Consider the following 55,964-nt stretch of genomic DNA (forward strand, 5'->3'; position numbering starts at 1 on the left):
AGAACAGGAGGAAACCCCCGCGGCACTGCCCGCCTGAACGATCAACTCGAAGAATCACACGACGACGTCGTACACCACGTCCATGGACTTGACCCGAAAGGGCCTTGCCTTCAACAAACATGGGCAAGCATTCTTCCGGTGTAGCCAGCTGCTCCCAGAGCAGGTGTTTGAGGAAGTCGTCTAGGAAGGCCTCGCACGCAGTTGCGCTAGCCAGGACGCTCGATCGTGCATCTCCTCGGTGTAGAAGCGCAGCCCGCGCTTCACTCTGTGAGGCCAGGAACCCGCTGAAGACCGCATCCGAGCGGTAAAGGAACGACTCGAACGACTGCATCTCGATGCCACTGAAGTCGCGACGGGCGGGCAACTTGACGACGTTCTGGGGCAGCAGGTACACGCCAACATCGCCATCGGCACGAAAGCCTGATTCGCCAACCGACCCCGTAGCCGTCGGGATGTACGGCGGTAGGGCTTCCAGACTTACCGGCCGAACCGGCAGCCCAGACACATAGCTAGCCACCCTCTGAACACGCCGAATTTCATCGATGACGTCATTCATCAACGACCCGTATAACTCATCCGTGACACCATCCCGATAGACGGAGACCGTAGCCTCGACGACTGTCGCCGGCATGTTGATCGCTGGCCAATCGACCCCATCGGATGGAGGGGCCTGAGCCTCGAAGTAGGACGGGAACGCCCGTCGGCATGCGTCAAGCGCGACGCCGGTGCGCTCTTGCACCGCTGCCAGGCCGGTTTCGAGCTGCCAGATCTTTAGCGAGATCATCGTCTCGCACTCGCGAAAATTGGGGTGAAGCTCTTTGTCCGACCACATCGGATCAAGAACCGAGCGCATTTTCGGGCACTGCACGATGTAGCCCTGAGGCAAGCTCAGTGGGTCTTCCAACGGTATGAACCACGCCCGGGTGGGAAACCGCTTCTCCAGTTCTGCCGGGTCGCTCTCGTCATTGTGCTCGATGCCCATCGCGCTCCATTACCAAGGTCTCTGCTCGATATTGTCAGCGACCATAGGGAGCCAGGCAGACACGGCAATACCCAAATCCTCATTAGGTCAGGCACCGCTGAGATGCGTGACAGATTACTGGGCGCATCGTCGTAAACCGGCATTCGACAACGAGCTACCCGATCCATGGCAGCTGGCGATCTTGCATTTCGCCTCAAGGTAGAGCGGTGTCGTCGATCGCTCGCTGTTCGAATGTGGTGACGATGTTCGAACGATGACTGTCGTCAAAACTGTCGTCAGACCGATGGTCGATGGCTGCGGCCGAGCCATAAAAGCGGCAAATCGCCTATTCAAAAGGGTGGAGCTAAGGGGATTCGAACCCCTGACCCCCACACTGCCAGTGTGGTGCGCTACCAACTGCGCCATAGCCCCTCGTCGTGCTGGTCGACGGTACACCAATCAACGCTCGGGGTTCAAAACACCACCTCACAGCCCCTCCTCGGAGGCCTCCGGACCCAAGGGCCGCGCCTCGGTGTGCCCGGCACCGGCGCGCGGACGAGTCTCCGGGGCGAAGAACCAGAACACCGCCGCGGCCAGCAGGATCGCACCGCTGACGGCGAACGCCGACCCGTAGGACATGTACTGGGCGATCTGCCCCACCGCCAAGGAGCCCAGGATGGCCCCGAGATCCGAGGTCATCTGGAACGTCGCCACCGCCGTCCCGCCCCGGGCCTTGCTGCCCACGATGTCGGCGACCGCCGCCTGCTGCGGGGAGATGAAGATGCCCGTCGCCGCACCCGTCACGTACGCCGCAGCCAGGAACAGCGGCAGCGACGTCGTGAAGCCCACCAACACGGTCGTCACCGCCGCCACCGGCAGCCCGACCAGAAGCGGGAGGCGTCGTCCCACCCGGTCCGACAGGTACCCGCTCAGGATCACCACCGACACGTTGCCAATCGCGAAGGTCGCCAGGGCCAGCCCGGCGACGCCGGCGCCGCGGTGCAGCACCTCGACGACGAACAGCGGTACCAGCGCCACGCGCAGCCCGAACGCCGACCAGCCGGTCGCGAAGTTCGACGCCAGGGCGGCCCGGTAGGCCGGATTACGCAGGGCGGCACGGACGCTGAGCGCCGTCTCGGTCTGCTCGTCCGGCGCCGCCAGTGAGGACGTGCGCAGCACCACCAGGACGACGCCTGCCGCGACGAGCAGCGCCACGCCGTAGATGACGAACGGCATCGACAATCCGAGACCGACGGTCAGGCTGCCGAGCACGGGCCCGCCGACCGAGCCGACGAGGAATGCCGAGGTGAACATGCCCGACACCCGGCCGCGCGCATTGGCCGGGGAGATCCGGATCATCAAGCCCAACGAGGACACCGTGAACATCGCCGAACCCAGGCCGCCCAGCGAACGAAAGGCCAGCAGCTGCCAATAGGTTTGGGCGAACGCACACGCCCCTGTGGACAGCGCGACGATCAGCAGTCCCGAGACGTAGACCCGACGCTCCCCCAGCCGCTGCACCAGCAGGCCCGCGGGCGGGGCACCCACCAGCCGCATCAAGGCGAACGCGGTGATGACGAACGTCGCCGCGCTGATGCTGACCCCGAAGTTGCGTGCGTACTGCGGAAGCACCGGGGCCACGACTCCGTACCCGAGGGCGACGATCGCGTTGCAGAAGATCAGCACCCAGACCTCGCTGGGTAGCTTCTCCTTTACCGGAGTCTGACAGTCTGCCTCCGCGTCGGATCTCACCCTATGACTGTATTCACCACCTCGCGGGCCGCGTTCTGCACCTCGGCCAGATGCTCCGGTCCCTTGAACGACTCGGCGTAGATCTTGTAGACGTCCTCGGTGCCCGACGGCCGTGCCGCGAACCACGCGTTCTCGGTGGTGACCTTCAGCCCGCCCAGCGGCGCGCCGTTGCCCGGTGCGGTCGTCAGCTTCGCGGTGATCTTCTCCCCCGCCAACTCGGTCGCGCTCACCTGCTCCGGCGACAACTTGGCCAGCCGCGCCTTCTGCTCGCGGTTGGCCGGCGCGTCGACGCGGGCATAGGTCGGCGCACCGTACTTCTCGGCGAGCTCGGCGTAGCGCTGCGACGGCGTGGAACCGGTGACCGCCAAGATCTCCGAGGCCAGCAGCGCCAGGATGATGCCGTCCTTGTCGGTGGTCCACACCGACCCGTCGTTGCGCAGGAACGACGCTCCCGCACTCTCCTCGCCACCGAATCCGATCGTGCCGCCGATCAACCCGTCGACGAACCACTTGAACCCAACGGGCACCTCGACCAGCTTGCGACCGAGACCGTCGACCACCCGGTCGATGATCGAGCTGCTCACCGCGGTCTTGCCGACGGCGGTGGAGCCGGGCCAGTTCGGTCGGTGCGAGTACAGGTAGTCGATGGCGACGGCCAGGTAGTGGTTGGGGTTCATCAGGCCGCCGTCGGGGGTGACGATGCCGTGCCGGTCGGAATCGGTGTCGTTGCCGGTGGCGATTTGGTACTCGCCGATCTTGCCCAAGAGACTGGCCATCGCATTCGGTGAGCTGCAGTCCATCCGGATCTTGCCGTCGGTGTCGAGCGTCATGAACCCAAAGGTGGCGTCGACGATCGGGTTGACGACGACCAGGTTGAGCTCGTGCCGCTCGGCGATTGCCCCCCAGTAGTCGACGCTCGCACCGCCCAGCGGGTCAGCACCGATCCTGATCTCCTCCGCGCGGATGGCGTGGACGTCGACGATGTTCGGCAGGTCGTCGATGTAGGCGTTGAGGTAGTCGTGCCGCTCGGCGGTCTGCAGTGCGCGCGCGAGCGGGACCCGCTTCACCTCCGCGAGACCGCCGCGCAGGATTTCGTTGGCGCGCTTGGCGATTACGCCCGTCGCGTCGGTGTCGGCCGGTCCGCCGTTCGGCGGGTTGTACTTGAACCCGCCGTCGCGCGGCGGGTTGTGCGACGGGGTGACGACGATCCCGTCGGACAGGTCGCTGTCGCGACCGCGGTTGAATTGCAGGATGGCGTGGCTGACGGCCGGGGTCGGGGTGTACCGGTCGGCGCCGTCGATCATCGCCACGACGTCGTTGGCGGCCAGCACCTCCAGCGCGGACACCCAGGCCGGCTCGGACAGCGCGTGGGTGTCGCGGCCGATGAACAGCGGTCCGGTGGTGCCCTGCGACGCGCGGTACTCGACGATGGCCTGCGTGGTGGCCAGGATGTGCGCCTCGTTGAATGCGGCGTCGAGGCTGGACCCGCGGTGCCCCGACGTGCCGAACGCGACCTGCTGGTCGACGTTCTCCGGGTCGGGCACCAGGCTGTAGTAGGCGGTGACCACCTGGGCCACGTCGATGAGGTCTTCGGGAAGCGCCGGTTGTCCGGCACGGGGGTTGGCAGCCATGACGGTGATTCTGCCCCTCCGGCAGGCCGCGCACCTGCGCCTCGCGAAGAATTCGCCTCGGCGTCGCCCTAGAGTGCCCACGCCAGGGCCAGGCCGGCGGCACACGCCGCGACCGACCCCACCAACGAACCGAGCGCGTTCGCCAGGGCCACGCCCCGCCGACCCTGCTGGACCAGCCGGACGGTCTCGAAGCTCGCGGTGCTGAAAGTCGTGTAGCCGCCGCAGAATCCGGTGCCCAGCACGGTCTGCCACGCCGTCGGCTGACCGTCGAAGATCACCAATCCGGCGAGCAACCCCAGCACGAACGACCCGGTGAGGTTGATGGTCACCGTCGCCCAGGGGAACGTCGTCCGCCACCGGCGCTTCACCGCCGAGTCGAGCACGAACCGTGCCACGGCTCCGGCCGCCCCGGCGAGCAGCGTCAGCGCGACGATCACGACACGACCCGTCGCCGGTGCACGGCCGAGGCCGCCACGATGCCGAGCCACGCCGTCAGGACGCCACCGACGACGCTGCCGAGCCCGTACCCCACGGCGGTGCCCACGTGGTCGGCGCGGGCCAACGTGACCGACTCCAACGCGAACGTGCTGTAGGTGGTGAAGGCGCCACACCCCCCGGTGCCGGCGAAGAGGCGGGCCCGCAGCCGCCATCCCGAGTCGTCACCGAGGCGGGCCAGTGCCTCCAGCAACGCACCGAGGACGAACGCGCCGAGGAGGTTGACGACGAAGGTGGCCCACGGCCATCCGCCGCCGTCGTGCGGGAAGCGCACCTCGGCGCAGTACCGGAGCGCGGTGCCCAGGACGCCGCCGGCGAACACCCACGCCAACGACGACGGGCGCAGGTGCAGGGGGAGGCTGGTGCGCGCGGCGACGTCGGGATCCGACGGCAGCTCCGCATGCGAGTCGGCGTCGGCGTCAGCCATTGGCGGGACTGTACCGGTTAGTCGATCAGCACCACGCCGGCCCACACCAGGGCGACCACCTTGAACACCTCGAGGCCCACGTAGGCCAGGTGCGCCTTCGACCGTCGGCCCTCGTCCCCCTCCAGGACCGCCGAGGTGCGACGCGACAGCAACGGACGCACGACGATGGTCTGGGTGAGCAACGCACCCACCGCCACGCACAGCGCGACGTTGAGCACAGTCGGCGTCTCGTGGGTGAACAGTGCCGCCGAGATCACCACCGCGAAGACGTACTCGAAGACGTTCAGCGCGCGAAACACCAACCGCCCGATGCCGAGTCCCACCTTCAGCGTCACGCCGGGGGCGCGGAACTTCAGCGGCGCCTCGACGAAGGAGATCGCCAACACCATGCCCAGCCACACGAACACCGCGGCGATCGCCCACCTGGTGCCCGCGTCCACGTCGGCAGCCTACGGCGGGATGGAAGGGTTGAGGGGTGGATACTCTCTACGCCGACGTCTCCGAGTGGCAGGCGCCCGTCGACGACCGCTATCCGCACCCGGTCCTGTGCATCCGCTCCAACGACGGCGACCATCGCGACCGCAATTGGCCCGTCAACTACCCGTGGTGCCGAAGCCGTTGCGATGCAGGCGAATTGGAGTTCTTCATCGTCTACTTCGTCTGGCGGCCCAATTGGCGTTGCACCGTCGAGGTGCTCAAGGACATGGTGGGTGATCCGCACCCGCGGATGGCGGTGATGATCGACGTCGAGAGTTGGGGTGGCCAGATCAGCGGTGACCAGTCCGACGGCGTCAACCGGGCCTACTGGGCGGTGGCGGACTGGTTGGGCGACCGACGTCGGGTCATCGGATACGGCAACGTCGGCGATCTGAATCGGTTGTGGCGTGTCAAACCCGACGGCATCCGCCTGGTGGTGGCCGCCTACGGCACCAACCCCGACTACCCCGGCAAGGTCGCCCACCAGTACACCGACGGGCGGGGTTACGGCACCGGCCTTGGCGCGGGGACGGCGCTTCCCGACGGGGCGCCCCCGTTCGGACGCTGCGACATGAACTCCGCGGACGGTTACACGCCCCGACGATTCGCAGCTGCCTGCGGCATCCGCGTGACGAGCGACGCCGAGGTTCCGTAACCTCAGCGCGGAGAGCGCGAGGAGGCGAACGTGACGGGTCGACGCTGGTTCCTCGTCGCGGTCGCGGGCGCGCTGCTGGTCGCGGCGTGCACCCCAAACGCCGGGCAGTCGACGGCGCCCGCATCCGCGGAACCCACGACCGCCTCGGGGACCACTACCGACGCACCCGCCGTCGACGCCCCGGTCGCGCGCACCGTGAACTGGTTCGACCTCGCACCCGGGGACTGCCTGGCCGGCCCGCCACCGGTCGACCCGACCGTGATCGGCGTCGCGGTCGTCGACTGCACGTCGCCCCATCGGGCGGAGGTGTTCCGGCGGGCACCCCTGGCGGTCGACACCGCCGTAGCCGACGTGGCGACCGCCAAGTGCGACGACGGCTTCACCGCCTACACCGGAGAGCCGGTCGACAGCGGCACGTTCACCATCACCTACCTGGTGGACTCCAACCAGAACCGCACCTCGTCCAACCCCGATCCCAGCACCGTGATCTGCATGCTCGAGGCCGCCGACGGCCGCACCCTGACGGCGCCGGCCCGGCGCTGACCTACTGCGCTTCGGGCTCGTCCTCGTCGGGAACGCTCTCGACGAGCAGCGACATGCCGTGGTGACGAGGCATCTCCACGGCGAAGCTGTGCAAGTCGTCGACCGTGCCGACCGTCTTGCCGGTGAACATGTCCATCACGTGACTGCCCGGCGGCAGGTGCTTGGACCGCACGCTGCCCGCGATGTCCTCGTTCGCGAAGTTCAGAATGGTCAGCTGATGCTGGCCGTCCTCGAGTTCGTGGACCATCACGAGCATGCCCTTCTGCGACACCTCCGGGATGTCGACCTGACGGCTGGTCGCGATGCCGTAGTGCGAGCGCACCTTGAGGATCGCCTGCAACTGTCGCAGAAAGCTGGTCTCGTCGGCGAGTTGCTCGGGAATCGAGCCGTAGAGACTGCGGCCGCGCGGCATCCCCGCCATCGACCGCGTCGCCCCCGGGTTGACGCCCATCAGATCGTGTCCGGCGCGGTGGATCCACCGGGTGTCACCACCCCGAAGCAACTCGGCGACCTCACCGGGGGGCAGGGTCAACATGCCGCACATGTCCCAGCCCGACAGGGCGAACACCCCCGGCTGCAGCGCGTTGAACATCGCCAGCAGCAGGTGGGCGCGCCGAATCGGGTCGACGTCGTCGATCTCGTCGAGATCGGTGACGCCCAGCGACGCGGCGACGACCGTCGCGGTGGTCGACGCGATGCCGTTGGTCGTGAACACCTGGTTGTACGGCGCGTCGTCACCGGTGAGCTGCGCGAGCATCTCCTGGCGGACCGATTCGCCGAGTTCCTCACCGGTGACCTCCTCACCGCGATAGGTGTAGACGTCGTCGCGGTGCCCGGTCGACCAGTGCACGAGCTCATAGGTCAGCTCGTCGTGGTTCTGCAGGGCGTGCACCAGGGACGCCGGGTCGACGCCCAACTCGATGCACGTGCGAAGCGTCAGCCGGAGGAACTCGGTGTCACCGGTGGCCAGCGCGTGCTGATAGGCGGGCCGGTTGATGAAGTCGTAGGAGAGGTCCGCGCCGGCCTCCCCGGTCTCGCGGATGTCGTCGATGGTCAGGTTCAGCTCCTGGAAGGTGAACCCGCCGACCTTGCGGACCATGCTGGCGATCAGATGGTTCGCGGCCTCCGACAGCGGGTGGCCCTCCGACCACGCCGGGCTGCCCTCGGCGGCACTCTTCTCCACCCCGAGGAAGCCGTTGGCATCCAGTCGCAGGGCGCCGGTGCCGAGGTCGGTCAGCGAGTGCAGGGCGTCGCCCATCACCATCCGCATGCCGGCGAAGGTGGGGTCGAGCCAGTTGATGGAGGGCTGGCCGTCCTTGAAGTAGTGCAGGTACACCCAGCGCCGCTCGACGCCGTCGACGCCGAGAACCGGTCGGGTGACGCTCCAGTTGGTCTCCTTGACGCCCTCGGCGTAGAAGATCACCCGCTGCAGCTTGCCGATGATGTAGCCGGCCTTGTCGAGCCACTCCTCGGTGGCGGCGTCGATGTTGACCGAGTCCACGCCCTCGGGAGTCTCCGGCAGCTCGTGCCAGTCCCTGCGGTCGATCTCCACCATGTGGTAGATGCCGGGGTAGTCCGCGTACTTCATCTCCGCGAGCCGGAAGTCGGCGCCCTTGCCGGTGTGACCGGGGACGACGTCGTCGATGATGGTGCCGCCGTACCAATTCGCGGTGGCGCACATCTTGCGGAACTCGTCTTCGGTGCCGAAGGCGGGGTCGATCTGGGTGCTGATCCGGTCGAAGTGACCGTCGACGCTGGAGGTGTACTCCCAGCCCGAGATGCCGCCCGCCCGCTTCACCGGGCCGGTGTGGATGCCCTCGATGCCGATCTCGGCGAAGGCCTTCCACATCTCCTCGTCGGCCATCGCCGTCAGGAAGGACTCGTCTGGCCGGGTGATCAGCGACAGCGGATAGGCCGTGAACCAGACCGACGCCGCGGTGACCGCGGCCCGGGGGTCGGGGTTGGCGAACGGGTTCTGCCACATCGAGCCCTGTCCGGAGAACTGCTGGCTGATCTCGTTGGCGTCGGCCAGCATCGACTGCGACAACAGCCAAGACACGTAAGCCGGGTTGTCGGCGGTCGCCGACCCGTCCTGAGCCAGGGACCGACGGGCGAACGGGGCCTTCACCCGCGGGCGGAAGCGCAGTGTCCGCGGCCGGGCCGGGTGCAGATGTTCGGCGTAGGTGATGTCAGAGGGCTCGTGCGTCTGATCGTCGCTCACCGTGTCCGTCATCTACATCCTCACAGTCTGGTCCCACTCGTATGCCCTGCCTGGTCTTTCGCGGCGCGCACCCACGGCCCACCCCGGGGGCGGTATAGCCGTTGAAGCAATCTTGAAACTCCTGCCCCACCAATCTAGGCCGACAGACGGACCGAGGCGCCCCCACCGCCGTGCCGTGCAACGATCGGTCGGTGAAGGAGTTCCTCGACTTCCTCGGCGAGCAGTCACCGTATGACCGCCTCGACGACGACGACCTGCACCGACTGGCCGGCGCCGTCGACGTCGAATACTTCACGGCGGGCACCGTGATCGTCGAGGCCGACGCGGCTCCGCTGGACTGTCTGTACGTCGTCAGGGTGGGCGCGGTCGAGATCATCGACCGCGGTCGCAGCACCGACGTGCTCGGTGCCGGTGAGACCTTCGGCCACATCTCCGTGCTCTCCGGGTTGCCGCCACCGCTGCAGGTCCGCGCCCTCGAGGACACCCTGTGCTACCGCCTGCCCGACCCCCGCACGCTGCTCGCACACCCCGACCGCCTGCGGTTCGCCCACTACGGCGGATTGGTCGCCAGGGAGCGACTCTTCAGCTCCGGCGAGTCGTTCGCCCGGCTGGAGCGGCCGATCGGCGACGTCGCCCATCCGATCACGTGGTGCGAGGCCCATGACACGATTCGCAGCGTCGCGGAGTCGATGACGGCCGCGGGCCGGTCGTGCGCACTGTTCCGCAGCGACGGCCGGATCGGGATCGTCACCGACGACGACTTTCGTCGCCGGGTCGCCACCGGCGAGGTCGGCGTCGACGCGCCCATCTCCGCGATCGCGAGCATGCCGGCGATCGCGATGAGCACCGACCGAACCGTCAGCACCGCGTACCTGTTCATGGTCGAGCACGACATCCACCACCTCGTCGTGGTCGACGCCCTCGGCACCGCGGTCGGCATCGTCCGAGTGGTCGACATGGCGGCTGCCGAGGTGCGCAACCCCCTGGTGATCCGCTCGGCCGTCGCGGCAGCGGACACGATGGACGAACTCGTCGACGCGTGCCGGCTGCTGACTCCGACGACGGTCGAACTGTGGGACGCCGGCCTGCCCGTCGAGCACCTCGGCGCCCTGCTGTCGGCGATGATCGAGGCGATCTTCCGCAAGGTCGTCGAATTGCACACTGCGACTTCCCCGTTCGTGGACCTGGACTGTGCGTGGATGCTCATGGGGTCCCTGGGCCGGCGTGAGCCGCTGCCGAACTCCGACGTCGACACCGCCCTGGCGTGGGCGGTCAAGGACCCTGGCGGCCCCACGCCGACGCGCGAGGAGGTCGCCGCGGCCACGGCCCCTCTGGTCGACGCGCTGGGCCGGTGCGGCCTGGCCCCGTGTCCGCAGGGCCTCAACGCCTCGGCGCCACTGTTCAACAGGTCCACGCGACAGTGGCGCGAGATCGCCGACCACTGGCGGGCCAATCCGGACGACGTCGACTATCTGCTGATGGCCTCCACCGTGCTCGACGCCCGCCCCATCACGCGTCCGGTGCTGATCCAGCCCCTGCGCGCCGCCCTGGTCGGCGGCGTCGGACGTGACGCGTTCACCCGGTCGCTGAGTCGCTTCTCCATGCACGATCGCCCGCCGAGTGGCTTCGTGCGGGGTTTCGTCGTCGAGCACTTCGGTGAGCAGAAGAACCATCTCAACCTGAAGAAGGCCGGCCTCCGTCCGGTGGCGTCGTTGGCCCGCGCGCTTGCCCAACGCACCGGCGACCCAACGGGTTCCACGCCGCAGCGTCTGGACCGGGCCCGGCGCAGCGGATTGCTGACCACCGACGAGGCCGAGGCCCTCTCGGGGGCGTTCAGCCTCTTCTACCACCTGGTCTTCGACAGCCAGATCACCGCGATCAAGGCGGGCCGTCCGGTGGCCTCGGCCATCGACCCCGCGACGCTCGACCCCCTCGAGCGACGCCACCTCCGCAGTGCCTTCCGGACGATCAGCGGAATTCAGGACCGATTGAGCCGCAAGTGGTTCGGATACGAGGGGTTGTGAGGCAGCGGTGACCGGCTGGACCCGCCGGGTTCTCCCGCGCCGGCCGCGGCGTGCGACGCCGGCCGACGTCGACTGGCGCACCGACACCTTCGTGGTGGTCGACCTGGAGACCACCGGCTTGGACCCGCGCCACGATCAAATCGTGTCCTACGGCGCGGTCATCGTTCGCGACGGTCGGGTCAAGACGTCGGAGTCGGTGTACGGCCTGGTTCACGTTCCCCGCGACGTACCGGGGAGCTCGGTGAAGTTCCACGGACTGCGCACCCAGGACCTCGAGGACGCTCCGCCACTGCTGGACTGCGTGACCACCCTCGACGGGTTGATCGGCGACCATCCGATGGTGGCGCACTGCGCCTGGGTGGAGCGATCGTTCCTGCGGAGGGCCTTTCGTCAGTCGTATCTGCCGTTCACCAGTTCGATCGTCGACACCGCCGCACTCGCCGCGCTCGTCCTCGACGTGAAACTCGAACGTGGACAGTCGATCTCGCTGGAGTACGCCACCAACGCGCTCGGCCTGCCCGTGCACTCCCCCCACCATGCCCTGGGTGACGCCGTGACCACCGCGAGCTTGTTCATCGCCCTGGCCAGTCAGCTCGACCGCGATCGCACCCTGACCACGGCGGCGCTGCTCGAGATGTCCGAGGCCCCAAGCTAACTCAGCTCGGATACCCGCCACGCAATGCGTCGACGACGGCGATCACCTCCGGTGAGGGCCGCCCCGGCAGCCGCGCGACCAGTGTCCGGCGACGCTCCTCGGGGCCGTCCTCGACGCGAATGAGCCGGACGCCGTCGGGCAGCACCTCGGCCATCCGCGGCGGTACCGTCGTCACACCGCAGCCCGCGGCGACGAGTCGCAACTTGGTCAGCCAGTCTCGTGCGGTGTGGGCGACGCGCGGGCGGCCCGCCAGCCCCGGCCACACCCCCAGCAGGGCCTCGCCGCCGGTCGACGGGCTGGCGATCCAGTCGACGTCGGCGAGTTCGTCGACTCTCACCGAGAGTCGGCCCGCGAAGGGCCCTGCCGTCGGCGCGGCCAGCACCAGACCCGACTCGTCGATCACCTCGGTGACCAGTGCGGGCAGTTCGGCGTCGGGCGATCGGTAGGGCGCGCGCGAGGAGATCACCGCGAGGTCGACGGTGCCGGCCCGCAACGCCCGCACCAGCGCCGGGGTGGTGCCGTCGCGGCTGGTGACGCGAATGTCGGGACGTCTCTCGCGCAGGGCTCGCAGCGCGCGGGGCAGGATGAGCGCGCCCGCGCTGATGAACGCTCCCACCCGAATCAACCGGACGTCAGGCTCCGTACCCTCGAGTTCCCTGGTAGCCAAGGCGATCTCGTCGAGTACCACCCGCGCGTGCCGCAGCAGGGTGGCGCCGGCCGGCGTCAGGTGCACACCACCGCGGTGACGTTCGAAGAGCGTGGTACCCGCCTCTCGTTCGAGCGCGGCGATCTGTCGCGAGATCGCGGACTGGGTGTAGCCGAGTTCCGCGGCAGCCGCGGTGAAGCTGCCCCGTTCGGCGGTCGAGCGCAGCACGCGCAGGCCGGTCAGCGACGGTTCCATGCGTCAACGTCATACCACCCATGCTGGACCGTCGCACCCGGCATGGCATCGACGGCCCGGACGGTGCGGTTGTCTCTGGCGTGGAAGGGAGATCGATGATGAAGGCAGCCGTACTGGAGCAGTTCGGAAGGACACCGGAGGAGGCACTGTCCCTCAGGGAGGTTCCCGAGCCCGAGATGGGCACGGGTGAAGTGGTGGTGGAGGTACTGGCGACGTGCGTACCGCCCTATGCCGCCGAGGTGTTCAGCGGGGAGCGAAGGTACCCGCTGGAGCCACCGGTGATCTCGGGGGTGGGCGCCGTCGGGCGCGTGGTTCGGACCGGGCCCGACGCCACCCGGCTTCGGCCTGGGGACGTGGTGTGGTGCGACTCGACCGTCCGGTCCCGCGACGACGCGGTGACACCGGACATCACCCTTCAGGGCTGGAGTTCTGCAGGCCCCGGCGGGTTGGCGTTGTCGCGTTACTTTCATGACGGGCCGTTCGCCGAACGGATGCGGGTGCCGACCGAGAATGCCGTCGCACTCGGCGACGTCGACGAGGCCGACCTGCCGCGGTGGGCTGCGCTGGGGGTGCTGCTGGTGCCCTACGGCGGGCTGCTGGCCGCTGAGCTACAGGCCGGCGAGACGGTGGTGGTCAGTGGCGCGACGGGCAACTTCGGCAGCGCCGGCGTCGCGATCGCGCTCGCCATGGGCGCCGCCACGGTCGTGTGCCCCGGCCGAAACCGCGCGGTGTTGGCCGATCTGGTCACGCGCTTCGGCGACCGCGTACGCCCGGTCGAACTGACCGGGGACGGCGAGGTCGACCGGATCGCCATGCAGGCCGCCGCCGGCGCGCCCGTCGACGTCGTGCTCGACCTGCTGCCGCCGAGCGCGGGGGCCGCAGTGGCCCGGACGGCGGTGATGACGGTGCGCCCCTACGGCCGCGTCGTCCTGATGGGCGGCGTCGGCATGTTGGGCGGCGAGGACCTCGCCCTGCCCTACCCGTGGCTGATGCGGAACTCGGTGACCCTGAGGGGCCAGTGGATGTACCCGCGCACGGCGAACGTCGGGCTGATCAACATGATTCGCAGCGGTGTGCTGGACCTCGCGCACGAACGCGTGACGGTGTTTCCCCTCACCCGGGCGAATGAGGCGGTGTGTTTCGCCGCGGCGCACGGCAATCCCTTCGATCGGACCGTACTGTGTCCTCGAACTGACCTCGGCGAGCAGGCGACTACCTGAGCCCGCGCTGAGAATCAGCTGATGTGTCTTCGTGCGTCGAGGTGAAATCGAAGGTGGGCGTTTGATCCCGTTTGGAGGCGGGAACAAGCTGCGCACCGTCCACGTTGTCGTGACGCCGGCACTGGACTCGAAAGGACGAAAATGGCCACTGATTACGACGCACCACGCCAGAAGGAAACCGATGACGTCGCCGACGAATCGCTCGAGGCTCTGGCCGGACGTCGCAACGACGCCGCGACCGCCGTACTCGACGTCGACGACGGCGAGGAACTCGAGGACTTCGAACTCCCGGGTGCCGACCTCTCCGGTGAGGAATTCACCGTTCGGGTCGTGCCCAAGCAACGCGACGAGTTTACGTGTTCGAGTTGCTTCCTGGTCCAGCACAGCCATCGCCTGGCCCGTCAGGTCGGCGACCGGATGATCTGCGCAGACTGCGCCTGAGTTCGTTTCGCTAGACGCCGCGCTCGACGGGGAGCAATCCCCGGTCGACCGCGGCGACCAGCGCGGCGTGGTCGGCCTCCGTTTGGTCGGCGTACCGCCGCGCGAACGTGCACAGCGCCTTGTCCACCCGGCTGGAACCGCCCATGTACCCGGCGATCATCGACGCGCCGCTGGTGCGCGCGTGCCCCTTGGCGAGCAGTTGGCCCACCACCCCCGCGTAGTCGGTCAGCGCGGCGGAGTCCATTGCGTCCAACGGGATTCGGCCCTTCATGTTCCGGAATTGGCGCACGTAATACTGCAACCCGTCCATGGTGGTCCAGCCCAGCAGCGGATCGCTGACGGTCTGCAACGATTGTTGGTATTCGACGACGCGTTGCCCCTGATGCGCGTGCCACGCGGAGTCACCGTGGACGTGGCGGGCCAGCACCGATCGTCGGGCCTGCTTGAGTTGAAGGAACACTACGTCCGAGGACGAGGACCCCTCCAGCAGCGCCACGTAGGCGCGCAGGCCGACGCTGCCGACACCGACGACCTTGTGGGCGACGTCGACGAGGGTGTAACCGCCCAGCACGCGCCGCCAGTAGGACGGGAGTGTGTCGAGGTAGGCGTCGAGCGCCTCGGCGAGCAACTCGGCTTCCCGGGCCGCGGGCCGCGTGATCAGCGGTGGCTCTTCGACGATGCGGCGCTGGCCCTCGACCTCGTGGGTGAACCGGGGCAGGGCTCGGTCACCGGTGCGGTGCCGCGCCCGCTCGGCTGAGCGAGCCACCTGTTCCTGGAGCGGTCCGTTGGTCTGGGCCGCCAACCGGTCCACGTCGAGGCGTTCGAACGACCGGGTGAACAGCGGCAGGTCGGCCAGCCGGCGTAGCTCGTGGCGATAGGCCGCGACGCAGGACCGCACCGAGGCGCCACAGTGCTCCTCCGAGGTGCCGTTGTGGCGGCCGGCGACCCAGATGCTCGCGACGAGCCGGCGCAGATCCCATTCCCAACCGCCCGGATGCGCTTCGTCGAAGTCGTTGAGGTCGATGACGAGGTCGCGTTCCGGGGAGGCGTAGAAACCGAAGTTCCCCAGGTGTGAGTCGCCACACACGACCGGCATGATGCCGGTCGAGGGCAACCGCGCGACGTCGTCGGCCATCACCACCGCGGTGCCACGCAGGAATCCGTAGGGCGAGGCCACCATGCGGCCCACCCGGATCGGGATCAGCCGGTCGACCCGGCCGCGGTGACTCTCGTTGATCAGGTCGACGGGGTTGGGCCGGTCCGGCGGCGCGGTCCAGTCGGCCAGCGAGCGGCGGGGCACCTGCTTGCGCAGGCTCTTGCCGAGGGCGTAGCGCTCGGCCCTACTCACCGGCTGCTGGCGCAACGACCGGTAGGTGGCACCGTCCGCCTGCGCCAGGACGGTGTGTCCGCTGGTCGCTCCCCCGCCGTCCATTGGGTGCGATCGTACGACCCGCGTGCACCGCCGGTGGCGAGATGCCGCAGCCGCCGACCCGTAGGCTCGGTCCGGCCATGGACGACGACGTGTTGACACTCCCCAGCGGACCGGTCCGGGTCCGCCGCGACGGCAGGATGATTCGCGCGACCGGGCTGCGGTACGCCACGGCGCGCCGGTTCCACCCGTGCGAGCCCCTGCCCGCCTCCGACGGCGTCGTCGATGCCACCACCCGCGGTCCGGCGTGCCCTCAGCTGCCGTCGCGCCTGGCGTTCGTGGTGGGCACGCCGCCCGACGTCCTGGCCCAGGACGAGGACTGCCTGGTGCTCGACGTCGTCGCGCCGCCGGCCGGCGACACCCCGAAGCCGGTGATGGTGTTCTTCCACGGCGGCGCCTACGTCACGGGCAGCGGCCAGTCACCCATCCACGACCTGACGGCGATGGCCGAGGAGGGCGACGTCGTCACGGTCACCGTGAACTATCGCCTCGGGGTCTTCGGCTACCTCGCCGTCGACGGCGTGTCGCCGGCCAATCTGGGCCTGCTCGACCAGATCGCGGCGCTGCGCTGGGTGAAGGACAACGTCAGCGGTTTCGGAGGCGACCCGGAGAACGTGACCATCTTCGGTCAGTCCGCGGGCGCGGATTCGGTGTCCTACCTGATGATCGCCGACGGCACCGACGGCCTGTTCCGGCGGGTCATCCTCCAGAGTGCGCCACTGGGCATCCAGCGTGGCCGAGCGGAGATGAGCGCGGCGATGAGCGCGGCCGCCCGCTCCGCGCTCGGACCGGATCCGCACGCAATGGACGCCCGGGACCTGCTGATCGCCCAGGGCAGGATCGCCGCGGCGGCCGGCCGGTTCGGCGCCCAGGCGCAGATGCCCTTCGGCCCTCAGACCGGGCACCACCCGCTGCCGCCGGAGGATCGGGTGGCCGAGCGTCGCCGCGAGGTGGCCGCGAGGATGCCGATGATGATCGGCACGACGTCTGACGACGCGCGGCCGTTCGTGATGCTCAACCCTCGCTTCGCCTCGCTTCTCGGCGCCCCCGTGGTGGGGTCGACGGTGCGACGGATGCTCGGCGCCGTGGCCACCAAACGGCTGTTCGCGGGACCCTCGGCTGCCCTGGCCACCCAGCATCGGCGCGACGGCGGCCACGCCACCACCTATGTCTTCGGGTGGCGTCCGGCGGGCAGTCCCCTCGGCGCCTGCCACTGCCTCGAACTTCCGTTCCTGATGGGCACGTGGGGCGCACCCCCCATGCTCGGGGCCGATCCGGACCGAGCGCTGGCGCAGTGGGGACCGCCGATGCGTCGACTGTGGTGGGAGTTCGCCCGAGGCGGGCGCGACACCGTCGACGAGCACCTCCGGCTGCCGTTGCGCTGACCGAAGGTGCCGGCCGTCGGCTAGGCCAGGGTGGGGGCCAAGGCCCCGTCCCACTTCGCCTCGTGGCTTGGCAGCCGCAGCAACAGCCGCGCTCCACCGAGTGGGCTGACGTCCAGTTGGGCTGAGCCACCGTGCAATTCGGCCTGCTGAGCCACCAGCGCCAGCCCCAGTCCGGAGCCCGACCGCGACGCGGTGGTGCCGCGGGCGAAGCGTTCGAACACCGTGACCCGTTCCTCCTCGGGCACACCGGCCCCGTCGTCGTCGACGGCGATCTCGACACCGGCGACCGAGCTGACCACGCTGAGCCGGATCTCCGTGGCGTCCCCGTGTTTGACGGCGTTGGCGATCGCGTTGTCGATCACCAGGCGCAGGCCGGCGGGCAGTCCCACGATCAGCTTCGACGGTGACGGCACCAGGGTGACCCGCACTCGCGGATACACCCGCTGAGCGTCGTGCGCGGCGCGGTCGAGCATCTCGGTGACGTCGAAGGAGACGAAGTCGTCGGCCGTGGTCAGCTCGCCCTGGGCGAGTCGCTCCAGGGCGGTCAGCGTCGCCTCGATCCTGCCCTGGGTGCGCACCACGTCGTTGATGACCTCGTCACGCTGTTCCTGAGCCAGGTCCAGGGTGGAGAGCACCTCGAGATTGGTGCGCATCGCGGTCAGCGGGGTGCGCAGCTCGTGGGAGGCGACGGCGGCGAAGTCGCGCGCGGACTCCAGCGCGGCCTTGGTGCGCTGCTGCTCGGTGCCGATGCGGGCGAGCATGCCCTCCACCGCCTCGGCGATCTCGACGGCCTCGCGCACGCCGCGCACCTGCACTTCGTCGGGCATCGACTGGGCGTTGATGGCCCGCGCCTGCTGGGCCAGCAGCCGGAACGGCACGATCATCAGCAGCGAGATCACCCAGCCGACCAGGACGGTGCCCACGATCACGCCGCTGCAAATCAGCAGAACGCGCAGGTGCAGTTCGTCGATGCGGTGCTGAGTCTCGGCCAGCGGAGCCCCGAGGGCGATCGTCCCGGGCCCTGCGGAGAAGGTGCGCACCCGGTAGGGCACCCCGTCGATCTCGGTGGTGGCGTAACCGTCGGGCAGCTCGGGCAGCACGACGTCGGGCGGCACCGACACGGTGAGGCCACCGATGCGGGCGGTGCGGACGACGTTGCCGTCCGGCTTGGGCTGGCGGGCGTCGGTGTTGGGCGAGTTGCTCAGAAGGTTGCTGACGTCGCCGAGGCTGCTCACCGAGTCGAGCCGCCGGTCGAGCTGGCTGTACTGGTCGTCGGTCACGCCCACCCAGACCCAGGTGCCGAGCACGATCACCAGGACGATGACTGCCAGCGCGGCGACCACGACGATCGCCCGCAAGGACAACACCCTGGTGAGCGGCCGCAGGACTCCGTAGACGCGGTCGTTGAGTTCCACTAGCGAAGCCGCACGCCGAACCCGGCGGTGGCACCGGGCGGGGGATCCTCGATCGACACGTGCACCAGGTTACTGACCCGACCCCGTGGTGATCGTGATGGTCGTCCAGGCGCCGACGTGGATGCGGTCGCCGTCGGACAGGGGCGTCTCGACGTTCTCGGCCAGAAGCTCCTCGCCGCCGTTGAGGCTGGTGCCGTTGGTGGAACCAAGGTCGGTCACGGTGGGTCCGGTGTCGCGGATCCGCAACACCGCGTGCTGGGTGGACACGCCCCGGTCGGCCGGCTGCAACCCGAGGTCGATCTCGGGGGTGACGCCGTGGTCGCGGTTGTGCCGTCCGATCAGGGCGGTGTCGCCCTGCAGGGTGATGCGCCGTTCGGGGAAGAACTGCGGGTAGTCGACGGTGTCGGGCCCGCCGCGGGCCACCACGCGGTCGTAGAACTCGCGGTCGGCCCGCACGACGGCGGTCCACGTCACGGGCGCCTGCACGGGCGTCGTGGGGGCGGGCAGCGCCGAGTCGTGACCGCACGTCTCGCAGAACCGCCCGTTGATCGACGCCCCGCAGGCGGGACACACCGTCGAGACGACGGGTGGTGGCGTGGTCGCCGCGGCCGTCGACGATCCCATCGGCGCGCCGCACACGTCGCAGTAGTCCTCGGCGGTCGAGGCGTGTCCCTCTGCACAGATCGGCATCAGGCGGGCTTCTCCTTCCGTACCCGGGCGGTCTTGGTCGACCGCGCGTCGAGCGCCATCTCGTCGGCGGCGGCCACCTCGCGCTTGAGGCGGGCCGTACCGGTCCGCTCGTCGACGTCAATGACCTTGCCGAGTTCGGCGACCTTGTCGTCGTTGCCCGACTCCACCGCCAACTCCATGGCGCGCTGCAGTTTGGCCGTCGCGGTCGCGACGTCACCGTCGCGGCGGGCAGCCAAGCCCTGCTGCACCGCGTCGGCCAATTCCGCCTGACCCGTGTAGTGCGCCACCCGGCGGTTGATCCGCGCCGACAAGGCGGTGTCCGCGGTCCAGAGCGCGTTGACCAGACCCTGGCCCAGAACCTGTTCTCCCGCAACGACGGTGACCCTGGCGGCCAACTTCTCCTTACCGGCCGCGGCCGGCTCGACGGCGACCTGGACGTGGTAGTCGCGATCCTCGGCTCCCCACGAACCCAGGGGGTACTCGCCGATCTGCGCGCTGACGTCCACGCGGCGAGCGGTCAGGTCCGCCACGGTCGGGGCGACCTGTTTGACGAACTCCACGGTGGCACCCGCGGGCGTCCACACCCGCAGGGTCAGGTCGGGAATCGACTTGCCCATCGACGTGCGCATCATCGCCGCGAAGTCCTCGGCGAGGTCGTCGGCGTCGGCCACGATGTCGACGGTGCCCATCAACGCCGAGGAGATCGACCGCAATTCGTCCACGCGCCAGGCGGTTCCGACGCCGCGGCAGTCGCAGGTGAACTTCCCGACGCTGAGTGCGATCTCCTGCTGCAGTTGTTCGGGCGTCTCGTGTTCGTCTTTGCCGTCGGTCAGCAGGATGGCGTGGGTCATCATCGACGAAGCGCCTGGGAACCGACCGACGACGTCTCGGACGAAGGCCAGCCAGGTGCCCATCGCGGTGCCGCCGTAGGGAATCAGGCCGTTGACCGCCCGGGCCGCCTCGGCCTTGGTCGCCGCACTCGCCCGGACCGGCATGCCGTCGGGCGGGTAGATGGCCTCGGCGGAGGCGGTTCCGCAGACGACGACGAAGTGCGTCCCGTCGCTGAGTTCGTCGACGGCGGCCACGGTCGCCTGCTTGGCGCCGTCGAACTTGCCGGCGGGTTTGAGCATCGAGGTGGAGCAGTCGACGATGATCGCCTCGATCCGTTCGGCCGGGGTCGCGGCCACGGCGACGTCACTGCCGACGGTGATGCTGACGATGGCGTCGACGGTGCCGGACCCCTCCGGCAGGTAGGGGTTGTGGTCGACGTCCACGGAGAACCCCGAGTTACCTTGCTGCTCAACCGAACTCATGTAGCTCCTCCGATCGGAATCAACGCGACGGTGATGTTGTCGTTGCCACCGGCCGCCAGGGCGAACTCGGTGAGTGCGCGTGCGGCGGAGACGGGGTCGGTTCCCGAGCAGAACCGGGCGAGGTCGGCGGCGTCGGGCAGATAGTTCCACAGCCCGTCCGAACACAGCAGCAGCGATCCCGGCCCGGTCACGGTGAGCGTCGTGACATGGGAGTCCGCCCAGGGCTGCGCCTCGGAGTCGGCGCCCAACCATCGGGTGATGGTGTGCGCGCCCCGCTGGACGGCCTCCGATTCGGCCGCCGCCCCGGCCGTCATCAGCTCCTGGGCCACCGAGTCGTCGACCGTCAACTGCCGCGGCCGGCCGGGTGCTTCGGGAAGCCAGTACGCCCTGCTGTCGCCGACGTTTCCCACCGTGACCTCGACGGACCCTTCGACCGTCGAAGCGATCGCCGCGCCGGTGTAGGTGCACGACGGTGACTCGCCCTCGTCGACGCCCGCGGCGGCTGCCACCGCAGCCGCGGTGGCGGCGGCGAGTCCTGCGATCACCGCCGCGTGCGTGGTGCCGGCCTCGGCCAGCACGGCGAGCATGCCGTCGACGCCGGCGACCGTCGCGGCCGCCGACGCGAGCTGTGGCTCACCGGAGGTGGAGACGCCGTCGCAGACCACGACGGCGTGTGCCCGGGGCCGGCCGGGCACCCCGCTGACCGTGCCGGCCGCTGCGGCGTCCTCGTTGCGCGCGTGCAGCAGGCCGCGATCGGTGACGACGGCGATCGGGCTCACCTCGGCCTCGTCGCGATCGGGGGCGGCGCGGCGGTGGCCGCACCCCGTGCAGTAGCCGTCGGAGAACGTGTCGTTGCCGCAGTCGGCGCATGGTCCGTCGACGCAGACCGGCCGCGGGACGGCGACGCGCTCGACGGTCGGCTCGGGGACCTCCACCAGGGACCCACCGCAGCTCTCGCAGAACCGGTCCGACCCTGCGACCGGAGTCGAACAGGTCGGACATGACTCCGGGGCCGTGGTCATACCCGGGTCCTCGGCCTGATCGCGTTGGCCTTCTCGACCAACTCGATGCGTTGCCACACGCCCGATGACTCACGGGCCAGGTCGCGGTAGGAACGCTCCATTCCGGTGCGCAGTCCCGCAACGGTGAAGTCCGCCCCCAGCAGGCGCGGAACCGTCGTGTGGTTCCCGGCCTCCAGCCAGCCGAGGGCAGCGCCGAGCACCCGCAGCCGCAGCAACGCCCGCTTGGCGTTGGACTCCAGCGCCAGCGCCCCGGCCCGCCGGTCGGCGTCGACCAGGGTCGACTCGTCGAGGTTCTCCGCGGTCCGGCCCTCGAGCAGGATCTCGACGGCGGCGGCACCGGCGTCGGTGAAGTGCGAGGAAGCGGCCGGGATCTGGTCGAGGGCCGCGACGGCACCGGCGCGATCCCCGAACCGCTCGCGTTGGCGGGCCAGGCCGAAGGCGGCGCTGACGTAACCGCGGTCGGTATGCCACACCATCTCGTAGTAATGCCGGGCGTCCTCGAGCTGCCCGCGCAGTTCGGCGGTGGCCGCGAGCGCCAGTTTGGGTGCGAGCTCCCCGGGCAAGGTGGCCAGGACGGTGTCGAAGTCGGCTGCGGCCTGGTCGAATTCGTCCTCGAGAAGCGCGGCTTGCCCGCGGTACCAGGACAACCGCCAGTCCCCGTCGATCACCGCATCCAGTTCGGCCAGTCGAGCCCTGGCCTTGTCCGCGGCGCCGAGCTCCAACGACGCGCGCACCAGCCGCAGAGGAATCTCGACCGACGTGCTCGCCGCCTGGTTGGTACCGCTCCGGGCGAGTTCCAGGGCAGTCTCGAGCCGGGCGGGCGTGGTGCCGCTGGTGGTCGCCAGCAGTGCGGCACCGGAATCGGTCGGGTCGACGACGGGGACGGGCAACGCCGCGATGACCCGGGCCGCCTTCACCGACGCGTCCCGCCCGGCGCCGTACACCTCGCGCTGAGGACTGAAGTAGCTCGACTGTCGCGGCTGCGCGGTTCCGGTGTCCGTGGCGGCGATTTCGTGCAGGACGCCGGTGAGCTGGTCGGCCATCTCCTCGATCGAGGAGAACCGTCGCAGGGGGTCGACGTCGGTGGCGCGCAGGATGACGCGGTACAGCGACTCGTGGGTGGCGAGCACCGAGACCGTGTCGGGCCCGGGCAACTCGTCGACGAAACGGCCGCGCTCCTGCGGTACGTCCATCACCAGCACGGCCAGGGTGCGGCCTACGGTGTAGACGTCACTGGCCACGGTGGGCCCGGTCTGGGCGATCTCGGGTGCCTGATATCCGGCGGTGCCGAAGATGGCGCTGTCCTCGTCGTCCATCGCGATGACCGCGCCGAGGTCGATCAGCTTGAGCTGCTCGTCGGTCTGCATCACGTTGTCGGGCTTGAAGTCGCAGTAGGCCAGGCCCTGGGCGTGCAGGTAGGCGATCGCCGGCGCGATCTCGACGAGGTAGGCCACGGCCTGGTCGGGCGGCAGCGGTCCGTTGCGGGCCTTGCGAATCTGCTTGAGCGACGTACCGCCCACGTACTCCATCACGATGTAGCCGACCGGGGCCGTCGCGCCCGGAGCGAGGTGTTCGACGAAGTTGTAGATCCGGACGATGTTGGGGTGCTCGACCTCCGAGAGTGTCAGGACCTCGGCCGCCGCCGCGGCCATCGCATCGGCGTCGGTGGAGTTGATCAGACCCTTGAGGACCACCCACCGGTTGTGCACGTTGCGGTCGACGGCGAGGTAGATCCAGCCGAGTCCACCGTGGGCGATCGCCCCCTGCACCTCGTATTGCCCACCGACCACGTCGCCGCGAGAAAGCTTGGGCACGAACGAGTATCGGGTACCGCACTGGGTGCAGAATCCCTCCACCCGGCCCGGTTGGCCGTCGGCGCCACGGCCCACGGGCTTGCCGCAGTCGGTGTTGCCGCAGAACCGGCTGCCCTCGGGCACCCGAGGGTCGGTCAGGATGGCGGCCGCGGGGTCGCCCCTGGGGATCCTCGGGATGGACACCACGCCGGCGCCGAGGCGGCCGCGGGTGCTCGAGGACCGGGCCGATCCGGTTCGCGCCGTGCTCTTCGAGCGTGCGGTGGGCCGGCTCGCCGAGGTGGGCCGGCTCGCCGAGGTGGGCCGGCTCGCCGAGGTGGGGGTCGCCCCCGGTGCCGGCGGGGCGGTGCCGCAGACGTCGCAGTAGCCGTCGACGACGGTTCCGGTGCAACCCGCTTCGGCACACGTCATCTCGCGCTCCCCTGCTTCTCGACGAGCAACTCCTGATAGTCCGTGACCGCGCGGGTGACGGCGCGGAGGTCGCATGGTTGCCTGTGCAGCAATCCGGAGGCGATCCGACTGCACGCCAACAGGTCTCGATCCTCTCCGAGATCCAGCCTGGCAGCCTTGGCCTGGTAGGCCGTCAGCCGGCCCTTCAATTCGATGCGCCGGTCCAGCAGACCCTGGGCCAGCTCCTCGTCCTCGGCGGCGACCTCTAGCGCACTGGCGATCCGCTGCCGAATCGACCGTAGCGCAGCGGGATCCGGTGAGGTGATCGCGTCCAGTTCGGCTCGCAGGGCCGGTTCGACGTCGGCGTGGACCGGCAGCGGACCGGAGACCACGTCGCGCTCTGCCTGGGCACGCACGCGCGCCAGCCGGTCGACCCCGATCCGCAGCGCGTCGAGCTTGGCGGCCGTCTCCCCCAGCGCGACCGGCCAGTTCGCTCGCAGCACCGCCAATTCGGCGAGTTCGCCGGAGCGCCGCTCGACCTCGGCGGCGATCACCCGAATCCGCGCCTCGACGTCCTGGGCGGTCAGCGACAGCGGATCGGTCGCCGACACCGCGAGCAGGTCGCCGACCTCGTCGGGGAAGTTGGCACCGGCCGCGTCGAGGCGCTTCTGCAGCGGTGCGAGCCGCTCGACGATCAGCGAGTTGACGGCATCCACGTCGTCGAGGAAGTCCACGACGTCGGGGTACGCGTCGCGCAGGTGGGCGGCCATGTCGGCCAACCCGACGCAGCCCACCGTCTCCCCCGGGCCGGTGATCACGCGTTGCGCCAACGGGATTCGCTCTCGGGACACCTCAAGCGGGCGGTCGCGCAACCACCTGGTCAGCTCGCGGCGGTCGTCCTCGTCGAGTTTGGACCGTCGACCCCTCAGCGCCGTGGCGGACTCCAGGATCGAGGTCATCCGGGCGACGTCCTGCCAGAGCCCCTCGAGGGACTTCTCCACCTCGGTCCACCGCCGCGCGGTCGTGCCGGTCGGCGGATAGCGGCGCACGTGCCGAAGGCCGGGATGGTCGTCGAGTTCCAGCAGCGTCGCCGAGGCGGCGCTCACCTCGTCGGTGCGCGCGCGGAGTTCGCGGTCGATCTCCTCGGTGCTCAGCATCGCATCAATCCTGATAGCGCGCGGCCGGCGGCCCCGGTGAGGGCGCGACGCCCGCCAAGTTGGCCTGATAGAGGCGCTCCCACGTGCCGTCCTCGCGCATTCGGGCCAGCGCGCCGTTGACGAACCGGACCAGGTCCTGGTTCTCCAGCTTGACCCCCACGCCGTAGGGTTCGTCGCCGATGCTGCCTCCCACCAGTTCGAGGTTGCCGCGGTCCTGGGCCAGTAGTCCCGACAGCACGACGTCGTCGGTGCTGATCGCGTCCACCTGCCCCTGTTGCACCATGACGAGGCAGTCGGTCCACTGCCCCACCCCGTAGAGGGTCGGCCGGGGGTTCAGCCCGTATAGCGTCGTCAGTGACGTCGTGCCCTTCACCGCGCACACGCGCTTACCGGAAAGGTCTGCTGCACTGCGTATTCCGGAGTCCTTGGTGGCCAGTATGCGTTGGGTGGCGACGTAGTAGGGCGTGGAGAACGCCACCTTCTTCTTGCGATCGCACGTGATCGAGTAGGTACGGACGACGAGGTCCACCTGGCCGTCCTGCAACGCCGACTCCCGTTGCGCGGCGGTGACCACCCGAAGGTCGACCCGATTGGGATCACCGAAGATGCTGCGGGCCAACTCGCGAGCCAAGTCGACGTCGAAGCCCTCGAGCTGCCCGGTGGCGGGATTACGCGACCCGAACAGGTTGGTGGACTGGTCCACGCCGACCACCAGACGTCCCCGCGCGAAGATGTCGGCCATCGTCGACCCGGGCGGCATCGCGCCGGGTGCGGGCTGCGGCCCGGGCCGAAGGCTGGCGTCCCGGTCGCAATCCGCGGCCGTCGACGCCGGCGCGGTCGTGATCTCCTCGGCGCCCCCGGGCATCGCGTCGACGGGCGTGACGGTGACCGCCGACGGCGACTCGGGCCCCCCACACCCGGCGATGAGGGTGAGGACGACCAGCGCTGCGGCGAGACGGGCTTTCACAGGAACTCCTTGAGCCGCGGCCACAGACCGGCGACGGCGGCCGCCGCCGCGATCACCATCAGCACCAGGGTGCCGGTGGGACTCCACGACAGGCTGGTCCGCGCCCCGGAGACGTCGTCGCGCAGGGTGGTGCGGGTTTGCTCGATGAGGTCGTTCAGCCTCTCCTCGACGGCCGCGAACTGCGCCGCCGACGCGGCCGGATCCGGTCCGATGGCCTGAGTCAGCGCGCCGGGATAGTCACCGCCCTGGTAGAGGTCGACCTGCCTGCCGTGGCTGGCGGCCCACGCGGCGACGCGGTCCGCCGCGACGGTTTCTCCGTCGAGCAGCGCGGTCAACCGACCGATGCGGTCGCCGAAGGACTTCTCTCCCGCGGTGATGTCGCCGCGGGAGATGAGTTGCAGGGTCTCGTCGGTGCGGGCCTTCTGCGCCAGGACGCGAGCGTCGGCGAGCGCCTCGAAGCGTGCCGTGCCGTCGCGGCGACTCAGCTCGACGTCGTGCGCGGCGAACGCGTTGGCCACGACGATCCACCCGATCACCAGGGCCACCACGACCGCCGTGGCGACCAGACCCCGGTTGAACTGTCGGTTCGTCCGCGTGGCGAGGATGAGCGAGCCGGCGATCACCAGCACCAGCACCAGGACCAGCAGGGCGAGGCCGACCACCGGAAGCGTCGCCACGGCGCGCTGGTCGTCGTCGACGGCAGCCATGGCCCCGGTGTAGATCCGCTCTGCGCTGGGCAGCATCGAGGTCTGCATCGACGAGGACGCCTCCCGGAAGTAGGCGGCGCCGACCGCGAAGCCCTGCCGGTTGTTGGCCCGCGCCGCTTCGACCTGACCGGTGTAGGCGGCCAGCTCGGCCGAGATCTGGGCCAGCGCGGTGCGCGTCCCTTGGTCGCCGGCGCCCAGCGTGGCGTCGGTCAGCGCCTCGGCGGCGTCGGCGAGGGCCTGCTGATAGCGCGCCCGCATGGGTGCGGTCTCGAGGCCGCCCGAGAGGTACTCGGTCGCCGCGGCGGCATCGGCGGCCGAGAGCGCCGCGTACAGCTTCTGCGCGTCGTAGGCGAACGGTTCGGAATGGTCGAGCACCGCGGTGCTGGTGGCGATGCGACTGTCGAGCTGCCCACCGACGACGACGCCTGCGATCACGCAGGACGCCGCGACGGCCACCGCCACCAGACTGATCACGCCGGGGGTGGTCCGGGCGAAGCGCCGCAACCACCCCGCGGACGGCGTCGCGTCCGGCGTGGTCTGCGGGACCTGCGTCGCGGTCATGGCCTTCACCCCCAGCCGCGATCGTAGCCGCAGGCGGTCAACGGGTCGGGGGTAGAACGATATTCGCCAACCGGTGCGTCGATATCGACGCCGCCGTCAACGCGAGTCAGCCGAAGTGCGCCTTGGTGATCTGGGCGTGCACGCCGGCGGTCTTGTCGACGACCTGGCTGACGGAGAAGTTCGCCGCGGCCGACAGGTAGGCATACGCGGTCGGGCGATCCATGCCGCGGTCGTCCTGGAGGAAGTTCAACGCGTTGACCACGGCACGTCGCATCGCGACGTTCAGGTCGTTGCCCTGACCATTGGCCGCGCCGTCGGGGTCGGACAGCCCGATCGGGATCCAGACGTCGGCGTTCTCGGCGAACGGGTAGGCGTAGGCGACCGACGGTGCGTCACCACTGCCCTTCTTGCAGACCGTCAAGCGAAAGGTTCCGCGCAGGGCTCCCTCCATCGCGGTGAGGGCGACTTCGCCCCCCCGCTGTTCACCCTGCTCAACTCGGGCTCCCTGGGGGCGGCGGTCGCCGCGCACGCCGGCCTGGCCGCATTGGAGGCGGTGTTCGTGTCGGCGTCCCTGGCGGCCGGAGCCGAGTTGTTCCCGACGCGGGTGCGCTCCACGGGATATTCGATCGGCTACAACGTCTCGGTGGCGTTGTTCGGCGGTACCGCACCGTATGTGGCGACGTGGCTGACGGATCGGACCGGCAACGCGGTCGCGCCCGCCTACTACGTGATCGTGGCTGCGGTGGTGACCCTGGCGACGGTGTTCACGATGCGCGAGACGGCGAACCGAGCCCTAGCCGGCGGGGTCGAGCACCCAGGTCCCTCGGTAGAGCACGCCAACCACCCGCAGTCCTGAATCAAGCACTGCCACGTCGGCTTTCGCCCCGGGCGTCAGTCCGTCGGCCGGCAGCCCCAGTGCGCGAGCGGGATTGAGCGACGCCTGCCGCACCGCCAGTTCCAGAGCCTCGCCGCGGGGCAGTCCGCAGTGTTCGACGGCGAACCGGAACACCACGTCCATCGTCGCCGTGCTCCCGGCGACCGTGTCGGTGCCGGCCACCGTGGCGACTCCGTTCGCGACGTCCACGGCCAGCGGCCCCAGGTGGTAGCGGCCATCCGCCATCCCGGTCGCCGCCATCGCGTCGGTCACCAGCGACACCCGGTCGGTCCCGACGCTGCGCGTGACGTGACGGTAGATCGCCGAGGCGAGGTGCACGCCGTCGGCGATGACCTCGACGGTCACCCGCGGATCCTCCAGAAGCGCGACGACGGGCCCGGGTTCGCGCCGGTCGACGGGGCGCATCGCGTTGAACAGGTGCGTACCCACGGTCGCGCCCGCGTCGACCGCGGCCAGCGTCTGGTCGTACGTCGCCTCGGTGTGTCCGACCGCGACGACCACCCCGGCCGCCACCAGTTGCCGGATCGCCGCGAGCGCGCCGTCACGCTCCGGAGCGATGGTCACCATGCGGATCGTCCCGCCACCCGCCGCCAGCACCCGGTCGATCTCACCGGGATGTGGATCGCGCATCAGGTCGGGCTGATGTGCGCCACACCGCCTGGTGGACAGCCACGGCCCCTCCAGGTGGATGCCGTCGATCAGGCCGGCGCGGACGTCATCGGCCAAACCCGTTACCTGCCGGAGTAATTCGACCGGTCCGGCGGTGACGAGGGAGGCGACCAGGGCGGTGGTGCCGTGCCGGCGATGCAGGTCGACGGCGGCCGCCGTCTCCTGGTGGGTGGCGGAGGTGAAGTTGGCTCCCCCGCCGCCGTGCACGTGGGCGTCGACGAAGCCGGGAACGAGGGTAACCGCCCCCAGGTCGCGGTCCGGGGGGCGGGCGGGCGCCCCTTCGCCGACGCCGGTGACGGCGCCGTCACCGATCTCGATCCACCCGGGCCGCAGCGATTCTCGGCCGGTGAGCACGGTGTCGGCGGCGATCAGCACTCAGATTCCCTGCCAGGCCGGCTTCGACCGATAGGTCTCGCGGTAGTAGTCGACGAGCTGGAGCCGACGGGCGGCGGCGTCGTCGAGCAGCACCGTGACGTGCGGATGGTGCTGCAGGACGGTCGCCGGCCACATCGCGCTGACGGCACCTTCGACGAGGTGGTGCACCGCCTCGGCCTTGCTGCGACCCGTGGCCACCAGGATCAGGTGCCGGGCCTCCATGATGGTTCCGAGCCCCTGGGTCAGACAGTGCGTGGGCACCGCGTCGACGTCGCCGCCGAAGAAGCGCGCGTTGTCGACGCGCGTCTGGCGGGTCAGGGTCTTGATGCGGGTCCGGGACGCGAGTGAGGAACCCGGTTCGTTGAAGGCGATGTGGCCGTCGGTGCCGATCCCGAGGATCTGCAGGTCCACCCCGCCGGCCTCGCGGATGGCGGTCTCGTATGCCGCGCAGGCGGCCGGGATGTCACTCGCCTCGCCCTCGGGGCTCTGCACGGCACCGGGGGCGAAGTCGACCCGTGAGGTGAACACCTCGTCGATGACGGTCCGGTACCGCTCCGGATGGTCGGCGGGCAGGCCGACGTATTCGTCGAGGGTGAATCCGCGGGCGTGTTCGAACGACACCAGTCCCGCGTCACAGCGCGCTGCCAGTTCGTCGTAGATCGCCAGGGGGGACGATCCGGTGGCCAGCCCCAGGACCGCGTCGGGCTTGCGGGTCAGAAGGGCGCCGATCGCGTCGGCGGCGACGGCGCCGATCTCCTTGGCGCCGCGGCAGATGACGACTTCCATCTACTTGTTCGCAGTGAAAAGGTGTGCGCCACTGGGGATGTCCGCGCCCTCGAGGACCGATTCCGCGGGCCGGACGTTGTCCGCCTCACGTTCGTCCATGACGACGACGGGCACGATCGGGTTGAGGCCCTTGGCGACCACGGCCGCGACGTCATAGGTGATGACGAGTTGGCCGGCGGTGACGACGTCTCCCTCGCCGACGTGCGCGGTGAAGCCCTCGCCGTTCAGCGTGACGGTGTCCAGCCCGAGGTGGACCAAGACCCCGACGCCGTCCGGGGTCAGGACGACGAAGGCGTGCGGCAGAAGCTTGAGGAGCTTGCCGCCGACGGGCGCGATCGCCTCGGTGACCCGATGCGGCGGATCGACGGCGGCGCCGTAGCCGACCATGCCCTGGGAGAAGACCGGATCGGGCACGTCGTGCAGCGGAACGGCGCGCCCGGCGACCGGCGCGAGGACGTGTGTGGTGGTCATCTACTCAACAATACGAGTACCCCGGCAACTGGGTCTCGTGATCCCGGCTTCTCGTCTAGGCTTCTCCCGCAGCCGAGGCGGCGGCCGACCCGTGCCGCAGAGGAGAGCGATCGACGATGACTGACACCACCAAACCCGCAGGAGCACAGCGTAAGTCGGGCATGCGAATCCCCGGCTTCGCGCAACTTCAGCGACTCGGCAAGAGCTTGATGCTGCCGATCGCGGTCCTACCCGCAGCGGGAATCCTGCTGCGCCTGGGTCAGGACGACCTGCTGGGCAGCATCAAGGCGCCGGTCATCGGACCGTTCTTCCAGGCGATGACCGCAGCCGGGGACGCGATCTTCAGCAACCTTCCGCTGCTGTTCGCCGTCGGTGTCGCAATCGGTTTCGCCAAGAAGGCGGACGGGTCCACCGCGCTGGCCGCCGTCGTCGGATACCTGGTGGTGCAGGCCGTCTTCAAGACGATGTCGCCGGTGGTCCTGGCCGGGGAGGTCGACAAGGCCGGCGAGCAGGCGCAGATCAACTACAGCGTGTTCGCCGGAATCCTGGTCGGCCTGCTCACCGCGTACCTGTTCGACAAGTATCACACGATCCAATTGCCTTCGTATCTCGGCTTCTTCGGCGGTCGGCGGTTCGTCCCCATCGTGGTGTCGCTGGCCTGCCTGTTCCTCGCGTTCGCGATGAGTTACTGCTACCCCCTCTTCGACGCAGGCCTGACCGGTCTCGGCAAGTTCATCGGCGGCTCGGGCGCCATCGGCGCCTTCATCTACGGCTTTGCCAACCGCATGTTGATTCCGCTCGGCCTGCACCACATCGTCAACTCGTTCGTGTGGTTCATCTACGGCGACTACCAGGCTCCCGACGGCAAGGTGGTCACCGGCGAGTTGACCCGCTTCGCGGCGGGTGACCCCTCCGCGGGCCTGCTCACCTCCGGCTTCTACCCGATCCTCATGTTCGGACTGCCCGCGGCGGCGCTGGCGATGATCCACGTGGCCAACAAGAAGCAGCGCAAGGTCGCGGTCGGCATCCTCTCGGCGGCGGCGCTGACCGCCTTCCTGACGGGGGTGACCGAACCGCTGGAGTTCGCATTCATGTTCGTCGCCTTCCCGCTGTACGTCGTGCACGCGGTGCTGACGGGCTTGTCCCTGGCCATTGCCTACCTACTCGACATCCACCTGGGCTTCTCGTTCTCCGCAGGCTTGATCGACCTGTTGCTCTACGGCACGGCGCCCGCGGCGAAGAACATCCCGTTGCTGATCGGCATGGGCGTGGTCTTCTTCGTCGTCTACTACCTGCTGTTCCGCTTCGCGATCGTGAAGTGGAACATGCGCACTCCCGGTCGGGAGCCCGAGAGCGAGTTCGAGGCCGAGGAACGCGCCAACCTGGGCGAGGGAGAGGTCGCCGCCACCGCGGTGGCCGCGGGCGGGACGGGTACCGCGACCGACACCGTCGTGGCGCCGGCACCCGTGGCCCAGGACAGCACCGCCGAGCAACTCATCGCCGCGTTCGGCGGTCGGGACAACCTCGTCAACGTGGACGCCTGCATCACGCGTCTGCGCATGGAGGTCACCGACCCGTCGAAGGTCGACCAGGCCCGGTTGAAGACCCTCGGTGCGGCCGGCGTCATCGAGGTGGGCAACAACGTCCAGGCCGTCTTCGGCACGCAGGCCGAGGCGTTGAAGAACGACATCAAGGACGTTCTCTAGCCGGTCTGCGCCTGGTCCTTCGGCAGGACGAGGGCTGCGACACCGGCCGCGACGACGGCCAGACCCAGGATGGTGCCGGCCACGGCCGACCAGCCGTACCGGTCGAAGGCCACGCCGCCGAACCACCCGATGACACTGGACCCGCCGTAGTAGAAGAGGTTGTAGAGCGACGACGCCTGCGCCTTGCCGACCGGAGCGGACTGGCCCGTCCACCCGGAGGCGATCGAGTGCGCGCCGAAGAAACCGGCGGTTGCCACGACCAGACCGCCGAGCACCACGAACACGTTGTCGCTGAGCGTGATCGCCACGCCGGTGACCATGATGGCGATGGAGACCAGCAGTACCCGCTTGCGGCCGAATCGCGTGGCCTCGGCACCGGCGCGCGAGGACGCCCAGGTGCCGGCCAGATAGGCCAGGAACACCAGGCTGACCAGGAAGGAAGGCAGGAAGAACGGTGCGCCGGTCAAACGGAAGCCCAGGAAGTTGTACAGCGCGACGAAGCCACCCATCAGCAGGAAGCCCTGCGCGAACAGTGCGAGCTGCCGCGGCGTGCGCAGGTTGGCGGCCAACCGGTGGGCGAGCGTGCCCTCGGGCCCGGCTCCCCGGCGGGGGACGAAGCCCCGCGGCACGGGGGCGAGCTTGACGAATGCCAGTGCGGCGCAACCGCACAGCGCGGCCACGGTGAACACGCCCCCGCGCCAGCCGGCGAATTCGGCGACGGGACTGGCCACCAACCGGCCCAGCAGACCGCCGATGGTGGTGCCCGCCACGAAGGTGCCCGCGGCCCGTGCCGCGTGCGCGGGATCGATCTCCTCGGTCAGGTAGGCCACGGCGATGGCGGGCACCCCGCCGACGAACAGACCCTCGAGGAAGCGCCCCGCCAGCAGGACGTCGTAGGTGGGCGCGAAAGGAACCAGGAGTCCGACGGTGGTGGCGGCGCCGACCGAGATCGTCATGGCCTTGACCCGCCCGATGCGGTCGGCCAGCGTCGACCAGGGGATGACCCCGACGGCCAAGCCGACCGTCGACGCCGAGATGGTCAGCGCCGCGTCGGCCGCACCGATGTGCAGACCAGCCGCGATGAGCGGCAGCACCGCCTGCGGTGAGTAGAGCTGGGCGAAGGTGGCGACCCCGGCGCAGAACAGCGCGGCGAGCAGTCGTCCGTACTCGGCCGAACCGCGGCTGTGTCCGACCCATCGGGGCGCGGTGGTGGTGTGATCGATGGACACCCGATCCACGCTAGGAAACCCGGTCTGATGTGTCCAATGCATGAGGTTCGTGATGTCGATACGTCGGACGCATCATCGGTCGTCAGAGCCGGCGCGCCTCCGTCAGGAGTCGGAGAGAAATCGCGCGAAGCGTTCGGCCGGTGGGGCCAGCGGACGGTCCCGCTGCCACACCAGTCCCACCTCGCGCTTGGCGCCCCGGTTGGTCAGCGCCACGTGGACGGTTCGGGTCTGGCCGGCGTCCTCGCGTGGGACGGGCACGACGGCGACGCCGAATCCGGCGGCGACGAGTCCCTCCATCGTGGGGATCTCGGTGGCCTCGAACACGATGTCCGGGGTCAGGCCCTCCTCGGCGCACAGTTCGTCGGTGACCTGTCGCAGCCCATACTGCTCGGCGAGCGCGACGAACGGTTCGTCAGCCGCCGCCGAGAGCCGGGTGCGAGTGCGGGTGGCCAAGCGGTGTCCCGGCGGAACGGCCAGGCACAGACGTTCGACGTAGAGTCCGCGCCACGCGACGCCCGGGCCGTCGGGCTTCGGGGCGGTGATCGCCAGGTCGGCCTGACCGGTGAGCACGCGCTCGGTGATCTCGTGGGCCGGGCCTTGGAACAGTTCGAAACCGATCCCGGGCGCGGCGTCGCGGAAGCGTCGAAGTTGTTCGGGCACATACCAGCTCGCCAGGGAGTGCAGGAAGGCCAGGCGCACCCGACCGCTGTCGGGGTCCAGCAGCGCAGAGATGCGGTCGCCGGCTGATTGCATCTCGGCGATGCTCCGCCGCGCGTGCTCGAGCATGATGCGGCCGTAGGCGTTGAGCCTCAGCCGCCGATTCACCCGGTCGAACAACGCCGTCCCCGCCTGCTCCTCGAGGCGAGCCAATGCACGTGAGAGAGTCGGCTGACTCACCCTCAGCTCGGCGGCCGCGACCGTGACGTGTTCGGTCTCGGCGAGGGTGACGAACCACTGCAGCTCCTCGAGGCGCACCGCCCGACGATAGCGAGTCGCGCGCTCACCGGCCGTCGACGCACTCGAGCAGGTAGGTCAGAGCGCCGTCCGCATCGGGGGCGACGTGGATCAGCTCGGCCGACGGGATCGGCAGGAACCCGTCGGCGTCCATCCTCTCGAGCTGCAGGGCGAGCCCGTCGTAGAACCCGGCGGTGTTCAGCAGCACCACGGGCTTGTCGTGGAATCCGTGCTTGCGCAACTCCAGGATCTCGGTCGCCTCGTCGAGGGTCCCCAGTCCGCCGACCATGACCACGACGGCGTCACATCCGGCCAGCAGCAACGCCTTTCGCTCGGCGAGATCGGCAGCGAACACCATCTCCTCGGCGTCGGCCCTGGCCTTGGCGCGGAGGAATTCCACCGAGACGCCGACGAGCCGTCCGCCGGCGGCCCGCACGCCGTCGGCGACCACCTTCATCAGGCCGGTGTCGGAGCCGCCCCACACCAGCGTGTGACCCCCGGCGCCGAGCAGAGCGCCGAACTCCGCGGCCGCGGAGGTGTAGCGCTCGTCGAGGTCGGCGGCGGAGAGGAAGACGCAGATCTTCACCTGCCCAGTATGCGGGGCACACACCGGCCTCACAGCTGAATATTGTCTTCTATACTTAGATGGAGATCGGACGAGCGAGAGGTGACGGACGTGGCTGCAGTGGAGACGACCTTCCAGGGAGTGCGGATGCGCTTCGACAGTGCCCGTACCGTGCCCGCGCTGCTCGACGCGCTGCTGGCCGACGTCGGCCGCCAGCCCGTGCCCATCGAGGCCATCTCCGACCGCCATGACGACTGGGCGTCCTACGAACGCGAGGTCCAAGAGCACGTCGGGCCGCACGGCTTCATGCTCTTCGCGTCCTTCGACCACGGCGCCTGGATCCAGAAGGCCGGTATCCACCGCCAGGTGCTGCGGCTGATCATCGGCAACCCGCTGATCGCCGTCACGATGCTGCGCCACGACGTCACGGCCGGGCTGTTCGCACCCGTGGAACTGTTGCTGACCGAGGAGGACGACGATCGCAGCGCCCTGACCTACGTACGCCCGTCCTCGTTGATGGTCGTCGAATCGAACCCGCCGCTGCTCGAGGCCGCCCTCGCGCTCGACGACAAGTTGGCGGCGTTGGCCGAGTCGGTCACCGCCGGTTAGGGCCGCCGACGGCTCACCGTCCGTGGGCGGCGAAGAACTGAGCGCTGGCCAGCGATGCGTTGGTGGCGGTCGTGGTCAATCCAGCGCCCGGCAGGGTGAAGTTCCCCGTGGGCCAGGTGTGCCCGCCCCCGTCGATCTGGAGTAGGACGACGTCGGTGCCGTCGGCGCACCCGACCGCAGAGAACCGGCGCACCGAGGTCCCGTCCCCCGAACTCGGCAGCAGATCCTCGACCGGGGCGGCCGAGCACCGGTCGATCTCACGCCAGCGCGCCGAGAGCGCCGGAGCGGCGACGATGTCGCTGGGTCCCCCGCGACCCACCATCGGGCCGCCGGCAAAGGGTACGACCGGGTCGGCGGTGCCGTGGAACGCCAGCACCGACACCGGCCGCGCCGGATTGCACGCGACGCCGGAGCCCAGCGTGCCCGAGACCGGGGCCACCGCGGCGATCACGTCGGCCCGGTCACACGCCAGCCGGTTGGCCATGAAGCCGCCCGCCGACATGCCGGTGGCGAACACGCGGCCCGGCGGAATGCCGTAGTCCCGGACCAGCCGGTCCACCAGGGCAGTCAGGAAGCCGACGTCGTCGACGCGCTGACGGTCGGGGGTCGACGCGCCACGACCGTCGGCCCAGCTCTGGTCGATTCCGTCGGGGTAGGCCACGACGAAGCCGAGCGCGTCGGCGGCGGCGCCGTAGTTCGTGCTGGCCGCCTGCCCCGCCCCGTCCATGCCGGCCCCGTGCAGGTTGATCACCAGACCCGCGGGCTGGGCGACGCCGGCGGGAGCGTGGACGAGGTAGGTCCGCTGCAGACCGCCGAACGACATCTCGCCGCGGACGTCCCCGGCGGGGAATGCCGCAGCGCTGACGGCGAACCCCATCAGGGCACAGCCGAGCGAGGACACCAGGGCGGCGAGGCGGACGAGGACGGACCTGGTCGAGGTGGGCATGCGGTCAGTGTCGACGGCAAAGCTGGACGGCGGGTGAACTTCAGGAGCCTGGCCGGGATTGGTCACCTGCCTCCTGTACCGCGACCGTCGCCGAGCGAAACGCCGAACGCCCCCGACCCACCCGAAATCGCACGTGAGGCGCGTCGGCGCGGGCGAGAATGGGCCGATGCGCTTCGGAAACTTCATGGCTCCCTTCCATCCGGTCGGGCAGAACCCCACCCTCGCGATCGAGCGGGACCTCGACCTGATCGTCGAGATGGACCGCCTCGGATTCGCCGAGGCGTGGATCGGCGAACATCACTCCGCCGGTTTCGAGATCATCTCCTCCCCCGAGGTCTTCATCGGGGTTGCCGCCGAACGGACCAAGCACATCAAGCTCGGCACCGGCGTCAGCTCCCTGCCCTACCACCATCCGCTGATGCTGGCCGACCGCATGGTGCTGCTGGACCACCTCACCCGCGGAAGGGTGATGCTGGGGTGCGGGCCGGGACAGCTCACCTCAGACGCGCACATGCTCGGCATCCCCGCCGATGCGCAGCGCCCCCGCATGGAACAGAGCCTCGAGGCGATCACCAGGCTGCTCCGCGGCGAGACGGTCACCATGCACACCGACGGCTTCACGTGTGAGGACGCCCGCCTGCAGTTGAGGCCCTACACCGAGCCGTGCTTCGACATCGCGGTCGCCGCGTCGTTCTCACCCACCGGGCCGCGCGGTGCGGGCAAGCACGGCGTGGGCATGCTGTCGATCGCCGCCACCGCGCGCCAGGGCATGGACTTGCTTGCGCAGCACTGGAAGACGTGGGAGAAAGTCGCCTTGGAGCACGGTCACGTGGCGGACCGGTCGAAGTGGCGTCTGGTGGGCCCCATGCACCTGGCGGAGACCCGGGAGCAAGCCGAACGCGACGTCGAGCACGGCATCGTGGAGTTCTCCCAGTACTTCAAGCATCTGTTGCCGGCCGGCCCGGTGCAGGGCGACACGGTCGCCGAGATCCTCGAGAACAACCGGCAGTCCGGCTTCGCGGTGATCGGCACGCCCGAGGACGCCGTGGCCAAGATCTCCGAGCTCGTCGAGGCCAGTGACGGTGGTTTCGGGGCATTCCTACTCTTCGACCATGACTGGGCGCCACCGGCCGCCAAGCTCCGGAGCTACGAGCTGTTCGCCCAGTACGTGATGCCTCGCTTCACCGGTCAGCTCACCGCGCCCGCGGCCTCGCGAGACTGGGTGCTGGCCAGCGGCACCGAGTTCATGGACCGCGCCGCCCACGCGATCGGCAAGGCGATCGAGGACCACGCGGCCGAACAAGCCGCCAAACAGGGCTGACACCGGGTCACCGATGGATCCGCAGCTGCAGGAGATGCTCGACGAGCACCAGCTCCGTCGGCTGGTCGACCGCTACTGCCGCGCCGTCGACCGGGGTGACCTCGAGCTGGTGCGCAGCCTCTATCACCGCGACGCGGTGGACTCCCACGGCTCGTTCTCGGGAGGTTCGGTCGACGAGTTCGTCGCCCGGCTCGCCGCGGCGCGTCCCCATCTGCGGTCGATGCAGCACCACGTCACCACGGCGAACTTCGCCGTCCGCGGCGACGTCGCCGAGGGCGAGGTCTACTCGATCGCCATCCACACCCTGATCTCGGGCGACCGCGACGTCGACGTCACCGTCGGCGGACGATACCTCGACAAGTACGAACGACGCGACGGCTCATGGGGTTTCGTCGAACGGTCGATCGTCACCGACTGGGCCCGCGTCGACGACCCGTCACCGGTCCGGCTCGACCATCCCATGACCCGGGGCACGCTGCGCGGCACCCCCGACGCGAACGACCCGTCCCACCAATTCTTCTCGCTGCTTGGCTCCGGCTGAACCGGGGAACACCCGAGGGCATGACGAATGCCACGGCCACCGTCGAGTACGCACCGGGACGGTCGGCCGATCTGTTCGGCTCCCCGTCGGACCCCGCGGTCTTGCTGTGGCATGGCATGCAGACCGACTCCAAAGCCGCCCTGGGTCCGCTGGCCGAGGCCATCGCGGCACATCGGCTCGCCGTGGTGGTCCCCGACTGGAACTCCCATGCCGCCGACGGCGGGCGGGCGGACCTGCTCGAATCGGCGGCCTTCGCCCGCGCTCAGGCCGCCGACGCGAACGATCTGGTCGTGGTCGGATGGTCGATGGGCGGCCTCGCCGCGGCGGGCCTCACGATCAACCCCCACGTCGCCGGACTGCAGGTACGCCACACCGTCTGCCTCGCCGGCGCGTTCACTGCCGTCGACCCCATCTCGGGCGGTCGTCTCGACGACGGACTCGGCGGCGCACCGACCGGTGCGTTCACGCTGCTGCACGGCCTGCACGACGACGTCGTCCCCATCACCGTCTCGATCGCCTTCGCCACGCGACTCGGTGACGTCGGATGGCCCGCGGAGGTGGTCGAACTCGCCGCCGACTACGGCTCGATCGCGGGTGCCGCCTACGACGCGGCCGACGACCGATACGTGCCGTCGCGCGACCCAGGGACCGCCGAGGTGACTCGCGAGGTGGCCGAACGAATCGCCGTGGCGGCGGGTCGTTGACCCCGGACGCCCGCGACGGGGACGCGACGGCGACCACGAGCCCAACCGCCACCCCCATACGCTGGATCCCGACCCGGGTGCTGGTGACCCGGTCGGCCGCCGAACTGCCGCACGGTGCGCAGATCATCGCTCGCTGCGAGGCCGCCGGCGTGGACCGCGTCGAGGTGCTCTCCGGCGACCGTCTCCCGCCCCTGCGCGCCGGCGACGACCGCGCAACGTACGCCCTGGCCAAGCGCACCCTCGCCGTGGTGGTCGCGCCGCCAAGCAAGCGTCGACTGCAGCCGATACCGCCGAGCGCCGACTGGCGCGTCGACCTGGCGGAGGGATGCCCGGGCCATTGTCAGTACTGCTATCTGGCCGGCTCGCTGTCCGGCCCACCGATCACCAGGGTGTACGCCAACCTTCCCGAGATCCTTGGCGGCATGGATGAGAAGGTCGGCCACGGAACGGTCACCTCCGCCTCGACTGAGCGGGCCTCGGAGGGCACCACGTTCGAGGCCTCCTGCTACACCGATCCGTTGGCTCTGGAACACCTCACGGGGTCCTTGTCGTCGACGATCGCCCATGTCGGGACTCATGACTGGCCGGGACCGGTCGGATTGCGGTTCACCACCAAGTACGACGACGTGGCGCCGCTGCTGAATCTGCCGCACGGCGGCCGCACACGGGTTCGGGTCTCGGTCAACGCCGCCGAGATCGCCGACCGATTCGAAGGCGGAACGGCCCGCCTGCCCCGACGCATCTCGGCCCTGCGGGAGTTGGCGGGCCACGGTTACCGGGTGGGGCTCACCATCGCCCCGATCATGCCGGTGCCGGGCTGGCGCGACGCCTACGGCTCACTGTTGCGCCAAGTCGCCGACGCGGTTGCCGACGCCCCGCGTGTGGACATGACGGTGGAGTGCATCACGCACCGCTTCACCGAGACGAGCAAGGACGTGCTGTTGGGGTGGTACCCCCGCACCAAGCTCGAGATGGACGAAGGGCAGCGCACGCGGAAGTTCGGCAAGTACGGCGCCGCCAAGTACGTCTATCCAAAGTCCACGATGACCGAACTACGGTCGTGGTTCGAGTCCGAGGTCGCCCAGACACTGCCCGAGGCCCGAATGTTGTACTGGACCTAGGGTTTCCGCTTCACGACGTCGGGGGCCACCTCGCGGGTGGCCATGCCGCCGCTGCGGCCCTGGTCGGTCGGTCCGGGTGGCGGATCGGTCGCCTCGGACTGCTGTCCGGTCTGGTCGTCGGTCTGCCCTCGATCACTGGTCATGATCGTCGGTTGCCCCGTGCGACGGCTTTCAACCGCGTCTAGAAGGGACTGCTGTTGGACTGCCACTTCGCCGACTCCGGGCGCGGGCCGAAACGAGCGGCGTAATCGTCGTGCAGCCGGGCGTCCTTGCGGCGCTTGATCGCATCGACGAGGGTCGGGTCGAGATCGTGCTGCACCAGGCGGTGGCGCCGCCACACCTTGTTCAGGGCCAGCGACATCAGGATCGCCCAGATGTAGATCGGAGCGGTCATCTCCAGATGCACGTAGAGCGAGGCGGGCAGTAGCCACAGTGGCGCCAGCACCAGTAGCGGAGGGATGGCCATGCGCACCATGTGACGCCGCACCGCTCCCTCGCCAGCGAGATCCTCGGCCACCCAGTTGCGCATCGACGACGGCAGGCGACGCCCGTAGGAATAGGTGACGTACTGCCACGGTGTGGGTCGTTCGGCGGTCATGGTGACACTCCCATCGTTGGGTTCAGGCGTCCAGGGCGCCCGCCGCCAAGGCGGCGGCGTTGATCCGCGTCAATGCGCGGTGCAGTTCTTCGAGTTCGGGAAGGTCCACCCCGAGGCGAGAGACGACGGCGGGCGGGATCTCCATTGCACGCGAGCGCAACTCGGAACCGGCGGCGGTCAACTCGACGTCGGTGGCGCGCTCGTCGGTCGCACTCTTGCGTCGGGTCACCATGCCGAGCGCCTCGAGCCGCTTGAGCATCGGGGACAACGTGGCCGAATCGAGTTGAAGCGCCGTGGCGATCTGCTTGACCGACATGGCCGCGCTGCCGCGCGGCGCCGACTTCTGGTGATCCCACAGCGCGAGCATGACGAGGTACTGCGGATGGGTCAGGCCCAGCGGGTCCAGCAGGGGTCGGTAGACGGCGAGGACGGCTCGGTTGGTGACGGCCAGCGCGAAGCAAACCTGGCGTTCGAGCGCCAGGGGGTCGGTGTCCACGACGGCCGGTGAGGTCATGGTTGAATCGTACGCTAATAGTTAGGGCACTAACTATGTGACCTCACGCACGGTCGAGCAAGGCGAGCGGTGATGCAGATCCTCGGGCAACCCGTGGTCACCGGTACACCATGGGTGGCCGGTCCCAGCTCGGCGATCGCGAGCAGCTCGTAGGCTGCCTCCGGCGCGCCCGCCTCCCGCTTGGCGTGCGCTGCGGCGATGGCCCTGGCGCCGCGCAGCACCGGATCCGAGGTCAACACCGCCGCGCGCTCCAGGAAGGTGGCCACCGCCGACACACCGCCGCGGCTCAGGGCCCGCGCCGCCGAGGTCTCCAGGTCGGCGGCGACGACATCGTCGGGACCCGAGGCCGCATTCGCCGCGTGCCACGCACGCCGGTCCGGGGCCGCGTTCGGGTCGGTCGCGTCGGCCAGCACCCGATGAATCTCGCGACGCTCGGTCAGATCGGCCGCGCGGTAGACCGCCGACCGCATCAACGGGTGTTGAAAATGCATGCGCTTGCCGAATCGATCACCCCATCCGCCTCGGCCGGAGCCAGCGCGTCGACCGGAATCCCCAGTCCCGCTGCGGCCCGGAGGAACAGCGCCGCGTCACCCACCGGCTCGGCGGCCGCGACCAGGAGCAGCCGACGCGTCGACGCGGGCAGCACCTCGATGCGCCGGAGGAAGCCGTCCTCGATCTGACTGGCGGAGGTCCGCCGCAGCGAGGTGCCGAACCCACCGGCCAATTCGGCGGCGGACACGTTGCGCGGCTGCAACCCCGCGTGCGCCAGCTCCATGTCGGATTCGACACCGGAAACCTGAACCAGCCCAAAGCCCTTGGCCTCGTCGACGACGACGTCGAGCAGCGCCGACTTGCCGACTCCCGCCTCGCCTCGCAGGACCAGCACCCGACTCTCGGCGGATCCCACGCGGGTCAGCAATTCCCTCAGCGTCGCGGACTCAGCGGCGCGTCCGCGCAGAATCTTGGCCGACATCATCACCGCGTCTGGTTGGAGTGTCTCCCGTGCCTGCCGATCGTAGCGACGGTCCGTGTCCTGGCTAACCCCTGGCCGCCGGTTCGACGGTCCAGTCACGAACCGGTGGGAGGCAGCGAATTCCTCCCGTCGAGGCGTGCCACCATTCGGTGGTGACCGACCTACCGCCTGGCGTCCGCCACCAGCTCGACGAGTGGGAGCTCACCGAGGACGGGCCCGTGACCCACGGATCGGCCTCGACCGCGACGTTCGTCCGCACGTCCGATGGTGCGCCCGCCGTGCTGAAGATCGCCGTCGCCGGCGGGTCCGACCACGAGCACCTCGCCCTACGTCGCTGGGGCGGGGTGGGTGCCGTCCGCCTGCTGCGGGCCGACCCGCATCGTCGGGCGCTGCTGCTGGAGAGGTTGGGGACGCAGAATCTCGACTCGCTGTGGGACGTCGAGGCCTGTGAGCTGGTGGCCGACTCCTACCGGCGCCTCCACGTGGCGGCACTGCCGCAATTGCGTTCCCTGACAAGCGATGTCGAGCGGTGGATCGAGGACTTCGAGAAGCTGCCGCGCAGCGCACCGGTGCCGCGTCGCCTGGTCGAGCAGGCGGTCACCACTGGGCGCGACCTCGTCTCGATCCGCGGCGCCGACGTGCTGCTGCACGGCAATCTGCACTACCGCAAGCTGATCGCAGGCGAACGGGAGCCGTGGTTGGCGATCGGACCCCAGCCCGTCAACGGTGACCCGCACGCCGAGATGGCCCCCATGCTGTGGCATCGGTGGGACGAACTGGAGGGCAATGTCCGCGCCGGAGTACGCACCCGCTTCCACGCCCTGGTCGACGCGGCGGGCTTCGACGAGGCGCGCGCCCGTGCGTGGACCACGGTTCAGGTGATGCACCGAGCGGTGCGCGTCATCGAGGGCGGTGCCACCGCGTCGGACGAGCTCACCAGATACGTCGCGATTGCGAAGGCCGTGCAGGACTGAGACCTAGAAGGTCTTGGAGACGGTTCCGTGAAGTTGCGGCCACGGCGGTCTGCGGATCATGGCCACGCCGACGAAGATCGTCGCGACCAGACCGACGAGGATGCCTGCGAGCGCGACACGCGTGCCGTCGTCTGCGGGCGCCCACACGGGTACGCCGTCCTTGACCACGAATACGCCGACGGGGTTGGACACGGGAATCACGGTGGCGCCGTCCGGGGTCTGGAACTGCTGACCGAAGACCGTCGTGTCGTCTGACGCACCCATGCGTACCTGCCTACCTGCCGCGACCGCTGTCACGCAAGACCTTTGGCGGCATCGCGGTCACATCAGCCGGGGAGGCCCTGCTCCTCGGGCGGCAACGCGGCCGGACCGGTGATCTGGGGTGCGACCGACAGCTGCGTCGGTGCGTTCGAGGTCTGCGTCATGGTCACCCCGGTCTCCATGTCACCCGCGACGGATCCCGTGCTCGCGGGACCCTGCAGAACCGCGACCCCGATGGCGGCGGCGGTGAGAGCGGCACTTCCTCCGATGACTGCGAACAGCTTCATGTCTGTGTTCTCCTAGAGTCGTCGAGCAACAATTCGTTACCCTAGGTAAGCAGGTTCCACATTTGGGAGCATCTCAAACGCACTCCGCCGAAGGAGTTCGTCGGGCCCGTCAGGGCAACGTCGTCCGGGGTCAGTAGAGGGTGTAGCCGCCGTCGATGACGACCACCGAGCCCGTCATGAACGCCGAAGCGTCCGACGCCATGTAGACCACCGTCGGCGCAATCTCCTCGGGCAGCGCGTACCGCTTCATCGGGGCGTCCTCGATCCAGTGCTGCCGGAACTCGGGCTTGTCGACCGGCGCCATCTCGGTCTTGACGTAGCCGGGAGCGATGGCGTTGACCCTGATGCCGTAGGGCGCCCACTCCGCGGCCAGCGACTTGGTCAGTTGGTGCACCGCGGCCTTGGACGCGTTGTACGACGGTTGCATCTGCGGCCGGTTGACGATCAGCGAGCTGATCGAGCCCACGTTGAGGATGTTGCCGCCGCCGTGGTCCTTCATGTAGGCCGCCGCGCGTTGGCTCAGCCGCCATAACGACCTGGTGTTCACGTCGAAGACCAGGTCCCACTCGTCGTCACTGATCTCCAACGCCGGCTTGTGGATCGCCAGACCGGCGTTGTTGAGCAACAGGTCCAGTCCGCCCAGGCGTTGCACCGCGCCCTCGATCGCCGCGTCCGGACCGTCCTGGGCGGTGATGTCGACCTCGAACGCCGCGACGGTCAGGCCGTCCTCGGCGAGGGCAGCGACGGCAGCGGCGTTGCGTTCGCCGTCGCGCGAGACGAAGACGACGTCGGCCCCCGCCTCGGCGAGTCCGCGAACGAACGCCAACCCGAGGCCGCGATTGCCACCGGTGACCAGCGCGCGCTTGCCGGTCAGCGAGAACGCGTCGAGAACGGTCATGTCTTCTTCTCCATTTCTTGGCGGGTCTAGTCGCCGCCGCGGAATCGCCGCGTCGTCAGGCCGTTCAGCAGCGCGGCCACGATGAGCACGACGCCGAGGGCCAGCAACTGGAACTGGGTGCCGGTGTTGCCCTCGAAGTACAGGATGATGCCGGCGTTGAGCCACACGACGAGGAGGGTGGCCAGGAGTACGCCGGCCAGGCGTCCGACGCCACCGGTGATCGCCACGCCGCCGAGGACGGCGATGGTGATCGCGGGCAGAGCCAAGCCGTTGCCCGCGGTCCCCGAATCGGGCCGCGCCGAGGCGAATTCGGCGGTGATGTAGACCGCCACCAGACCGGACAGCACCCCGGACGTGACGTAGGCGCGCATCCGGGTGCCGGGCACGTCGACGCCGGCCCAGCGTGCGGCGACGTCATTGGTGCCGACTCCGTAGAGCCGGCGACCAAAGGTGCCGCGACCCAACGCCAGCCACAACACCACCAGCACCGGAACCAGGAACGTGAACACTCCCAGCGGAACGTCGGGCACGTAGTCGCCGATGACGGGAACGCTCACCGACCCGGTGAGGGTGTACAGATCCTGAATCTGCGGGCTGTTGATCGGCTTCTGGTCGTTGACGACCAGTGCGATCGACTTGTACGCGTAATACGTTGCCAACGTGGCGATCAGCGCGGGAAAGCCGATGCGCGCGACCAGGAAACCGTTGACCGCTCCCAGCAGCGCGCCGACGACGACCGCCAGCAGGACGGCGGCCAGCAGCGGCCAGCCCCACTTGCCGTAGGCGAAGCCGAAGATCATGCCCACCAACGACACCATCGCGCCGACCGAAAGGTCGATCCCGCCGCGACCCGACACGATGACGACCAGCTCGGCGAATCCCAGCAGCGCCAACGGAACCGCGTCGATGAGCGTGGCCGACATGTAGTCGAAGTCGTAGTCGCCGGAGAGGTAGCCGTTGGCGCTCAGATAGGACAGCCACGCCACCACGACGACGATGAGCACGGCGAGCAGGACGATGCGCTGGGTCAGGAGCGCCTCGAGGAGGCGATCGGCGCGGCGCCGAGACGCGGGCTTCTGCTCGACGGAGGCGGGTGTCTCGACGCTCATGGGTCCCTCCTGGCACGTCGGCGGACGAGGTCGGTTCCCACCGCGACGACGATGAAGATGCCCACGAAGAGGTCGGAGAGCTGCGAGGGCCACCCCAGTTGCGTGACACCGGATTTCACCGTCTGCACGAGCAGTGCACCCAGCACCGTACCGAGTACCGAACCGCGACCGCCCATGATCGACGTTCCACCGATGACCACGGCGGCGATCACCGCGAGCTCCTGGCCCGAACCGACGGACTGGTCGAGGTTGGAGGTGCCCTTGGCCAGAGTGAAGATCGACGCCAAACCGACGAGCAGACCGGTGATCACGTAGGCGACGAGGATGCGCCGCTGCACCCTGATCCCGGCCAGCCGGGCGGCCACCGGGTCGCCGCCCACGCCGAAGAAGTGCCGGCCGCCGGGCGTGTGCCGCAGATACCACCAGGCGATCCCGGCCAGGACGACCGTGATGGCGAAACTGTGTGGGACGGCGAAGGTTCGGCCGTCGGCGCCGCGTCCGAACCACGACAGGGTGTTCGGCATGCCCGAGATGGGTTGAGAGGCGAAGATCTGCAGACCCACGAAGAGGAACAGGTTCGCGGTGCCGAAGGTGATGATGATGGCGTGCACGCGGCCGTAGGCGATGAGCGCACCGTTGACCAGGCCCAGCACCGCCCCCGTTCCAATGGCCACGACGAGGCACCACCACACCGGTAGTCCGTGGTCACGCATCAGCTTGCCGGTGATCACCGAGCAGACCATGATCGCGCCGCCGACCGAGACGTCGATTCCACCGGTGATGATGATGAAGGTCATGCCGATGCCGATCAGTGCCACCGGTGACATCTCGACCAGCAGTGGGACGATGGATCCCGCGCTGAGGAACGCCGGCGTCGCGAACGCCAAGCCGATCCACAGCACGACGATGACGGCGACCAGTGCGATCTCCGCGGACGTCACCGGCGGTGGAAGCACCCGCCCACGGGTCTTGACGTCGGTGGCGGTCGGGTCGGTCGAGGTGGTCACGCGGTCGCCGTCCCTTCACGGTCGCCGGCAGCCGCGGCCAGGACGTCGACTTGGCGGGCGTCGGGCCCGAACTCCGCGGCGATCGTCCCCGCGCGGATCACCAGCAGTCGGTCGGCGATGCGCAGCGCCTCCTGCAGATCGGAGGTGACGACGAGCACGGCCGTGCCGTTGTCGGCGAGATCGGTGATGATGCGGTGGATCTCCTCCTTGGCCCCGATGTCCACGCCCTGGGTCGGTTCGGCCAGCAGCAACAGCGTGGGCCGCTCGACGAGTTGACGTGCCAGCATGACCTTTTGGGCATTGCCGCCGGAGAGGTCCCCGACGTTCTGGTTCTCGTCGGACGCCCGGACCGCGAGTCGCGTCATCAGGTCCTTGACGGTCGTGCGCTCCCGCCGCCGGTCGACGAACGCCCGGCCCCATGAGAATTTCCGCAGATGACCGATCGACACGTTGAAGGCGATGGACTGAAAGGAGAACATTCCCTCGGTCTTGCGATTGGCAGGCAGCAGCGCGATGCCCGCCTCGGCGGCTTCGCGGGGTGAGCGGGGCGCCACGGCCCGCCCCTCGATCACGATGTCGCCCGCGCTGGCCTTGTCGAGTCCGTAGATGCAGGCGGCGATCTCCGCGACGCCGGAGCCGACCAGTCCGTAGAGGCCGAGGATCTCACCCGACCGCAACTGCAGGCTCACGTCGTGGAAGGAACCGGCTCGCGCGAGTGACTTCAGTTCCAGCACCGGCTCACCGTCGGGCGCCGTCCGGGGAGCGGAGTGCTCGGAAAGTGCTTCTCCCACCATCAGTTCGGCGATGCGACGCACCGACATGTCCGCGAGGGGGTGCGTCCCGATGGTGCTTCCGTCGCGCATCACGGTGACCCGGTCGGCGATCTTGACGATTTCGTCGAGCCGGTGGGAGATGTAGACGATCGCCACGCCGTCGTCGGCCAGGCGGCGGATGATCTGGAAGAGCACCTCGATCTCGGCGTCGGTCAAGATGGCCGACGGTTCGTCGAGGATGAGCACTCCGCACTTGCCCGCCAGCGCCTTGGCGATGGAGACCTGCTGCTGGGTCGCGACCGAGAGGTCTCCCACCACGGCGGTCGACAGCCTGGCGGGCAGCCCGAGCGCCTGGAGCAGGTCGACGACCTTCTCGTTCTGGGCCGCCCAGTCGACGCGGCCGCGGGTGACCATCTCCCGGCCGATGAACACGTTCTCGGCGACGGTGAGTTCGCTGAACAGCTGGGGCTCTTGGTAGACCGTGGCGATGCCCAGAGCGATGGCGTCGTTGGTCGACGCGATCGTCACCGGTTCGCCGTCGTAGGTGACGCTGCCGGCGTCGGGCGTCGTGGCACCGGCGACGATCTTGATCAACGTCGACTTTCCGGCGCCGTTCTCCCCCACGAGTGCGTGGATCTCGCCGGCCCGCACCTCGAAGTCGGCGTGCCGGATGGCCTTGACCGCCCCGTAGCTCTTGACCACCCCGGTGAGACTCAGTCGCGAGGACTGCGACATCGGCGACTCCCGCGGGTGAGGGTCGACCGCGTCAGTAATCGAACTGACCGACGTTCTGCGTGGTGATCAGCAGCGGCTCGCCGAGTACCAGGGTCTTGCTGGCCTCGTCCCACTTGACGTCGGTCATCTCGTCGTTGACCTTGTTGTCGGCCTCGAAGGTCTTGCCGCTGGCCAGCTGCTGGCCGGCCCAGGCGGTGAGGTAGCCCAGGTTGGCCACGTTCCACAGAATGGAACCGGACGAGGATCCGTCGGCCAGGTAGGGCGCCATGGACTTCGGCGTGCCGATGCCCACGGAGTAGACCTGTCCGATCTTGCCGGCGTCCTTCACGGCCTGCGCGACCCCGACCGCCGAGGTGGTGCACTGACCCAGCAGACCCTTGAGGTCGGGGTGCGCGCTCATCAGGTCGGTCGCCATCTGGGTGCCCTTGGCTTGATCCTCACCCGAGTAGACGACGTCCACGAGTTCGGCCTCGGGGTACTTGGCCGACACGTAGGCCTTCTCGGCGGCGATCCACGAGTTCAGGTTCTCGGCGGTCTCGCCGCAGGACACGATGGCCCACTTGCCCTTTCCGCCCATCGCCGTCATCAGCGTCTCGGCGGTCTTGTTGCCGATGCCCTCGGCCGTGGCCTGGTTGACGAAGGCCTCGCGCACCGAGTTGGGCGCGTCGGTGTCGGCGGTCATGACCTTGATCCCGGCGTCCTGGGCCTGCTTCATCAGCGGCGCCATCGAGTCGGGATCGTTGGGCGCGACGACGAGGACGTCGACCTTCTGCTGGATGAACGACCGGACGATCTGGGCCTGCGCGGCGGCGTCAGCCGAGGTGGGACCCTGGTAGAGCCAGTCGATGTTGCCCAGGTCGGCGGCGGCCTTCTTGGCGCCCGTGTCCATCGCCTCGAAGTAGGGCGATCCCTGCAGCTTCGGAACGAAGGCGACCTTGACCTTCTCGCCGGCGGCGGCCTGCGACGAACTGCCACCACCACCCGTCGACGACGCCGGCTCGTCGTTCTTCTTCGTACAGCCGCCGGTGACCATGGCCACGGCCAAGGCCACGCTGATCACTCCGACGAAACGCTGGGAAATCGGCATCGACTCATCCTTCGGCCTGCGCTAGGAAACTCGCCCGAGACCTACCCGGGCAGGCGGACACCCGGCGCGTGCGTTTCATATATCGAACTCAGCGTCGAGTGATGAAACACACACTAAGCAGGCCCTCACGAGCTTGTCAACAACCCGCCTAGGGGTCGTCTCACCTGCCCAATCGCGGTCTTCCCCACTGCCACATCACTTATGGTGGGCCAATGGCGGAGCAAGCACGCGTGCCCGCACTGCGTCGCGCCGCCCTCCTCCTTCAACGGATCAGCGACGCCGACCGACCGATGTCACTCGCCGAGCTAACCCAGCGGACCGGTCTGCCCAAGAGCAGCGTGATGGGCATCTGCCACGCGCTGACCGACGAGGGCCTGCTCGCCCGCGGCGTCGACGGCACGTACGCCCTGGGGTCACGTCTCTACGAACTCGCCTCCGCGGCACGGGCGCACGATCTGCCGATCGGCGACATCGGATTCAGCTACCCGGTCGGCGAGAGCTTCTTCGTCGCCGAGATCGACGCGCTCCGCATCGAGGCCGACCGTCTCGGGGCGAGGCTGCACGTGCACGCGGCGAGGGAGGACCGACGCACCCAGTCCCGGCAAATCGTCGAATTCGTCTCCGCCGGAGTCGACTTGATCCTCGTCGAGCCGGTCGCCACCGACGGACTCGAAGACGCATGCGCGAAGGCACGGGCAGCGCGCATCCCCGTGGTGGCCCTCGGCTCGGCGGTCAGCGGCGCGGACGCCGTCGTCGCGACCGACAACACGAAGGCCGGGTTCCTGGCCGGTTCGGCCTTGGTCGCGACACTGGGCGGGCGAGGACGCGTCGCGGTGGTGGGCGGCATCGCGATCACGGCCAACTCCGATCGCATCGCCGGGTTCATGGCCGCGATCGCCCCCCACCCGCGCGTCGAGGTGGTCGCCACCAGCTATGGCGAACTCGACGCGAAGTCGGGCCGCCGCGCCGCCACGGAGATCCTCGGCGCCAACCCCGCCGTCGACGGCTTCTTCGCCGCCAACGATCAAATCGCCATTGGTATTTCGCGCGTGTTGCGCGGTCGCAAGCTCTCCGTACCGATCGTCGGCGTCGACGGCGCCAGGAACGCCGTCGACGAGATCCGCGCCGGCGGTCCCATCGTCGCGACGGCGACGCAGGATCCGGCGGCACTCGTCCGCGCGGCGATGGACATCGGGATCGCCCTGCATGGCGGCGGGCCCGTCGTGCGGCCCTCGCGCTACCTCGCGCCCACGTTGGTCGACGCCCGCAACGCCGCGGACTACCAGCCATGGGGATAGGCGACTCCCGCACGCCGGCGGTGCACCGCGGCGCGCGCATCCTCGACGCCGTGTCCTCTGGCGCCGCCACCACGCCCGCGGGTCTCACCGGACTGCTGGGACTGCCCAAGAGTTCGATCGCCGACCTGGTCTCCACGTTGGAGGACGTCGGGTTCCTGACCCGACGCGCCGCGGGTGCGCTACGCGCGGGTCCCCGGCTCTCGAACCTGTCCGATCCAGAGTCGTTGGTCCACCGCCTCTTTCGTGCCTGCACGATCCCCGACCTCGTCGGACACACCATCTCCCTGGTGCGATTATTCGGCGATGAGATCGTGTTCGTCGACGTCCACCCCGGCAGGCTGCCGCTCCCGTTGACGCCCCGACCGGGACAACGCGCCGAGGCCGCCGACTGCGCCGGTGCCCCAGCGATCCTGTCGGCCCTGTCCGCCGACGACGCGGCCGCCGCCGTGACGGCCGCCGCGCGGCACCTGGGCCTCACCGACGCGGAGATCGAGACCTGTCTGGCGCTGCGCCACCGACGTCCGCGCAAGGTGTACGAGTCCCGATCCGCGCTCCTCGGACGCCAACTCGCGTGTGCCGTACCGGGCACGCGCTACGCCCTCGTGCTGCACGTGCCAAACCAGTGGCCGGAACCCGCGATCGCCAAGGCCGCCCGCGCGCTGAGCGCCGCGACCCGGGACCACTGACCGGCACTCAGGCCAGCGGTGACGCCACCGCCGACCCGGTGACCGCACCGGCGACCACCCACATGAAGAGGGCGACTCCCATGGCACCGGGGTCGGGTTCACCCTTGGCCCGCTCCCCCAGGTAGCTCGCGCGGCCCATGCGGGCCCGCAGGTCGGCAGTCCCTCGGGCACCGGCCGCAGCGGCGTCGGCCGCAGCAGCGAGATCCTCTGTGCGACTCAACGTTTCGACCGCCGGCGCGAGGGCGTCGACCATCGTGCGGTCCCCGACCTCGGCCTCGCCGACGCGGGTGATGGCGGCCAGGCCGGCCGCCAGCCCGGTGGCCCACCGGCTGGCAGACCCGGGATCGTCGGCCACCGCGACGGCAACCTCGGTGAACAGCAGTCCGAGCAGCGGTCCGGACGTGCCGCCGACGTCGTCGAGGAACACCGAGCCCAACGCCGTCAGCGGGGACTCCTGGTTCGCCCCGGAGGCGGTCGCGAGCCTCTCGGTGGCGATGCGGACTCCCCCGCGCAGGTTGTCCCCGAAGTCGCCGTCACCGCTGTGCTGGTCCAACCGCGTCAGCACGTCGTAGGCCCGCTCGACCGCGTCGGCGAAGCCGGCGACGACGGCTCGCTCGAGTTCGGTTGCCGCAGTGTCGTTCGCACTCATTCCCGGTTCCCTTCCGTCGACGTCGTGGTGCGGTTCGGGAACGCCGGGGTGAACGCCGGCGCGTCCCACAGCGACGTCAACTCGTCGTCGACCCTGGTGACCGTGACCGAGAAGCCCCGCATGTCCAAGGCGGGCACGAGGGTGCCCACCAGGCTGCCGACCACCCGGCCGCCACGAGCCTCGACCTGAATCGCCGCGTATTCGAAGATCAGGTTGAGCTCCAGCGGCGTGGCCGAGCCGAGTCCGTTGACGATCACGATCGCATCTCCCCCGGCGGGCAGCGCGTCGAGCACCTGACCGGTCATGCGTCGCACCAAGTCCGGTGTGCCGGGACGCGGCACCGACTCCACCGCCCGCTCACCGTGGATGCCGACGCCGTATTCGAGTTCACCCGGTTCGATGTGGAACGCGGGCAACCCGTCGTGCATCGTGGTCTGCGCCCGGGAGGCCACCGCGATGCTCCTGGTGACCGACGCCACGCGCTCCCCGAGGTCGCCCAGCTCGTCGAGGCCGGCACCGTCGTCAGCCGCGGCGCCCAGGATCTTCTCGACAACGATGGTGCCCGCGGTGCCCCGGCGTCCGGTGGCGGTGTCCGCGCTCTCGGTGGCGAGGTCGTCGTCGACGAGGACCCGACGCACGTCGACGCCGTCGAGCCGCAGTCGCTCGGCGGCAATGCCGAAGTTGATGCGATCCCCGGTGTAGTTCTTGACGACGTGCACGACGCCGCCGTCGCCCGCGGCGTGCCGGCTGGCCTCGAGAACCTGCCGGTTGTGCGGCGAGGCGAAGACCTTGCCCGGCGCCACCGCGTCGAGCATGCCCTCGCCGAGGAAGCCACCGTGCAGCGGCTCGTGCCCCGATCCGCCGCCGGAGACCAATCCGACGATGCGGCGGGCGTTGCGATGCCGGGCGGTCAGGAAGGTGGGTGACTCGTGGAGTTCGACGAATGCGGCGTTGGCGCGGGCGAACCCGCGTAGCGCCGGCGGGACCGGGTCCGCGTCGTCGGGATGGAAGTGACCCGTGGGGGCTGTCGTCTCCGGTGACATCGCAGTCCGTTCTCCTTGGTGCCCGGTGTCGGTCGACCGGTGTCCAGTGTGCGCCTCGGCGATCCGCATCCGGGGCCCGCAGCGTCGTAACGCACAATCGAGCGATGCAACAGGTGGCCGTCGGTGGGGCCATCAGGAGATTGCTGGTCGACTCCGACCCCGGCCGGCTGCGCCTGCGCAGCGCCGCGACGACCACGTTGGCCCTCGTCCTGGCGCTGTCGGCGTCCTACGGTTTCATCACCGTGGCCGGTCAGCCGCTGACGGTGGCCATGCTCGGCACGATCGTGGCGATGCAGTCCGCGGCGGCGGTCAAGGACCGCCAGCAGCACGGCCGCGTCGTCACCACCCTGCTGTCGTTCTTTCCGGCACTGGCCGCGGTGTCCCTGGCGGCGACGCTGTCGCACTTCGGCAAGGTGGCCGACGTCGGCTTCATCGCGGTGCTCTTCTGCGCGGTATGGGTCCGGCGGTTCGGACCCCGTGGCAACGCCCTGGGGATGGTCGCGTTCATCTCCTACTTCTTCGCCCTGTTCCTGCGGGCCACCCCGAGCCAGATCCCGGTTCTCGCGGTCGCGATCGCGATCGGGTTGGGCGCCACTCTCCTGGTGCGCACGGTGATCCTTCCCGATCGACCGGCGGTGGAGGTGCGCCGGCTGGTCCGGGCGCTGCGCTCGGCGTCGACGGCGGTGCTGGACGTCGCGACGAACTGCGACGAATTCGACCTCGCCGTGCTGCGACGGCGTCTGGACCGACTCGGCGAGACCGCGCTCATGATCGACGACTGGCTCGACCGCCACGATGCGGCCCGGTCGCTGAACGTGACCAGTGACGACCTCGCGCTCAAGGTGTTCGACGCCCAGGTCGCGATGGAGCAACTGGCGAGCATGCTGTGGTCCCTGGGCCCCGTCGCGACGTGGCCGAGAGGCCTGCGCGACGCGGTCGCCGCGGTACGGGTGTGTCTGGCGCACCACGTCACCGAGGACGAACTGAGGGTTGCCCGCAAGTGTGCAGCGGCCGCGTCGGACCGGGCCGACCTGTCCGACACCGAGGGCCTTGCGACGGTCCTGGCCTTTCGGGCCGTGCAGGCGCACTTGGCGATTCACCACATCACCACCAGGGCACTCGGCGCGTCGGAGGAACCGGAGCCCGAACCAGCGTCGTCGACCGAGGAAGACGGGGCGACGAAGGGCCTCGACCCCAGCACCAAGGCGGCGATCCAGGTGGCCGTGGCCACCAGCACGGCGACCATCCTCGGCGATCTGATCTCGCCGGACCGGTGGTACTGGGCGGTGCTGACCGCCTTCCTCGTCTTCACCGGTGTGTCGACGCGCGGGGAGATCCTCACCCGCGTCGGGCATCGCATCGTGGGCACCATCGCCGGCGTCGTGGCGGGCGTGCTACTAGCGACCCTGGTGGGGCATCACCCGCTGGTGCAGATGGTCCTGCTGGTGACGTGCGTGTTCTGCGCCTTCTATCTGGTGACCGTCGCGTACGCGTGGCTGACGTTCTTCGTCACCGTGCTGCTGGCCATGTTGTACGGGCTGCTGGGCGACTTCAGCGTCCAGGTGCTGGAATTGCGCATCGCCGAGACGGCGGTCGGCGGCGTGGTCGGCATCGCGTCGGCCTACTTCATCTTCTCCACCGGGACGCGCGCCACCTTCGTCGAGAAGGTCGACGACTACCTGCAGCGCATGACCGATCTGATCGACGCGGCGATCGAGTCCACGGTGACCCCGGGCGGTCAGACCGATCTGGTGGCCGAGACGCGGCGACTCGACAACGCGCTGCAGGCCGTGGTCACGGCGGGTAAGCCGCTTCAGATGGGACCCGCCGTGCGCAGCCGCCGCGGCGTGCAACGACTGCTGCGCGGTCTGCAGGTGGCCAACCGGTCGGCCCATGCCCTGGCCAGGGCCGGGGTGAACGCGGCACGTGCCGACGCGGACACCGCTCCGCCGGAGCAGACGGCGATCGCGCTGCGCGACGCCGCGACCCACGTCAGTGGCACCATCGAATCGGTCAAACGCGTCGTCGACGGGGATGCGGTCGACCCACCGGACGACGCCCCCAACTCGGTGATCCTGGGCGTCGCGGGTAGTTCGGACATCCCGCCGGGTCCCGTGCGCGGGGCGATCCGGGCGCTGAGCAACCTCGACCGTGCGCTGCTCGAGGTGACCGCGCGGGTGTGACGACGGTCAGGTTTGGACCAACGCGAAGATCACGCAGCACACCAGGATCAGTGCCGCGACGGCCAGGGCGGCTCGCTGAGTATGTCGGTGTCGCACGCGGATTCCTGTCTGGTCAGACGAAGTTGAAGCGTTCGGTGTGCACGTGGGCGCCGGGCACCTTCAGAGAGTCCAGGACATCCTCCATGGCGTCCTGCATGGCTCCCGGCCCGCAAATGAAGTACTGCAGTGCGTCATGGCCGACGGGCAGGTGGCGCCGAAGCGTCTCGGCCGTGATGCGGCCGTGCTCCCCGGCCCAGCCCGAGGGAGGATCCTCGACGACGTAGACCACGGTGAGCGTCAATTGCGTTGCAAGATGGTCGATTTCCTCTCGGAACGTGGCGTCGTCGCTACGTGCCATACCGAAGAACAAGAAACACGGCCGGCGCTCGCCGCGGGTGGCGAAGGTCCGAAGAATGCTCATCAGAGGTCCCATTCCGACACCGCCGCCGAGAAGGACGAATCCGGGCCCGCCGTAGTGGTCCGGGGAGAAGACCCCGTGGGGGCCGTCGACGTAGGCACGCGTACCCGGTGTGATCGTTCTGATCGTCCGGGTGAAGTCACCGAGTTCCTTGATGCTCATCTGCAACGCGCTCGAATCGTCGCCGTTGGAGGAGAACGAGAACGGGTGCTGGGTCAGTGCGAACGGCGACCGATTCACCGACAGCCAACCGAATTGGCCGGGGGCAAAACTGAAACCGTCGTGGCCAT

The 55,964-nt window shown here is 69.3% G+C and carries 54 protein-coding genes, 1 tRNA gene and 3 pseudogenes (1 of these 58 running past the window's edge); 18 read left to right on the plus strand and 40 right to left on the minus strand.

Annotation, left to right across the window (positions count from 1 at the left end):
* From ABZ195_RS18735 to ABZ195_RS18765, 7 genes are all read right to left on the minus strand, one after another.
* A partial coding sequence (locus ABZ195_RS18735) for a hypothetical protein (protein ID WP_355220371.1) occupies positions 1–982 on the minus strand: 982 nt, incomplete at its 3' end.
* Positions 983–1,320: 338 nt separating this feature from the next.
* Positions 1,321–1,393, minus strand: a tRNA-Ala gene (locus ABZ195_RS18740).
* Between the two features lie 54 nt (positions 1,394–1,447).
* Complete coding sequence (locus ABZ195_RS18745; RefSeq protein WP_355220373.1) at positions 1,448–2,713, minus strand: MFS transporter; 1,266 nt, start codon at positions 2,711–2,713, stop codon at positions 1,448–1,450.
* A complete protein-coding gene (pgm, locus tag ABZ195_RS18750; protein ID WP_355220375.1) occupies positions 2,710–4,344 on the minus strand; it encodes a phosphoglucomutase (alpha-D-glucose-1,6-bisphosphate-dependent) in 1,635 nt (544 codons plus the stop codon). Before pgm ends, ABZ195_RS18745 begins: the two co-directional genes overlap by 4 nt.
* A 68-nt stretch (positions 4,345–4,412) precedes the next feature.
* On the minus strand, positions 4,413–4,781 hold the full coding sequence (gene crcB / locus ABZ195_RS18755) for a fluoride efflux transporter CrcB (RefSeq protein ID WP_355220377.1): 369 nt from the start codon (positions 4,779–4,781) through the stop codon (positions 4,413–4,415).
* Positions 4,778–5,266: a CrcB family protein gene (locus tag ABZ195_RS18760; protein ID WP_355220379.1), complete on the minus strand. Its 489-nt coding sequence runs from the start codon at positions 5,264–5,266 to the stop codon at positions 4,778–4,780. Before ABZ195_RS18760 ends, crcB begins: the two co-directional genes overlap by 4 nt.
* A 17-nt stretch (positions 5,267–5,283) precedes the next feature.
* Positions 5,284–5,706 carry a hypothetical protein gene (locus tag ABZ195_RS18765; RefSeq protein ID WP_355220381.1) on the minus strand — a complete coding sequence of 141 codons (423 nt, stop codon included), beginning with the start codon at positions 5,704–5,706 and terminating at the stop codon, positions 5,284–5,286.
* A 35-nt stretch (positions 5,707–5,741) separates the two neighbouring features.
* On the opposite strand from ABZ195_RS18765, the gene ABZ195_RS18770 reads away from it, so the two are divergent.
* Together ABZ195_RS18770 and ABZ195_RS18775 are read left to right on the plus strand one after the other, a co-directional pair.
* Complete coding sequence (locus tag ABZ195_RS18770; protein ID WP_355220383.1) at positions 5,742–6,398, plus strand: hypothetical protein; 657 nt, start codon at positions 5,742–5,744, stop codon at positions 6,396–6,398.
* A 30-nt stretch (positions 6,399–6,428) separates the two neighbouring features.
* The gene (locus ABZ195_RS18775) at positions 6,429–6,941 is read left to right on the plus strand and encodes a hypothetical protein (RefSeq protein WP_355220385.1); all 513 of its coding nucleotides are present in this window, start codon (positions 6,429–6,431) and stop codon (positions 6,939–6,941) included.
* Between the two features lies 1 nt (position 6,942).
* On the opposite strand, the gene treS is transcribed toward ABZ195_RS18775, so the two are convergent.
* Positions 6,943–9,174, minus strand: coding sequence for a maltose alpha-D-glucosyltransferase (treS, locus tag ABZ195_RS18780; RefSeq protein ID WP_355220387.1), 2,232 nt, complete (start codon positions 9,172–9,174; stop codon positions 6,943–6,945).
* Between the two features lie 179 nt (positions 9,175–9,353).
* On the opposite strand from treS, the gene ABZ195_RS18785 reads away from it, so the two are divergent.
* Both ABZ195_RS18785 and ABZ195_RS18790 read left to right on the plus strand, forming a co-directional pair.
* Positions 9,354–11,186: a putative nucleotidyltransferase substrate binding domain-containing protein gene (locus ABZ195_RS18785; RefSeq protein WP_355220389.1), complete on the plus strand. Its 1,833-nt coding sequence runs from the start codon at positions 9,354–9,356 to the stop codon at positions 11,184–11,186.
* 7 nt (positions 11,187–11,193) lie between these two features.
* On the plus strand, positions 11,194–11,841 hold the full coding sequence (locus ABZ195_RS18790) for a 3'-5' exonuclease (protein ID WP_355220391.1): 648 nt from the start codon (positions 11,194–11,196) through the stop codon (positions 11,839–11,841).
* Position 11,842: 1 nt separating this feature from the next.
* Here ABZ195_RS18790 and ABZ195_RS18795 read toward each other — a convergent pair whose 3' ends face one another.
* Positions 11,843–12,742, minus strand: coding sequence for a LysR family transcriptional regulator (locus ABZ195_RS18795; protein WP_355220393.1), 900 nt, complete (start codon positions 12,740–12,742; stop codon positions 11,843–11,845).
* A gap of 98 nt (positions 12,743–12,840) precedes the next feature.
* On the opposite strand from ABZ195_RS18795, the gene ABZ195_RS18800 reads away from it, so the two are divergent.
* A complete protein-coding gene (locus tag ABZ195_RS18800; protein WP_355220394.1) occupies positions 12,841–13,962 on the plus strand; it encodes a zinc-binding alcohol dehydrogenase family protein in 1,122 nt (373 codons plus the stop codon).
* Between the two features lie 141 nt (positions 13,963–14,103).
* A complete protein-coding gene (locus ABZ195_RS18805; RefSeq protein ID WP_355220396.1) occupies positions 14,104–14,403 on the plus strand; it encodes a DUF4193 domain-containing protein in 300 nt (99 codons plus the stop codon).
* A gap of 10 nt (positions 14,404–14,413) precedes the next feature.
* On the opposite strand, the gene ABZ195_RS18810 is transcribed toward ABZ195_RS18805, so the two are convergent.
* Entirely contained in the window at positions 14,414–15,835 is a 1,422-nt protein-coding gene (locus ABZ195_RS18810; protein WP_355220398.1) for a DUF2252 domain-containing protein, read from the minus strand.
* 77 nt (positions 15,836–15,912) lie between these two features.
* Here ABZ195_RS18810 and ABZ195_RS18815 point away from each other — a divergent pair, with 77 nt between their 5' ends.
* Positions 15,913–17,217 (plus strand): carboxylesterase family protein, encoded by a 1,305-nt coding sequence (locus tag ABZ195_RS18815; protein ID WP_355220399.1) that lies wholly within the window; start codon positions 15,913–15,915, stop codon positions 17,215–17,217.
* Between the two features lie 20 nt (positions 17,218–17,237).
* Here the strand turns inward: ABZ195_RS18815 and ABZ195_RS18820 are convergent, their stop codons facing one another.
* The 9 genes and pseudogenes from ABZ195_RS18820 to ABZ195_RS18860 form a co-directional block, all read right to left on the minus strand.
* Entirely contained in the window at positions 17,238–18,632 is a 1,395-nt protein-coding gene (locus tag ABZ195_RS18820; RefSeq protein WP_355220401.1) for a HAMP domain-containing sensor histidine kinase, read from the minus strand.
* 69 nt (positions 18,633–18,701) lie between these two features.
* Positions 18,702–19,322: an FHA domain-containing protein gene (locus ABZ195_RS18825; protein WP_355220403.1), complete on the minus strand. Its 621-nt coding sequence runs from the start codon at positions 19,320–19,322 to the stop codon at positions 18,702–18,704.
* Complete coding sequence (locus ABZ195_RS18830; protein ID WP_355220405.1) at positions 19,322–20,635, minus strand: VWA domain-containing protein; 1,314 nt, start codon at positions 20,633–20,635, stop codon at positions 19,322–19,324. The genes ABZ195_RS18825 and ABZ195_RS18830 overlap by 1 nt, the downstream gene beginning before the upstream one ends.
* Complete coding sequence (locus ABZ195_RS18835; protein ID WP_355220407.1) at positions 20,632–21,570, minus strand: protein serine/threonine phosphatase 2C family protein; 939 nt, start codon at positions 21,568–21,570, stop codon at positions 20,632–20,634. Before ABZ195_RS18835 ends, ABZ195_RS18830 begins: the two co-directional genes overlap by 4 nt.
* Before the next feature lie 83 nt (positions 21,571–21,653).
* A complete protein-coding gene (locus ABZ195_RS18840; RefSeq protein ID WP_355220409.1) occupies positions 21,654–23,879 on the minus strand; it encodes a tetratricopeptide repeat protein in 2,226 nt (741 codons plus the stop codon).
* Complete coding sequence (locus ABZ195_RS18845; protein ID WP_355220410.1) at positions 23,876–25,015, minus strand: hypothetical protein; 1,140 nt, start codon at positions 25,013–25,015, stop codon at positions 23,876–23,878. The genes ABZ195_RS18840 and ABZ195_RS18845 overlap by 4 nt, the downstream gene beginning before the upstream one ends.
* A 4-nt stretch (positions 25,016–25,019) precedes the next feature.
* Positions 25,020–25,982, minus strand: coding sequence for a glutamate ABC transporter substrate-binding protein (locus tag ABZ195_RS18850; RefSeq protein ID WP_355220412.1), 963 nt, complete (start codon positions 25,980–25,982; stop codon positions 25,020–25,022).
* The gene (locus ABZ195_RS18855; protein ID WP_355220414.1) at positions 25,979–27,250 is read right to left on the minus strand and encodes a hypothetical protein; all 1,272 of its coding nucleotides are present in this window, start codon (positions 27,248–27,250) and stop codon (positions 25,979–25,981) included. The genes ABZ195_RS18850 and ABZ195_RS18855 overlap by 4 nt, the downstream gene beginning before the upstream one ends.
* A 106-nt stretch (positions 27,251–27,356) precedes the next feature.
* Positions 27,357–27,722: pseudogene (locus ABZ195_RS18860) on the minus strand (acetamidase); the annotation flags it as partial.
* Between ABZ195_RS18860 and ABZ195_RS18865 the strand changes: the two are divergent.
* A pseudogene (locus tag ABZ195_RS18865) lies at positions 27,717–28,106 on the plus strand (MFS transporter); the annotation flags it as partial. The pseudogenes ABZ195_RS18860 and ABZ195_RS18865 overlap by 6 nt on opposite strands.
* Here ABZ195_RS18865 and nagA read toward each other — a convergent pair.
* From nagA to ABZ195_RS18880, 3 genes are read right to left on the minus strand one after another with little or no spacing between them, the layout of a single operon-like run.
* Positions 28,044–29,189 carry an N-acetylglucosamine-6-phosphate deacetylase gene (nagA, locus tag ABZ195_RS18870; RefSeq protein WP_355220416.1) on the minus strand — a complete coding sequence of 382 codons (1,146 nt, stop codon included), beginning with the start codon at positions 29,187–29,189 and terminating at the stop codon, positions 28,044–28,046. The pseudogene ABZ195_RS18865 and the gene nagA overlap by 63 nt on opposite strands.
* Positions 29,190–29,975 carry a glucosamine-6-phosphate deaminase gene (gene nagB, locus ABZ195_RS18875; protein ID WP_355220417.1) on the minus strand — a complete coding sequence of 262 codons (786 nt, stop codon included), beginning with the start codon at positions 29,973–29,975 and terminating at the stop codon, positions 29,190–29,192.
* Positions 29,976–30,446 (minus strand): PTS glucose transporter subunit IIA, encoded by a 471-nt coding sequence (locus ABZ195_RS18880; RefSeq protein ID WP_355220419.1) that lies wholly within the window; start codon positions 30,444–30,446, stop codon positions 29,976–29,978.
* 116 nt (positions 30,447–30,562) lie between these two features.
* Between ABZ195_RS18880 and ABZ195_RS18885 the strand changes: the two genes are divergently transcribed.
* The gene (locus ABZ195_RS18885; RefSeq protein WP_355220420.1) at positions 30,563–32,152 is read left to right on the plus strand and encodes a PTS transporter subunit EIIC; all 1,590 of its coding nucleotides are present in this window, start codon (positions 30,563–30,565) and stop codon (positions 32,150–32,152) included.
* Here the strand turns inward: ABZ195_RS18885 and ABZ195_RS18890 are convergent.
* The 3 genes from ABZ195_RS18890 to ABZ195_RS18900 form a co-directional block, all read right to left on the minus strand.
* Positions 32,149–33,381, minus strand: a complete 1,233-nt coding sequence (locus ABZ195_RS18890; protein WP_355220422.1) for an MFS transporter — start codon at positions 33,379–33,381, stop codon at positions 32,149–32,151. The two genes, ABZ195_RS18885 and ABZ195_RS18890, sit on opposite strands and share 4 nt — an antisense overlap.
* Before the next feature lie 102 nt (positions 33,382–33,483).
* Complete coding sequence (locus ABZ195_RS18895) at positions 33,484–34,356, minus strand: LysR family transcriptional regulator (protein ID WP_355220424.1); 873 nt, start codon at positions 34,354–34,356, stop codon at positions 33,484–33,486.
* A 25-nt stretch (positions 34,357–34,381) separates the two neighbouring features.
* Positions 34,382–34,921, minus strand: a complete 540-nt coding sequence (locus ABZ195_RS18900; RefSeq protein WP_355220426.1) for a TIGR00730 family Rossman fold protein — start codon at positions 34,919–34,921, stop codon at positions 34,382–34,384.
* A gap of 126 nt (positions 34,922–35,047) precedes the next feature.
* Here ABZ195_RS18900 and ABZ195_RS18905 point away from each other — a divergent pair, with 126 nt between their 5' ends.
* On the plus strand, positions 35,048–35,509 hold the full coding sequence (locus ABZ195_RS18905) for a DUF302 domain-containing protein (protein ID WP_355220673.1): 462 nt from the start codon (positions 35,048–35,050) through the stop codon (positions 35,507–35,509).
* Positions 35,510–35,522: 13 nt separating this feature from the next.
* Here ABZ195_RS18905 and ABZ195_RS18910 read toward each other — a convergent pair whose 3' ends face one another.
* The gene (locus ABZ195_RS18910) at positions 35,523–36,386 is read right to left on the minus strand and encodes a PHB depolymerase family esterase (protein WP_355220675.1); all 864 of its coding nucleotides are present in this window, start codon (positions 36,384–36,386) and stop codon (positions 35,523–35,525) included.
* Positions 36,387–36,621: 235 nt separating this feature from the next.
* Here ABZ195_RS18910 and ABZ195_RS18915 point away from each other — a divergent pair, with 235 nt between their 5' ends.
* The 4 genes from ABZ195_RS18915 to ABZ195_RS18930 are packed head-to-tail and all read left to right on the plus strand — an operon-like array spanning position 36,622 to position 40,142.
* Positions 36,622–37,776, plus strand: coding sequence for an LLM class flavin-dependent oxidoreductase (locus ABZ195_RS18915; protein WP_355220428.1), 1,155 nt, complete (start codon positions 36,622–36,624; stop codon positions 37,774–37,776).
* Positions 37,777–37,789: 13 nt separating this feature from the next.
* Positions 37,790–38,317 (plus strand): nuclear transport factor 2 family protein, encoded by a 528-nt coding sequence (locus ABZ195_RS18920; protein ID WP_355220430.1) that lies wholly within the window; start codon positions 37,790–37,792, stop codon positions 38,315–38,317.
* Positions 38,318–38,337: 20 nt separating this feature from the next.
* Positions 38,338–39,021, plus strand: coding sequence for an alpha/beta fold hydrolase (locus ABZ195_RS18925; RefSeq protein ID WP_355220432.1), 684 nt, complete (start codon positions 38,338–38,340; stop codon positions 39,019–39,021).
* Entirely contained in the window at positions 39,018–40,142 is a 1,125-nt protein-coding gene (locus ABZ195_RS18930; RefSeq protein WP_355220434.1) for a spore photoproduct lyase family protein, read from the plus strand. The genes ABZ195_RS18925 and ABZ195_RS18930 overlap by 4 nt, the downstream gene beginning before the upstream one ends.
* On the opposite strand, the gene ABZ195_RS18935 is transcribed toward ABZ195_RS18930, so the two are convergent.
* The 4 genes and pseudogenes from ABZ195_RS18935 to ABZ195_RS18950 form a co-directional block, all read right to left on the minus strand.
* On the minus strand, positions 40,139–40,285 hold the full coding sequence (locus ABZ195_RS18935; protein WP_355220436.1) for a hypothetical protein: 147 nt from the start codon (positions 40,283–40,285) through the stop codon (positions 40,139–40,141). The genes ABZ195_RS18930 and ABZ195_RS18935 overlap by 4 nt on opposite strands.
* A 38-nt stretch (positions 40,286–40,323) precedes the next feature.
* Complete coding sequence (locus tag ABZ195_RS18940) at positions 40,324–40,740, minus strand: DUF5313 domain-containing protein (protein ID WP_355220438.1); 417 nt, start codon at positions 40,738–40,740, stop codon at positions 40,324–40,326.
* 22 nt (positions 40,741–40,762) lie between these two features.
* Positions 40,763–41,254 (minus strand): MarR family transcriptional regulator, encoded by a 492-nt coding sequence (locus ABZ195_RS18945; RefSeq protein WP_355220440.1) that lies wholly within the window; start codon positions 41,252–41,254, stop codon positions 40,763–40,765.
* Between the two features lie 122 nt (positions 41,255–41,376).
* Positions 41,377–42,227, minus strand: a pseudogene (locus tag ABZ195_RS18950) (ATP-binding protein); the annotation flags it as partial.
* A 152-nt stretch (positions 42,228–42,379) separates the two neighbouring features.
* On the opposite strand from ABZ195_RS18950, the gene ABZ195_RS18955 reads away from it, so the two are divergent.
* Entirely contained in the window at positions 42,380–43,201 is an 822-nt protein-coding gene (locus ABZ195_RS18955) for an aminoglycoside phosphotransferase family protein (RefSeq protein ID WP_355220442.1), read from the plus strand.
* Positions 43,202–43,204: 3 nt separating this feature from the next.
* Here the strand turns inward: ABZ195_RS18955 and ABZ195_RS18960 are convergent, their stop codons facing one another.
* From ABZ195_RS18960 to ABZ195_RS18990, 7 genes are all read right to left on the minus strand, one after another.
* The gene (locus ABZ195_RS18960; RefSeq protein WP_355220444.1) at positions 43,205–43,465 is read right to left on the minus strand and encodes a hypothetical protein; all 261 of its coding nucleotides are present in this window, start codon (positions 43,463–43,465) and stop codon (positions 43,205–43,207) included.
* Between the two features lie 62 nt (positions 43,466–43,527).
* Positions 43,528–43,749 carry a hypothetical protein gene (locus ABZ195_RS18965; RefSeq protein WP_355220446.1) on the minus strand — a complete coding sequence of 74 codons (222 nt, stop codon included), beginning with the start codon at positions 43,747–43,749 and terminating at the stop codon, positions 43,528–43,530.
* Positions 43,750–43,879: 130 nt separating this feature from the next.
* Positions 43,880–44,647: an SDR family oxidoreductase gene (locus ABZ195_RS18970; protein WP_355220448.1), complete on the minus strand. Its 768-nt coding sequence runs from the start codon at positions 44,645–44,647 to the stop codon at positions 43,880–43,882.
* A gap of 26 nt (positions 44,648–44,673) precedes the next feature.
* The gene (locus ABZ195_RS18975) at positions 44,674–45,756 is read right to left on the minus strand and encodes an ABC transporter permease (RefSeq protein WP_355220450.1); all 1,083 of its coding nucleotides are present in this window, start codon (positions 45,754–45,756) and stop codon (positions 44,674–44,676) included.
* Positions 45,753–46,763, minus strand: a complete 1,011-nt coding sequence (locus tag ABZ195_RS18980) for an ABC transporter permease (protein WP_355220452.1) — start codon at positions 46,761–46,763, stop codon at positions 45,753–45,755. Before ABZ195_RS18980 ends, ABZ195_RS18975 begins: the two co-directional genes overlap by 4 nt.
* Positions 46,760–48,271, minus strand: coding sequence for a sugar ABC transporter ATP-binding protein (locus ABZ195_RS18985; RefSeq protein WP_355220454.1), 1,512 nt, complete (start codon positions 48,269–48,271; stop codon positions 46,760–46,762). Before ABZ195_RS18985 ends, ABZ195_RS18980 begins: the two co-directional genes overlap by 4 nt.
* Positions 48,272–48,302: 31 nt before the next feature.
* On the minus strand, positions 48,303–49,358 hold the full coding sequence (locus tag ABZ195_RS18990; protein ID WP_355220456.1) for an autoinducer 2 ABC transporter substrate-binding protein: 1,056 nt from the start codon (positions 49,356–49,358) through the stop codon (positions 48,303–48,305).
* Between the two features lie 212 nt (positions 49,359–49,570).
* On the opposite strand from ABZ195_RS18990, the gene ABZ195_RS18995 reads away from it, so the two are divergent.
* Both ABZ195_RS18995 and ABZ195_RS19000 read left to right on the plus strand, forming a co-directional pair.
* On the plus strand, positions 49,571–50,656 hold the full coding sequence (locus ABZ195_RS18995) for a substrate-binding domain-containing protein (protein ID WP_355220458.1): 1,086 nt from the start codon (positions 49,571–49,573) through the stop codon (positions 50,654–50,656).
* A complete protein-coding gene (locus ABZ195_RS19000) occupies positions 50,647–51,342 on the plus strand; it encodes a helix-turn-helix domain-containing protein (protein WP_355220460.1) in 696 nt (231 codons plus the stop codon). The genes ABZ195_RS18995 and ABZ195_RS19000 overlap by 10 nt, the downstream gene beginning before the upstream one ends.
* A 7-nt stretch (positions 51,343–51,349) precedes the next feature.
* On the opposite strand, the gene dhaL is transcribed toward ABZ195_RS19000, so the two are convergent.
* Together dhaL and ABZ195_RS19010 are read right to left on the minus strand one after the other, a co-directional pair.
* The gene (dhaL, locus tag ABZ195_RS19005; protein WP_355220462.1) at positions 51,350–51,991 is read right to left on the minus strand and encodes a dihydroxyacetone kinase subunit DhaL; all 642 of its coding nucleotides are present in this window, start codon (positions 51,989–51,991) and stop codon (positions 51,350–51,352) included.
* Positions 51,988–53,034: a dihydroxyacetone kinase subunit DhaK gene (locus tag ABZ195_RS19010; RefSeq protein WP_355220464.1), complete on the minus strand. Its 1,047-nt coding sequence runs from the start codon at positions 53,032–53,034 to the stop codon at positions 51,988–51,990. The genes dhaL and ABZ195_RS19010 overlap by 4 nt, the downstream gene beginning before the upstream one ends.
* Positions 53,035–53,138: 104 nt before the next feature.
* Here ABZ195_RS19010 and ABZ195_RS19015 point away from each other — a divergent pair, with 104 nt between their 5' ends.
* Positions 53,139–55,217 (plus strand): FUSC family protein, encoded by a 2,079-nt coding sequence (locus tag ABZ195_RS19015; RefSeq protein WP_355220466.1) that lies wholly within the window; start codon positions 53,139–53,141, stop codon positions 55,215–55,217.
* 112 nt (positions 55,218–55,329) lie between these two features.
* On the opposite strand, the gene ABZ195_RS19020 is transcribed toward ABZ195_RS19015, so the two are convergent.
* Positions 55,330–55,964: the 3' end of a ferric reductase-like transmembrane domain-containing protein gene (locus ABZ195_RS19020; RefSeq protein WP_355220468.1), read on the minus strand. 730 nt of this gene lie beyond the right edge of the window; the window shows 635 of its 1,365 coding nt (coding positions 731–1,365); its start codon lies off the right edge, out of view; the stop codon is at positions 55,330–55,332.

Origin of the sequence: Mycobacterium sp. NPDC006124 (assembly GCF_040614235.1) — a bacterium.
In the GTDB taxonomy this organism is placed as follows: Bacteria; Actinomycetota; Actinomycetes; order Mycobacteriales; family Mycobacteriaceae; genus Mycobacterium.

Excerpts from the sequence above, each read along its gene's own strand:
- pgm (WP_355220375.1), bottom strand. The coding sequence starts at position 4,344 with ATGGCTGCCAACCCCCGTGCCGGACAACCGGCGCTTCCCGAAGACCTC.
- ABZ195_RS18760 (WP_355220379.1), bottom strand. The coding sequence starts at position 5,266 with ATGGCTGACGCCGACGCCGACTCGCATGCGGAGCTGCCGTCGGATCCC.
- treS (WP_355220387.1), bottom strand. The coding sequence starts at position 9,174 with ATGACGGACACGGTGAGCGACGATCAGACGCACGAGCCCTCTGACATC.
- ABZ195_RS18795 (WP_355220393.1), bottom strand. The coding sequence starts at position 12,742 with ATGGAACCGTCGCTGACCGGCCTGCGCGTGCTGCGCTCGACCGCCGAA.
- ABZ195_RS18800 (WP_355220394.1), top strand. The coding sequence starts at position 12,841 with ATGAAGGCAGCCGTACTGGAGCAGTTCGGAAGGACACCGGAGGAGGCA.
- ABZ195_RS18805 (WP_355220396.1), top strand. The coding sequence starts at position 14,104 with ATGGCCACTGATTACGACGCACCACGCCAGAAGGAAACCGATGACGTC.
- ABZ195_RS18810 (WP_355220398.1), bottom strand. The coding sequence starts at position 15,835 with ATGGACGGCGGGGGAGCGACCAGCGGACACACCGTCCTGGCGCAGGCG.
- ABZ195_RS18815 (WP_355220399.1), top strand. The coding sequence starts at position 15,913 with ATGGACGACGACGTGTTGACACTCCCCAGCGGACCGGTCCGGGTCCGC.
- ABZ195_RS18825 (WP_355220403.1), bottom strand. The coding sequence starts at position 19,322 with ATGCCGATCTGTGCAGAGGGACACGCCTCGACCGCCGAGGACTACTGC.
- ABZ195_RS18830 (WP_355220405.1), bottom strand. The coding sequence starts at position 20,635 with ATGAGTTCGGTTGAGCAGCAAGGTAACTCGGGGTTCTCCGTGGACGTC.
- ABZ195_RS18840 (WP_355220409.1), bottom strand. The coding sequence starts at position 23,879 with ATGACGTGTGCCGAAGCGGGTTGCACCGGAACCGTCGTCGACGGCTAC.
- ABZ195_RS18845 (WP_355220410.1), bottom strand. The coding sequence starts at position 25,015 with ATGCTGAGCACCGAGGAGATCGACCGCGAACTCCGCGCGCGCACCGAC.
- ABZ195_RS18855 (WP_355220414.1), bottom strand. The coding sequence starts at position 27,250 with ATGACCGCGACGCAGGTCCCGCAGACCACGCCGGACGCGACGCCGTCC.
- nagB (WP_355220417.1), bottom strand. The coding sequence starts at position 29,975 with ATGGAAGTCGTCATCTGCCGCGGCGCCAAGGAGATCGGCGCCGTCGCC.
- ABZ195_RS18880 (WP_355220419.1), bottom strand. The coding sequence starts at position 30,446 with ATGACCACCACACACGTCCTCGCGCCGGTCGCCGGGCGCGCCGTTCCG.
- ABZ195_RS18885 (WP_355220420.1), top strand. The coding sequence starts at position 30,563 with ATGACTGACACCACCAAACCCGCAGGAGCACAGCGTAAGTCGGGCATG.
- ABZ195_RS18905 (WP_355220673.1), top strand. The coding sequence starts at position 35,048 with ATGCGCTTCGACAGTGCCCGTACCGTGCCCGCGCTGCTCGACGCGCTG.
- ABZ195_RS18910 (WP_355220675.1), bottom strand. The coding sequence starts at position 36,386 with ATGGGGTTCGCCGTCAGCGCTGCGGCATTCCCCGCCGGGGACGTCCGC.
- ABZ195_RS18915 (WP_355220428.1), top strand. The coding sequence starts at position 36,622 with ATGCGCTTCGGAAACTTCATGGCTCCCTTCCATCCGGTCGGGCAGAAC.
- ABZ195_RS18920 (WP_355220430.1), top strand. The coding sequence starts at position 37,790 with ATGGATCCGCAGCTGCAGGAGATGCTCGACGAGCACCAGCTCCGTCGG.
- ABZ195_RS18925 (WP_355220432.1), top strand. The coding sequence starts at position 38,338 with ATGACGAATGCCACGGCCACCGTCGAGTACGCACCGGGACGGTCGGCC.
- ABZ195_RS18935 (WP_355220436.1), bottom strand. The coding sequence starts at position 40,285 with ATGACCAGTGATCGAGGGCAGACCGACGACCAGACCGGACAGCAGTCC.
- ABZ195_RS18940 (WP_355220438.1), bottom strand. The coding sequence starts at position 40,740 with ATGACCGCCGAACGACCCACACCGTGGCAGTACGTCACCTATTCCTAC.
- ABZ195_RS18945 (WP_355220440.1), bottom strand. The coding sequence starts at position 41,254 with ATGACCTCACCGGCCGTCGTGGACACCGACCCCCTGGCGCTCGAACGC.
- ABZ195_RS18960 (WP_355220444.1), bottom strand. The coding sequence starts at position 43,465 with ATGGGTGCGTCAGACGACACGACGGTCTTCGGTCAGCAGTTCCAGACC.
- ABZ195_RS18965 (WP_355220446.1), bottom strand. The coding sequence starts at position 43,749 with ATGAAGCTGTTCGCAGTCATCGGAGGAAGTGCCGCTCTCACCGCCGCC.
- ABZ195_RS18970 (WP_355220448.1), bottom strand. The coding sequence starts at position 44,647 with ATGACCGTTCTCGACGCGTTCTCGCTGACCGGCAAGCGCGCGCTGGTC.
- ABZ195_RS18975 (WP_355220450.1), bottom strand. The coding sequence starts at position 45,756 with ATGAGCGTCGAGACACCCGCCTCCGTCGAGCAGAAGCCCGCGTCTCGG.
- ABZ195_RS18985 (WP_355220454.1), bottom strand. The coding sequence starts at position 48,271 with ATGTCGCAGTCCTCGCGACTGAGTCTCACCGGGGTGGTCAAGAGCTAC.
- ABZ195_RS18990 (WP_355220456.1), bottom strand. The coding sequence starts at position 49,358 with ATGCCGATTTCCCAGCGTTTCGTCGGAGTGATCAGCGTGGCCTTGGCC.
- ABZ195_RS18995 (WP_355220458.1), top strand. The coding sequence starts at position 49,571 with ATGGCGGAGCAAGCACGCGTGCCCGCACTGCGTCGCGCCGCCCTCCTC.
- ABZ195_RS19000 (WP_355220460.1), top strand. The coding sequence starts at position 50,647 with ATGGGGATAGGCGACTCCCGCACGCCGGCGGTGCACCGCGGCGCGCGC.
- dhaL (WP_355220462.1), bottom strand. The coding sequence starts at position 51,991 with ATGAGTGCGAACGACACTGCGGCAACCGAACTCGAGCGAGCCGTCGTC.
- ABZ195_RS19010 (WP_355220464.1), bottom strand. The coding sequence starts at position 53,034 with ATGTCACCGGAGACGACAGCCCCCACGGGTCACTTCCATCCCGACGAC.
- ABZ195_RS19015 (WP_355220466.1), top strand. The coding sequence starts at position 53,139 with ATGCAACAGGTGGCCGTCGGTGGGGCCATCAGGAGATTGCTGGTCGAC.